Below are 57,400 nucleotides of genomic sequence, written 5' to 3' on the forward strand. Positions count from 1 at the left end.
CGAAATGATGTATTACGACTGTCGGATCTGTCATGGTTTTTTAAAGCTGTATTTTAGTGCTTTCCAGGAGTTTATGACACTGACAATATTTCGCGACTTTTGACAGTCGTAGTACTTTATATTATCTGGATTGACACATTTATTTACCAATGAAATATTAATAGAAACATCGACAGGAGTCGTTCAGGATGATGAGAAAGCCTTCACAAATTGTCCATTGCATTAGTTGCGATTTATCCTGTCAATTATTCCCTGACAGCGCAGTACGGGTGCAATACTGTCATAATGCGGCATTTTCCATCTGGCCAGATGGTAATGCTTTCCTGAAAAAAGGGTTTATTGAAAAGTTATTGCTTGATAGACACAACCATTTATCCAGCGGTTTTATCTTTGTTGATTTTTCTTTCCCGAATCTTCGACGATTTACCGATTTACAATGGGCTGACAGTCTGGCAAACAGTGGTATGCATATTGTCCTGATTTCTGACAAAAGTTTAACTCCGCTGGCCAATTACTGGATTTTGAAAAGCAATAAAATACAAGGAATTATTTATTCCGATGACGATGATATTGTGCAACAGCAAAAGATGCACCGCTTGTTTACCGGTCGGCTTGCCAACAGTAAACGTGGACGAACGCTTAACTATACGGAATTTATATTACTTAAGCGCTTTGTATCAGGAATAAGTATTCAGCAGATTGTAAATATTGACAATATTGATATTAAGAAACTTTATGTGCATAAGCTGCGGCTTGAAAATAAGCTAGGGCATAGCATTCATAAAATAATATCAAATATTTTATAGATCCGTTTCCATTTTTATTATTTCCATATTATTGCGATGTGGAAGACGCTTTAAGCCATAATGCAGGAGGCAGAATGCCAACTCCCCAAAATTACTCATTCATCGCCATAGCGGTATCAGCAGCATTAGCCTCTATGATATTTCCCTCCCAGGCGGCCTGGGTTGACGTTGATAGTCTGCCATCCAGTGGGCTAGTCAGCCAGTTGCCGCCGGAATTACAGGCCATTATTCCCGCTCAGGCCAGTACCGGTTTCACCAAAGTCGGTACCATGCCCAACTACGTTTATCAGTGGAACACCGGTACCATCCCGGTTTATGGCAATGGCCTCACGCTTAATGGGCCGGGCGCGGAGGCGTTTGAACACACTGTCACGGTTATTCAGAACAGCGGGACGGGAAGTCCGGGCGTGATTTTTGGCAACGACCTGACCATTCGGACGCAGTCGGCGAATGCCGCGAATAATGGTAGAGACGTCGATGGCATCCGTACTCACGGCGCAAATACTCCGGATAACCCGGTATTTATTATTACCGGTGACCGTACCAACATCTACGTGGATGGTCAGGATGGTGACGGTATTAACGCCGGATATAACTCACTGGGCCAGGGTTGGACCGGATCGGCCAATATTTACGTCGGCGACGATCTGTATATCAAAACAACAGGTAGCCAGGGACGTGGAATTACAGCTAACGCCATGCGGGATGCGTCACGTGCCAAAAATACGATTGTCGTCGGCAATCGTGCACATATTGTTACTACCGGCGACAGTTCGGAGGGGCTGCGTACCGGACAAAGCGGTTCTTTGATTCGTCTGGGTGACGATGCAACCATCGAAACCTCCGGCGCATCCTCAACGGGGATTTACGCAGCATCCTCCTCCAGAACCGAGCTTGGCAACAACGCTACTATTACGGTGAACGGTGCCAGCGCACACGCGGTATATGCAACTAACGCTACCGTTAATTTGGGAGAGAATGCCACTATTAGCGTTAACAGCGCCAGTAAGGCTGCATCCTATAGTAAAGCCCCTGCCGGTTTATACGCCCTCTCCCGAGGCGCCATTAATCTGGCAGGCGGTGCGGCTATTACTATGGCGGGCGATAACAGTAGCGAAAGTTACGCCATCAGCACGGAAACTGGCGGCATTGTTGACGGTTCTTCAGGAGGTCGTTTCGTCATCGACGGTGATATTCGTGCTGCTGGCGCCACCGCGGCCAGCGGTACGCTACCGCAACAGAACAGTACGATTAAGCTCAATATGACGGACAACTCGCGATGGGACGGGGCGTCGTACATCACCAGCGCTACGGCGGGCACAGGCGTTATATCTGTACAAATGAGCGATGCGACCTGGAATATGACCCGCAGCTCAACGCTCACTGACCTGACGCTGAATAGTGGCGCAACCATTAACTTCAGCCATGAAGATGGCGAGCCATGGCAAACGCTCACCATCAATGAAGATTATGTAGGCAACGGCGGTAAGCTGGTCTTTAATACTGTGCTCAACGATGATGATTCCGAAACGGACAGGCTGCAGGTTCTCGGCAATACTTCAGGCAACACATTTGTTGCAGTAAATAATATTGGAGGAGCCGGGGCGCAAACCATTGAAGGTATTGAAATTGTTAACGTTGCTGGTAATTCTAACGGTACTTTCGAAAAAGCAAGCCGTATTGTTGCCGGAGCCTATGACTACAACGTGGTGCAGAAAGGTAAAAACTGGTATCTGACCAGCTACATTGAGCCGGACGAACCGATTATTCCTGATCCAGTAGACCCAGTTATCCCTGACCCTGTCATTCCCGATCCGGTAGACCCTGATCCTGTAGACCCGGTTATCCCTGACCCTGTTATTCCCGATCCGGTGGACCCTGATCCTGTAGACCCTGAGCCAGTAGACCCGGTCATCCCTGATCCGACAATTCCTGACATAGGGCAATCTGACACACCGCCGATAACAGAACATCAGTTCCGTCCGGAAGTGGGCAGCTATCTTGCCAACAACTATGCGGCAAATACGCTGTTCATGACGCGTCTCCATGACCGTCTGGGTGAAACCCAGTACACCGACATGCTGACGGGTGAGAAGAAGGTCACCAGCCTGTGGATGCGTAACGTCGGCGCCCATACTCGCTTCAACGATGGCAGCGGGCAGCTAAAAACCCGCATCAACAGCTATGTGTTACAAGTGGGAGGCGATCTGGCACAGTGGAGCACTGACGGTCTTGACCGTTGGCATATTGGTGCAATGGCAGGTTATGCCAACAGCCAGAACCGCACGCAGTCGTCCGTGAGTGACTATCATTCCCGTGGTCAAGTCACCGGTTACAGCGTCGGCCTTTACGGCACCTGGTATGCTAACAATATCGATCGGTCTGGAGCTTATGTGGATACCTGGATGCTGTACAACTGGTTTGATAACAAGGTCATGGGTCAGGATCAGGCCGCTGAGAAATATAAATCCAAAGGAATTACCGCCTCGGTTGAAGCCGGTTACAGCTTCAGGTTAGGTGAAAGCGCGCATCAAAGCTACTGGTTGCAGCCCAAAGCGCAGGTGGTATGGATGGGCGTGCAGGCTGACGACAATCGCGAAGCCAATGGTACCCTCGTCAAGGATGATACCGCCGGTAATCTGCTAACCCGCATGGGCGTAAAAGCCTATATTAACGGCCACAATGCTATTGATGACAATAAATCTCGAGAGTTCCAGCCGTTCGTGGAGGCGAACTGGATCCATAATACGCAGCCTGCCAGCGTGAAGATGGACGATGTCAGCAGCGATATGCGTGGTACGAAGAATATTGGAGAACTGAAAGTAGGTATTGAAGGACAAGTTACCCCGCGCCTGAACGTATGGGGTAACGTGGCGCAACAGGTGGGTGACACAGGTTATAGTGATACCCGAGGAATGTTGGGGATGAAATACAGTTTCTGATTCAGGTAACAACAGAGCCGCTGATCTTCAGCGGCTTTTACCCGGAAGCGCTTTCATTTGGCTGATACGTTCCATGAACGGCTCCCAAAACAGCTTAATGTGTACAGAAAAATATCGGGCGTTTCCCGATAGTGAACATAAAACCACGATGGCCCTGAGTCAGGATGGTGTAACTGATACTTTTCCCTGGATAGACATAAAAATCGGGTAAAACCGTCTCGATAACCGCATCGGACAGTGTTTCGTCACGCGTGACTTTGTTGATATCCGTCGATATAAAATGGGTGCTGTCTTTATTTTCACTCCATACATAGGAAACATCACGGCGGATCACGCCGCTCATTTTATTATCGACGTAATACGTTCCGCTGATGGAAACCACCCCAGTGCGTTTTTTCAGCGAATACATAAAGTCCAGCGTCAAGTTAGCCTGAGTGTTGTTATAAAACACAATCACAGGCGCCGTACATTTCTCTGGATCCCGGTTCTTTTCCGTATATAAATGAACAAGATGCCCAAGCCCTACTCCCAGAAACAGTAGCGTCAGGCAGGCTAACATCAGTGCCTTTTTACCCATGTGTCACCCCGCGGAAAAAAAGCGTCACGCAGCCTGTATCACCGCGCGTTTTATAAGGTTGCTGACAAATCAATGCCGTAACCGCTGGGGTGCGACTGCTGGAAGGGAAATAGACCCATGAGTATTTCTGACAATCCATACCGGTTTTTAGAATCATTGACTTATAGCTTGCAAAGCGGCTACCGCTTTCGATATCTTCATTCCGCGAGAAAAAATGACAGCCCTGAGTTGTTTCAACCAGCGTGTAGCGATCGTAAAAATCCTTATCGGGAACGGTTTGCCAGCTTATAGTGCCAAGCAAAATACCGACAGCAAATGTCCCGGTCATCCAAAGTACAGGTACATAATGTTTAAACCAACGCCCTGACGTACGCGGCGGCGTCTCACCCTTTTTTTCTATTGTCTGAGCGAAGTCTTTGCGGATGGTCATGAGGCTCACACCAGGCTCAATCTGAAAGCCTCTACGCGGAACCGTGATTATCAGCGTATCTTCATTTTCGCCAACGGTACGTAATCCGCGGCGAATAATGGAGATATTCTGATAAAGCGTATTTGCCGACACCACCATGCCGTCTTCTTCCCACACTTTTTGAAAGAATGTTTGTTGTGAGACGACGGAGGGGGCGTTTTCCAGCAGAAGGCGCAAGCAGCGGCTGGCGAGCGTTGTCAGAATAATGTTGAGATCTGGCCTCGATAATGACGCCAGGCGATTCATTTCTGGATTAAATTCAATATTATCGTTAATTATCCATAACATCGCATTGTTACCATGCCAAAACATAACGTAGTTGGAGAGGGTTAATAGACACCACTGAGTATAGTCTGATGCTGTGGCTGCGTAGCAGGACATGGATTGTCCCCTGCACATACCGATCATATAGAAGAGCGAGAGGCATAAGACATTAACAGGTAAGCGTAGACACTGCTTTTCTCATTATAGCAGACTCAGGGGTGAAAGTACGTTTGGTTTTCTTGTTCGTTAAGTCTCCTGTTTTGTATTGAGGTGAGAATATCACCTTTAATCAAGTGGCCAAATTTACTGTGCCACTACGCTTTAATATCTCATATATAAATCATGAGAAAAAATATCCTGATAATCTACCCCACATGAAAGACAAGGTTTTATTCAATGTGTTCCTATAATGGCTTGTAATATCCCAAAAAGCAGCACTCGTTATATAGGGATAGTTTCCAATTTATTAAGAGTTACAGTAGCCATACTTAATAAAAGCACGCTTCCCACTTAATATTTAAGCTGTGCTTTATGTTATTTAAATATAAATAAGTTAATCCTTAACCAACATATTTCAAATTTATACCAAATAATTTTAAAACTATCTATCAGAAACAATTTGTAGGGGCATAGTTTGTTTTTTCAATCAATAATCCTCTCTGACATGTAAAATAGAAACATTTATTCATAATATGAATATTGTTGTGATAACAAATTCGCGTGAAAGTAAATCGACTGAAGGTGATGCCGATGAATATTCCTTCAGAAAGAACTCAACAGGGTAATCCAGAATCGGCAACGGATTACTGTCATCAGCTTAAAAACGGAAATCGCCCCGGCGATTAATGACTTTAACACTGATAGTGACTATCAGTGAAAGGCAACAACAAGGAATGAATTATGTCTACACCCGCGAATTTTAACGGTCAACGCCCTGCCATTGGTGCTAACGACGCAGTAATGCTGCTGATTGATCACCAAAGTGGCCTGTTTCAGACCGTCGGCGACATGCCGATGCCGGAATTACGCGCGCGCGCCGCGGCGCTGGCTAAGATCGCCACCTTATGCAATATGCCGGTCATTACTACCGCATCCGTACCACAGGGACCGAATGTTCCGCTGATTCCGGAAATCCATGCGAATGCGCCCCACGCGCAATATGTCGCGCGTAAAGGGGAAATTAATGCCTGGGATAATGCCGATTTTGTACAAGCGGTAAAAGCGACAGGCCGTAAAACGCTGATCATCGCTGGCACTATTACCAGTGTCTGTATGGCTTTTCCAGCCATCAGCGCCGTCGCGGAAGGGTACAAGGTATTTGCGGTAATTGATGCCTCCGGTACGTACAGTAAAATGGCACAGGAAATTACGATGGCCCGCGTGGTGCAGGCGGGCGTAGTACCAATGGATACCGCGGCGGTAGCCTCTGAGCTGCAACGTACCTGGAATCGGGAAGATGCCGCAGAATGGGCGGATGTATATACCAAAATATTCCCGGCTTATCAGCTACTGATTGAAAGTTATACCAAAGCGCAGGAAGTAGTAAAAAATAATGAACTGCTGGATTCTCAACGCGCATAAATAACGCCCTGAAGAGGCTAAATAGCCCCATTTAATGGGGCTATTTTACTTGCCATTTTGGACCTGGGCAGTGCTCGCCAAAACGCGTTAGCGTTTTGAACGCCGCTTGCGGCGGCCCGAAGGGCGAGCGTAGCGAGTCAAACCTCACGTACTACGTGTACGCTCCGGTTTTTGCGCGCTGTCCGTGTCCAAACTGGCTGCGCCAATAACGCCTGGTGGGATAGGCTCTTAATCAAATACGCCATTAATAATCGCCGTGACCACCGCGGTACTGAGCGCGATCAGCACCAGATTATCCCCAACGATTCTCCACTCATAGCCCGGATAATAAGGTAATTGTCCCAGCATAGACGCCGGCACCGTTTTTTTAGCGATTCCCGGCGGCAGCGGTTTTCCTCTCGCCAGATTTTTCGCAATCCCCGGAGGTAAAGACTGATAACCCGTCAGCCCTAAATTCACTGCCAGTTGCCTGGCGACAGCGTAGCTAATGTCCGACTCGACGTGATCCGGTTTACCGCCATTTTTACGGTGTTCCGTTTTTTGCCCGGCATTTCCTTTATGTCCGTTACCGTTATTACCCTGATTAGCCGCGTTATTACCATGTCCGCCGCCATTGCCATTTCCCGGATTCGCCAGCACAGGCGTAGCGCTCAGGGAAAACGTAATCAACGTCGCCAGGACGGCGGTTAAACCACGACGATTATTCATGATATTGCCCTTCTGATGTGGGATACCATGAAAATAGCGCCCCGCCATAAAAAGAACAACTACATCGATTCTTATTTTAAGCGGGGCTCGCCAACAGCAACTTATCGTATCCAGATAGTCAGTAAAATCAGGATGATTGCTATCAGGACAACCTGATAAAAAATTTTGTCCAACCCTCTTTTTTGCATGGCGTCACCTCGTTAGAAAACGATTTGCCAGAGGGCTAAACACAACACCAACAGGCTAATCAGTAAAAATATCAGCGCGATGATTTTATCGGGTGAGCGATTCATCTGGGCGATCCTCAAACATCATTAAAACCACTGGCCAAAGCGTTTGATATAAAAGCGCTTCATGCCTTGCGCCACCAGACAGTAGCTCAATAATGTCGCCACCAACCATGGGAAGTAGCTCAGTGGCAGCGGCTCCAGTCCAACCATCGCGCCCAGAGGTGAGAATGGAATATAAATGCCTATCGCCATAATCAAGCCGGTCGTCAATAATACCGGCAACGTCGCCCGACTTTGGATAAACGGTATTTTCTGCGTCCTTAGCATATGCACGACCAGTGTCTGCGAGAGCAGACCCTCAATAAACCAGCCGGACTGAAAGAGCGCCTGCGCCTCTACGTTATTAGCTGCAAAGACGTACCACATCAACGCAAAGGTTGTGATATCGAAAATAGAAGACGTTGGGCCAATCCATAGCATAAAACGGCCAATATTTTTCGCGTCCCATTTCCGCGGCTTACGCAGGAACTCTTTATCCATTTTGTCCCACGGCAACGACAACTGCGAAATATCGTACATCAAATTCTGGATCAACAGATGAATCGCCAGCATCGGCAGAAACGGAATAAACGCGCTGGCTACCAGTACCGAAAAAACATTGCCGAAATTAGAGCTGGCGGTCATATTCAGGTATTTAATGATATTGCCAAAGGTTTCCCGCCCTTTGATAACGCCTTCCTCAAGCACCATGAGATCTTTTTCCAGCAGAATAATATCTGATGACTCTTTAGCAATATCGGCGGCGCTATCGACGGAAATTCCCACATCCGCATCACGAAGCGCGGGCGCGTCGTTGATCCCATCTCCAAGAAAACCAACGGTATGACCATTTTTCTGTAGCGCTTGCAAAATACGCGTTTTTTGTAACGGCGTCAGCCGGGCGAATACTGCGCGTTTCTCCACCTCAGGCGCCAGTTCGGCATCTGACATCGCCTCAACCTGGGTTCCGGTCAGGATATCGTGCGTATCAATACCCACTTCCAGACAGATACGCGCCGTCACAACCGGATTATCGCCGGTGAGGACTTTGACCGCCACGCCGTTATCCCGCAACGCGGCAATAGCTTTTCCGGCGCTTTCTTTCGGCGGATCGAGAAAAGTGAGCATCCCTTCGATGGTAAGTTCGGTCTCATCCTCCACACTTAATGTCGGATTGTTCCCGGAACCATCCAGCTTACGTGTCGCTATCAGCAATACACGGAATCCCTGCGCATTGTAATCTTCGGTTTTCGCCAGCAGTAGCTCGCGGCGTGTTTCCGTCAGCGCCACCACACGATCGCCTTCGCGAAGATGGGTGGCTACCATCATCATCTCTTCAACGGCGCCTTTGCAGATCAGGCATCTGTCTCCATGCTGCGCATCCTCCACCAGGACCGATACCCGGCGACGTACAAAGTCGAATGGCAGTTCATCGCGTTTAATGAAGCGCGCTTTTGTCGATGGTGCGATTCGACCCTCGCCAAAACGCAGTATGGCGCGATCCATCACATTCCGGGCGCCGCTCTGGCTGCTACTATTCAGCCAGGCCAGCATCAATACCCGGCCGCTTTTTACACCGCTCACATCCAGATGATGCTCCAGAAAAATATTGTCCTGGGTTAAGGTACCGGTTTTATCTGTACACAGCACATCCATCGCGCCGAAGTTTTGAATAGCGTTCAGGCGTTTGACGATCACTTTGCGCCGCGACATCGCAATCGCGCCTTTTGCCAGGTTGGAACTGACAATCATGGGCAACATTTCCGGCGTCAACCCCACCGCAACTGCCAGCGCGAACAGCGAAGCCTCTACCCAGTCTCCCTTACTGAAACCATTGATCAGCAGGACAACCGGCACCATGATCAGCATAAAGCGTATCAACAGCCAGCTCACGCTGTTGACTCCGCGATCGAAAGCCGTCTGGGTACGCGTACCCACAATGGATTTCGCCAGCGAGCCGAACCAGGTACGGCTTCCCGTCGCGACCACGACCGCTTGCGCTCTGCCGCTGGTTACATTGGTTCCCATCAGACAGATATTGCCCAAATCTAGCAGGCTTTTATCTTTATCAGGCAATTGCTCGCTGTCTTTACCTGCCACATCAGCCATAACATCGTATTTTTCTACGGGTAATGATTCACCACTAAGAATTGACTGACTGATAAAGAGATCGCGTGACGCCAGCAGTCGAACGTCGGCGGGCACCAGATCGCCTGCGGCCAGAAAAACCACATCGCCCGGCACCAGTTCTTCAATGGGAATCTCTTCCTGCACCGCGCCTATATTGCCCGGCCCACGACGCAACACCGTGGCGGTGGTGCGAACCATCTTTTTCAGCGCCTGTGCTGCTCTGTTAGTGCGAAACTCCTGCCAGAAACGCAATAACCCGCTCAAACTGACCATCGTCAGAATAATCAGCACGCCAGTGAGATCGGTCTCTTCGCCACGGCGTAACGGGAGCCAGTAATCCGTGATGAAACTGACCCCTGCCAGTGCCATCAGAACGTAAATAAACGGGTTATTGAATGCCTGCAGAAGCTGAACCAGCGCCGGAGGAACTTGCTCATGCGCCACTTCATTGCGCCCATACACTTTCAACCGTTCGCTGGCCTCTTCTATCGTGAGGCCCTGACGATGGCTGTTCAGCCGCGCCAGTGTCTCCTCCGGGCTATGAAAAGCTTCCGCTTCGATCGGAAATACTTTTTTATGCTGCTTATCATTTTCTGACGCCGGGCGATTGAGTTTCCGGTTTTCAATGTTCATGTCAGTCATGATGAATCCCCAAAATTAAGGTGTAGTGTTTCCTGCATATCACGCCCGGGGAATAGCAAACTCACGATTTCAAGGTGAATGCCCCGGGAGAATTATCTATGCATAAAAAAGGTTATTGCTTACTCACTATTTTGAGTGGGTTTTATTTTATCGACTCGGGAATATCCATCATTCCCTCCTTATACGCCTGGCGTAATGTTGAAATTGAATAAAAACTATTATTGGCTATCAATGCTCCAGTGAATTGCGGTGATATTATCGTTATCACCTATTCTGGATATAATCAGCTCTCGCGTTTTACGATAATCAGCATGACCCACGAGCTCGGCACGAATTTCTTTATAGCCCTGTTCCTGAGCGGGGACCGAACCTAACCCTTGTAAACAGATCGCGGCCTCTTTTACGATATTCAGTAACCACTGACGAACCTCGCTCTCATCTTCTTTATTACAGGTTACTTTCAGGATATAACGTTTTTCTCCCTCGGCGGATACCGGGAGTTGATTTATACGCTGCGCCGCTTCACGCAGTAAAATATTGGCACAAAGAATAATGATCGTCGCCGCCAGCGCATTTTTGAACTGCCCTAAGCCGCATAACACGCCGATGCCCGCCGAACACCATAGCGTTGCCGCAGTGTTCAGCCCGCGCACATTCATCCCTTCGCGCATGATGACGCCCGCCCCCAGAAAGCCAATCCCAGAGACAATCTGCGCCGCAATTCGCCCGGGGCTGTCTGGCGATGTCGTCATGGAGCTCAGAATAAAAACGGCGGCGCCTGTCGCCACCAGCGCATTAGTGCGTAATCCCGCCATACGTTGACGCCATTGTCTTTCCGCGCCAATCAGCGCGCCCAACAGCATAGCGGCCAGTAAATTTAAAATATAAGGAAACATTAACATACGTTCCTCCATTTTTTCTGGAAGAATAAGTACGTGCTATATTTAGCACACGACAAATTTCTGCCCTGAGGCAATTAGCGTCGTGTTAACGGCGGAGGAAATAAAGCGTGTTTAAACATGAACATGACGATTACCTCGCGACAATGCGCGTGTTGTAACATTATTGGGATGACAATCGTCACAAGGGGAGATTGCTGCCCACCGGTTCGGCAAGCAGCGCAGGAATAGCGTGCGTTAACTTGCCAGATGATTTACGTAAAAGTGACTGTCCAACATATTACTCCTGCATGAATTTGCGCTTATTATAGTCAGTCAATATGTTCTGTAAAGTGCAAAGGCGGGGATAGTGACGATTTGTTTAAGTTTGTTTGATATTTTCTATGACAAAAAAATGACAATATTATGTCAATAACAGGCTCGTCTGAAATCATTAAACAATAAATTCCTGCTTAATGCCGGCGATAGCTCTGTTATGATGCCTGCACGTAAAAAAATAAAACAACATGACGAGGAAAAAATGGGTTCCACCAGAAAAGGGATGCTAAACGTCCTGATTGCCGCCGTATTGTGGGGGAGTTCAGGCGTTTGCGCGCAGTACATCATGGAGCAAAGCCGTATGTCGTCACAGTTCCTGACGATGATACGTTTGTTATTCGCCGGGCTGATACTGGTGACCTTCTCCTTTATGCACGGCGATAAGATATTTTCGATTATTAAAAACCGCAAAGATGCCCTGAGTCTGCTGATTTTCTCCGTGGTGGGCGCGCTCACCGTTCAGCTAACCTTCCTGCTCACGATTGAAAAATCCAATGCCGCCACCGCGACAGTGCTGCAATTTTTATCGCCGACCATTATTGTAGCGTGGTTTGCATTAGCGCGAAGAACACGACCAGGCATTCTGGTCTTAACCGCCATTCTTACATCGCTTATCGGCACCTTTTTACTGGTGACTCACGGCAATCCAACATCGCTGTCGATCTCTTCAGGCGCGCTGTTCTGGGGTATCGCCTCCGCATTTGCCGCCGCCTTTTATACGACCTGGCCTTCCAGGCTAATCGCCCAATACGGCACACTGCCAGTGGTCGGCTGGAGTATGTCCTTTGGCGGCCTTATTCTGCTGCCCTTCTACGCTAAAGAAGGAACGCACTTTGCGGTGAGCGGCAGCCTGATTCTGGCCTTTTTCTACCTGGTGGTGATCGGTACGTCGCTGACGTTCAGCCTGTATTTGAAAGGCGCGCAACTGATTGGTGGCCCCAAAGCCAGCATTTTAAGCTGCGCGGAACCGTTAAGCAGCGCCCTGCTGTCGCTACTGCTGTTGGGGATTAGTTTTACCTTGCCGGACTGGCTGGGCACGCTGCTCATTCTCTCGTCAGTGATTCTGATCTCCCTCGATTCCCGTCGACGCGCGCGGGCCGCTTAACGCCGTTGATAATCACGATGACCGGGCGGAAAAGGGAAAAGTTTAATGGCGCTTTGCCTTAATCTCTTCGTCAGAAAGCCCGGTAATCATCAGCACCATCTCTCGCTCGATCCCCTGTTCCAGCATCGTATGCGCAATACGCAAGGCTTCCTTACCTTGATGTATACCTTGCTGTATGCCTTGTTGCACGCCTTCACGCTTACCTTTTCTGCGCCCCGATTCACGTATTCTGTCTACGATCGTCATTAATCTCTCCTTGTGTTGGGGAACACGACGCGCCACCTCGCGGATAAACTTGCCAAAACGAGGCGTGCTGCCATGCTGTATTAGCAAATAATTAAACAGCGCTTTTAGCTGACTGTCATTAGCGTTTCCCGTAATCAGAAGTACCGCTAAGCGCTCGACCAATCCCATCAGGTCGCGTTGACGTATATGCTTTTGTACCAGCTCCAGCATCGCGATACGTCGATGCTGCATAATCTCGTTATCCGGCACCACCGTAATGTCTACCAGTGGAAATGCCGTCGCATAAAGCTGACGCGCCAGTGCAGGATCGTCAAACTCATCCAGCCAGCACAGCGAAAAGGGATACGGGCTTTTCGCGCCATGGTAAAACAGCATGGGAATCACCAGCGGTAACGTTTTATGGCCAGCATCCAGATGGCGCTGCATCGCGGCAGTCGCGTAACGCATTAACCGGAACGCCATATGCGCGTCCGGCGTACTCTGATGCTCTATAACGACATAGATATAACCGTCGCCTTCACACGTTTTTAGTGACCAAAGGACATCGGAATAAAACGCGCGTAAATTTTTCTCGATAAAACTGTCCGGCGCCAGTTTCAACGTCGTCAGATCGCAACGTATTCTTAGCGAATGGGGAAGATGAATATTGAGAAAATCCCGCGCGGTATCCGGATGGCGTAAAAACGTTTTGAATACCGCATCATGAGGCGTGGACGTGGGGCTTTTTTTCATGGCGATCCGTCACCTGAGGAATAAGATGACGCCACTGTACTCGCCAAAAATACAGACAGCATTCAGGAAAATTTACCCCTGCGAGGAGGCTCGAAAGGGAATCACTGACGGCTGCAATACGTACATTTTTGCCCAGCCTGCTACGCATTATCGCCCAATAGCGTAACGCTAACCGGGCCTACAAATACACGTCATCTGTAGGCCAGGTAAACGTAGCGCTCTTCGGCGATAAATCTCACACCAGCGCTTTGACTATCTCCATCAACCGAATGACGTCTTCGGGGCGCGTATTGCCGGTTTGCGGATCGATAATCGAGCTGTAAACATGCGGCATGACGCGCGGCACGCCTGCTTCCAGGCAGGTTTGCAGGATAATACCGAAATTATCCAGTGAGATACCGCCGGTCGGCTCGATGAGCGTCATGCCGTGGCGGGCGGCGGTTGTCGCCAGCGCATAGAGTTCCGGTAACGACTTTTCGCCGCCCATCGGGAAAAACTTCGCCGCATGTGCGCCCATATCCTGCATCATGCGTACCGCCGCTTCACAGGAAACGCGGGCTGGCGTTCCCTGGCTGCTGCTGACGCCGGTAGAAATCAACACCTCGCCAGGCGTTCCCGTCGGGCTGACCAGGGCGTTAATATGTGTTTGCTCGCCGCCTGTCGCCGCCAGTGCGCCCGCTGCGAAGCCGCTGCCGGTAAAGGTCTGGTTGACATGGGCCGGGTGAGTATGGGCGGCAATCATCGCCGCTTTGTAGTACTGCGCCGGGTCGCCTGCGCCCAGTCCCACCGAGATAGACGGCACCTCCGCCATCCAGCGTTTCACCTCCGGCACGCCCTCTTCTACCGTAGCGAACTGCGCGGAAAGTACGCCGATGACCGCATGGCCTTCGGCGGCTTCATAGATAGCCTTCGCGTTGGCGATATCCTTTGCCAGCACGTTAATCGCTACCCGCTGACGATAAAAATTAATCTGCTGCATGTTCTGCAATCTCCCTGAGTCGCGCCACAATCAATGCCATTTCCCCTTCGGCGACCGTTCGCGGGTCGAGGCTAAAAACCCCCTGATGAAGCTGGTATTTACGGGCGTAAATCGCTATCTCGCCGCCGCGCAACTGCGCTTCGACGTCATGCGCGTTCAGCCCCAATTCAGATGCGTTCACCCGCACACGAATACGCCAGATTGCACGCCCGGCCTCATCCTGTTCGATATCGGCATAAAGTCCATGGATAGCGGAAATCGCTTCTGCGACCGGCTGTAACTGTGCTGCGGTCACGGTCGTCTGGCCCTGGTGGTAATTCTCCAGCGCATACACCAGCCCAACCATGTTTTCCTTGCCGATTTTCATTGCTCTGGCAATCCCCTGGTGCTGCGCTTTGCAGGCGGCAATCCACGTTTTCTTACCAGTGATAAAGCCGGAGGTTGGCGCATTAAAGGCTTTCGCGCCGCTATAGATAACCATATCCGCGCCGCTCGCCACCCAGCCGCGCAAATCCTCTTCCGCCGCGGCATCGACAATCAACGGCAGGTGGTTGGCCTGCGCCACCTGTACAAAATCGTCAATGCTCAACATGCCTTTCTGTACGCAATGGTGTGATTTCACGTACAACAAGGCGGCAGTGTTCCCGGTAATCGCACTCTCCAGTTGCCAGCGGGCGGAGAGGTTACTTGACCCGACTTCCACCACACGCCCGCCCCCCAGGCGAATCGCGCTGGTGACTGGCGCGCCGTAGTCCACATTATGCCCGCGCAGCATCACTACCTCATTGGCCATACCGGTACTGTCCGGCATCAGGGCGACGCGCGCCCGATCGCCGTGGGTGATAGCGGCAGCGACGGCAATGGCAATACCCGCCGAGGCGCACGAGGTGATATAGCTATCTTCAGCACCCGTATAGCGCGATACCAGTTCGCCGGTTTTTTCCACCAGCGCATCAATCTCGACGAAAGCGGAAGCCGCGCGCGCGGTGGCCTGCATGACCTCCGGCGCGACGCTTGAGACGCCCAGAATGGTCATTTTGCCGCAGGCGTTAATGACCTTTTTCAACCCCAGTTGTTGATAGATATTCGGCGTCATGATTTACAGCACTCCCAACAACGAACAGACTATGCTCAGTGCGACAATCGACAGCAAAATGGTGGTGTAGCGCGGCCCTTTTTTTACCAGATAGAAGTAGATGGCGAATACCGCCGCCAGTGGCAGTAAGCCCGGCGCGATAGAGTCGAGGATCTGCTGAACCACCACTTCAGATCCTTTCAAGGCGCTAATTTTTAACGGCGTGGTGATTTTGACGTAGCTGGCGGAAAGCGCGCCCATCATGATCAAACCCAGCACGTTGGCCCCGTAGATCAGTTCTTTGATTCGCCCCCCTTGCAGCAGGCCGATAATCGAATCACGCCCCAGCGTATATCCCTTGTGGACCATACCGTAGCTGATCGCCAGGGTGATCGCCGGGTAGAGAATCAGCGGGATAATACCGCCCATCGCGCTGCCATTTGCCGCGAACGGAATAAAGATCGCTATCAACAGCGGCATCACCGCCGCCCAGATAATCGAGTCGCCCATCCCGGCAAGCGGCCCCATCAGGCCAGTTTTAATGCCGGTGATAGACGAGTCGTTAATCGGCTCGCCGCGCGTTTTTTGTTCTTCCATGGCAATAGAGATGCCCTGAATCACTGCGCCGAAGGTCTGCTCGGAGTTAAAGAAGTTAAGGTGACGTTTTAGCGCTTCTACCTGCTCCTCTTTTTGCGGGTAGAGTTTTTTGATGATCGGCGTCATCGAGGCGCAGAAAATCAGGCTTTGTAAGCGCTCATAGGAGCTGGAAACCTCGGCGCCCAGCCAGTAGATAAACCAGGCTTTGGTGATATCTGCTTTGGTCAGCGCCCCGCTTTCCCGCGCACGCTCAACCAGTTCATGTTGCATTACGTCACTGCTCATCATGCTGCTCCTTCATTTTTCGCCAGGCCTTTAATCAGGAAGGCGACACAGGTGCCGAAGATGGCCATCGCCATGATGTCGACCTTGAGGTACAACACCGCGAAGAACCCGCCGATAAACCACGGCAACAGGCTCTTTTTACCGATCACCATAATGGTGATGGCAAAGCCCAGCGCCGGCAGAATGCCGCCCATGATTTCAAAGGAGTGGGTTAACCAGTGCGGCATCAGTTTAAGGAAACTTTCCACCACATCCTGGCCAAAGTAGTTAGCGGCAAAAACCACCGGGAAGCGCAGCACCAGCCCCAGCAATGCCGGGTAAAGAAAGGCGCAACGCATGATGCCCGCCATGTTTGCCGTTTCCGCGTGTTTATCCGCCATATGCACCCAGGCGGCGTTCAGCGTGCGCCTAAGCTGATCGAGAAACACGCCAATCACGCCAAACGGGATTGCCAGCGCGATCGCCAGGTTTGGGTCCATACCGGCCTTCACCGCGATAGGAATGGAGATACAGGCCGCCAGCGCCGGGTCCGACGGCACGTTGCCGCCCGGCGTTGAGGTCACGCCCAAATAAACGAGCTGCATCCCTGCGCCGATGATCATCGCGGTCTGCATATTGCCAAGCAAAAGCCCGACAAATACCGCGATCACCACCGGTTGTAACAGCATCGCGGAGAAGGTGTAGCCGAGGCGTAAACGGGCAAACCAGTAATACAACCCCATCAGGCTTGCAAAGAGTAAGGTATCCATAGTGTTATCCTATACACTTCATCCTTCAGGCTGCCTCTTTGTTGGCTGCCTTCGCTCACCCCAGTCACTTACTTTAGTAAGCTCCAGGGGATTCACTCAGTTGCCGCCTCGATGCATCCAGAATGATTTTGTGTCTATTAAAGGGTTAGAATTTTTTCAGGATATCGTCGAGCGGCTGCGGCTTATCTTCCGGAATGGTCTGGAAAAATACCTGAACGCCACGGTTTTTCAGGTCGTTAAGAATGCCGACGTCTTTTTCATCCAGCGTAATATTCTGAAAAACCGCTTTGCGGTTTGGCCCGCCGCCGAGACCGCCAACCTGAATGCGGGTGACGTCAAAGCCCAGTTGTATGGCGTCCTGCACCGCCGCCAGTGAGGGAAAAAGCACCAGCACGTTACCGTCGCCAAGCTGATTTTCTTTCCATGCGGCGGCAAAACTCTGGTTGCCGAAGCAATCCACTTTGATATTTGGCGGCGCGGCCATCAGGTAGATATTTTTCATAAACGGATCGGCATCCAGTTCATCACTCACAACGGCTATCCGGTTCGCCTGAGATTGTCCGACCCACTTCGTGACAACCTGCCCATGAATGAGACGGCTGTCGATGCGGCATAAAACGATATTGGCCATGATGTTTTCCTTAGAGTGATTGTTGTAGCTGACGTACATGGGCGACCACATCCAGGCAGCTACTGCGCCCGGCCTCAACTAACTCATCCACGCAGGCGGTTAGCATCCCTTGTTCGCGCCTGTCCAGCGCCTCCAGCAGTAGCGACGCATTCAATCCGGCAATCACCGCCACCGGATAATCGGCGCTTAGCCGCGCCGCGACGTTGGACGTCGTGCCGCCGACAAAATCCGTCAGGATCAGCGAGCCTTCCGGCAGCGTTTTCACCACGGCCTCGACGCGTTGATAAAACTCGCCCAGCGTATCGACAGGCATTAGCGCGATTTCCGTCACGCCTTTAATTTCGCCCGTGACCATACGCAGGCTGTTGCAAAGCGGTTGTCCCCAGCCGCCATGCGTCAGCAGCAGGATGTGGGGCAACGGTTGTGTGGTAGTCAAAATGGCCTCCTGGCGCAATTACATGAGAACACCGGCATATATTGCCCGGTGGCACTGCGCTTACCGGACCTACAGGACACTCCCGGTAGGCCGGATAAGGCGTTTACGCCGCTATCTGGCATAACGCATCATCAGAAAAGCAAAGGTTGTGCCAGAATTTGTGTCACGCGAGGAAGAAGAAAGGTCTGGCGAGGCGCGAAGCCCCGCCAGTAAAAGGATTAGCTATAGAGCAGTTCGTAGATATAAAAATATTCCGCATCCGATAAACGGATGGCGTAGGCGTCTTCGATCGGCAGAAAAGCGGATTTGATGACACTAAACGCGCGCGCGTCCAGATTCGGCTGACTTTCCAGCGCCATCTGTAACGGTTTACGGTTAATCACAATACGCTCTACCATACAGCAGCAGTGGATCAGGAAGCGCAGTGTCACCTGGCGGCTTGGTTTCAGGGAAAGCGAAGACGTCAGATGGTTAAAAACGCCCTCCATCTCTTTCAAAATACGCTGCGGGTTAAGCACGGAAATATGGTTGATGATACTCTCCATCGTTAGCGCGCTGATAAAGCGCATGGCGCTGCGCTCCATCTCCAGACGGCGTTCAGCGTTGGACAGATCGGGCGTTAACAGGCTCAACACCAGTTCCGGCCCTTGTTCGGAGAAAAGCTCTTCCAGCGAAATAAACGGAATATCCGGCAGCCCCGGCTGGAAAGTGCCGACAATCCCCGCCAGCCGCTCGCTGGCATTCAATGCCTGCTGAACGCGCTCCAGACTACGTACCTCGTTATAATCAAGGATCACCATCCTGGTGTCCTGCGACATCAGTTCGCCAAAGCTCTCCTCCAGCACCTTTTTGATTTTTTCCGCCGTTCCCATGCCGGTAATACAGGAGATGACCAGCACTTTGCCGCCGTTCTCCTGCTGCGGCGTACAAAGCTGGCAGGGGATATTTTTACTCTGCAGGAGCGCCGTCAACTGTGGTAAGTCGCTGGTTTCATAGCTTAAATCCAGCCCGACTTCCAGCAGACTGGTCAGCGTGATGTTCGGCATGAGCAAAACATCTATCTGGAATAACTTACTGATCGTACTGCCGAAATGGATCAATGAGCCGATGTCCACCAACAGGATAAGCCGCCGATATTGGCGGGTTTGAATCATTTGGGTCAGCGTTTCCAGCGTGTCATGCACCGACTGTTCAAACGGCATGTCGATGGCGCTGAACAGCTCGCGCTCCAGCACGCGGTTGACATATTGCGCCTGACTGGTGGCGGTGGTCGCGCCGTGAGCGATCAAAATGACCCCGCAGTCGGGGCTGGCATCGATGCGCTGACGATAATGGCGGCACTCTTTCAGGAACAGGCATAGCCAGACCACTTCCGTCGCCGGACACTGAATATGCAACAGTTCGTTGATTTTTCGACACAGCAGCGTGGCGTTGTCATATTCGTCTTTGCAGCGATCCAGGATCAAACTGGAAGAGTAAAGCTGCGGGATCAGGCCGCGCTGCACGTAGCCTATCAGCGCCAGGAAGTGTTTACGCAGTGGGTTAACCAGATTTTCCGGCAGCGAAAATCCCAACACCTGCTCTACGCAGCCTATCAGCAGCGTCACGCGCTCTTCAATCTGGTCGCCATAGCGCGGCGGATGCGCCACGCTGTCGCGGCTGTAGAGACCGTATTCAAAAATCGAGCTGAGTTTATTTTTCAGGATCGCCAGCGTCTCCGCCGGGGGGACGTTACTGTTGCGCAAATTAACATACTCGCGCGTCAGGAAGCTGTAAAAGAGGTCGCTCTCTTCAATTTCCGCCCCGGTCGCCAGCGACGTCTTCAATGCGGGCAGCGTGCGCGCGTCTATGTTTAGCCGCGCTTTACCCTCAAACAGAGTATCCACCAATAGACGCTGTTCCGGCGTCGGGTTAATCGACATCTCCGCCAGCCGCTTATCCAGCTGTAGCGTGTCGTTATGCTCGGTCATTCCCGATGCCCACGCCTGAGCGCAGAGAAACTGAATATCGCTTTTTAGCTGACCGATATTGCCTTCAAGGGGTTTATTCAGCAACCAGAGCAACAACGGTTTATCAATGCTGACCGTGCGTTCTATTTTGCGGCTTTCCCGTTGTAAGAACCCCACGATCAGTTCGATCTGTTCTTCAACGGAGCGCTGGCGAATACCCGGCAAATCAATGCATACCTGAATACGCCGCTGGAAAGTACGTAACAGCGCCGACCCGACCGGCTCGGTAGTGGCGCAAATCAGGCGTACCGAAATTGATCGTGGCTGGCTGCTCACGCCAAGCGGACGGTACTCGCCTTTATCCAGAATAGAGAACAGCTTTTCCTGCCCTTCATAAGACAGACGGTGCACCTCGTCCAGCAGCAGATAACCACCGTCCGCCTGCTCCACGAGGCCTGTTTTATGTTCATTCGCGCCGGTAAACGCCCCCTGCCGATGACCAAACAGATGCGAGGAGAGCAGTTCCGGGTTATGGGCGTATTCCGCGCAGTTAAAGTAGACCAGCGGCGGGATAGCGCCGCACGGCCTTTTTCTACCGCATCGCGCAGGCTGCGATCGTAACCAATCAGGCTGGTAAACGGATCGTCGGGCGCGTAATGCTCTTCATGCGGTAGCACATCCGCCACCGACCGCACTTCGCGTTCAGACTCTTCCAGCTGTCGTCCCAGCAACGTTTCCAGCGCCTGGCGATGCAGAAAATAGACCGGGCGGCCACGGCTTTTGATTGCCAGGCCGTCATTCCATAACTGATTGAGATCTTTGCTGACGGAGTTACGCGCCAGCCCAAGATTGAAACCTATCGCCTCCGCCGTAAACGCCGTCTCCTGCGCCAAATCGGCAAGACATAGCCCGCGCGTCAGCCGTTCCAGCTCTCCCAGTACGATCTCAATACGTCTCATTACACTACCGCTTACGAAATAAAAGAGTAGTCAGAACATACACTATTCTGCCACGCAAGAAAGTGAAGGCGCAGCGAGAAACCGCCTTCCCACTTTTGCCTGACTTCAACGCCAACGGATAGCACGCCCCGATGAGTGAACGTCGCACGGTCTACACTTACTCTTGAAAAAGTGCAAACCGATAAGGATACCGTTTATGAAACGAAAAACGCTTCTGCTTATTGCCACACTTGTCGCGCTACCGGGCGTCACGTATGCCGACTCTCCGTTTAGCTCACTCCAGTCGGCGCATGAAAAAAATACGATTTTAAAGGATTTGCGCAAAATGTGTACGCCCAAAGGCGCGCTAACCGATGAAGCCTGGGAGAAAAAAATCATGGCGAGCGAGGGGAACCAGCAGCATATTCGGGAGGCGATGATCGCGATAGAGCGCAACAATCAGCATAACTACTGGCAGGCTCTCGGTAAGGTGGAATGCCCCGAGATGTAGCACACCTTTTCCGTTTTTTGGTCGCGAAAATGCGGACTGTAACCGGTTTCTGTTCGCCAAAACCGCGTATTCTGGAGCGAATTTACGCGATCAAGGAGTACGACAATGCGATACCGTTTTCCCGATAACTTCTGGTGGGGCAGCGCCTGCTCAGCGTTGCAAACCGAAGGGGATAGTCTGAATGGCGGTAAAAGCCAGACCACGTGGGATGTGTGGTTCGAGCGCCAGCCGGGTCGTTTTCATCAGGGCATCGGTCCAGCAGAAACCTCAACGTTCTATCGCCACTGGAAGCAAGATATCGCGCTACTGAAACAGTTAAAACATAACAGTTTTCGCACCTCGCTAAGCTGGGCGCGGCTCATTCCAGACGGTGTAGGCGAGGTGAATCCACAAGCGGTGAGCTTCTACAATCACGTCATCGACGAGCTACTGGCGCAGGGCATCACGCCGTTTATTACGCTGTTCCATTTTGATATGCCGATGGTCATGCAGGAGAAAGGCGGCTGGGAAAATCGCGACGTCGTAGAGGCGTTTGGTCGGTACGCGCAAACGTGTTTTACCTTGTTTGGCGACCGCGTGAAGCACTGGTTTACCTTTAACGAGCCGATTGTGCCGGTGGAGGGCGGCTATTTGTACGACTTCCACTATCCCAATGTGGTGGATTTTAAACGTGCGGCCACCGTGGCGTACCATACCGTGCTGGCGCACTCGACCGCCGTGCGCGCCTGGCGCGCCGGGCGCTACGACGGTGAAATCGGCGTAGTGCTGAATCTGACGCCGTCCTACCCACGCTCGCAGCATCCCGCCGATGTGCAAGCCGCGCATCATGCGGATCTGTTATTCAACCGCAGTTTTCTTGACCCGGTATTAAAGGGAGAATACCCGGCGGACTTGGTGGCGCTGCTGAAAACCTATGACCAGCTGCCTGCCTGTCAGCCAGGCGACCGTCAGCTTATTGCCGACGGCAAAATCGATTTACTGGGGATTAACTATTATCAGCCGCGCCGCGTGAAATGCCGTGATACGGCGGTGAATCCGCAAGCGCCGTTTATGCCGGAATGGTTATTTGACTATTACGACATGCCGGGGCGCAAGATGAACCCTTACCGTGGCTGGGAAATTTACGCGCCAGGAATTTACGACATCATCACCAACCTGCGGGATAATTACGGCAATCCGCGCTGTTTTATCTCCGAAAACGGGATGGGCGTTGAGAACGAGCAGCGTTTTGTGCAAGCGGGACAGATTCACGATGATTACCGGATTGACTTTATCTCTGAGCATCTTAAATGGCTGCATAAAGGCATTAGCGAGGGCTGTCACTGTCTTGGCTACCACATGTGGACCTTTATCGATAACTGGTCATGGCTGAACGGCTATAAAAATCGCTATGGTTTTGTACAACTGGATTTAACCACCCAAACGCGCACGGTGAAAAAAAGCGGAGAATGGTTTGCCGCCACCGCAGAGCATAACGGTTTTGATTAAGCATTTATTATTGCCGGATGACGACTAACGTCGTATCCGGCCTACAAATGGCAGCAATATCAACTCATTGGCGTAATACGGACTTTCGCCGCCACGACTAACGCCGTCAACAGCATCAGGCCGCCGGAAAGCGCCAGCGGTGAAAGCAGCCCGAAATTGTCGAGCGCATAACCGCCCACCGCCGCGCCACAGGTATTTGCCAGTTGAATCACCGCGACCTGGATGGAACCGGCTTTTTCCGCCTGATCGGCAAGAGAACGAGTGATCCACGTTGACCATCCCACCGGCACCAGCGCAAACGCCAGCCCCCAGATAATCGCTATTGCCGCCGCCACGGTTTTGTCGCTTCCCCACACAATGAGCGTCAGCGCGCTCAGCGCCAGTAGCAGCGGCGCACCGGCCAGCGCCAGTTTTACCGAACGTTTCAGTACGTAGGAGGAGAAAGAAGTGCCAACGAAGCTGGCAATACCAAAACTTAGCAACACCAGCGTCAGACCATCAACGTCAAAGCCCGCCAGATTCATATAGACCGGGCGAATATAGGTAAAGAAAGCGAACTGCCCGGCAAAAGACATAAAGATGGCGATCATCCCGGCCATCACGCCAGGGCGTTGCAACAGGCTAAACATATTCTGTTTTTGGTGAGAAGGTTCGCCCGGCAGCGACGGCAGTGATTTCACCACCCAGATGACGCACAGTACGCCCATCACCGCAGCGGCGTTAAAGACATTACGCCAGCCAATAATACCGCCCAAAAAACTGCCCAGCGGCGCGGCGATCACTAACGCGATGGAAACCGCGCCAAAAATCACCGACAGCGCTTTCGGCACGGTACGCGCGGGAACCAGTCGCATGGTCAGCGACGCCGACATCGCCCAGAATCCGCCCAGCGCCAACCCAAGACAGGCGCGGCCCAGCAACAGCAGCGTAAAGCTGTTGGCAAAGGAGACCATCAGACAAGAAGCCGTCAGCAAAACGGCGAACAGAATAACGATATAACGCCTGTCGGTCGCCTGAATAATCTGGGTAATGAACAGGCTGGAAAACATCGCGACAAACGCCGTAACGGTGACCGACTGACCGGCGACGCCCTCGGAGATCCCCAGATCCTGCGCCATCGGCGTCAACAGACTAACGGGCAAAAACTCAACGGTAATCAGGCAGGCGACACAAAACGCCACGGCAAAAACGGCTGACCAGTTAGGCCTGGCAACCCCATCAGCGCGGAATTTTTCTGCGATATTTTCATTCATTGTGGTTACCTGCGTCGTTTTAGTGCGGAAAATCCACGCAGTGTAACATTACAAAATGTGATCTGATTAACGTTTTAGCAACTGACATTGTTGCGCTGCATTTTGCGAGGCTGGTCGAGAGTTGAGAATTATCTTCTCTCGCTGCGTGTAAAACCAAAAGGTAAGACATAGTGTGTCACCTGGTGCTATACTTTAGATTACAGGATGTCAACCTGATGCGAACCTTCAAAACCAGGTGGTTTAACAGAGAAGCGAAGCCCCACACGATAAAAGATGACGAGTTAAGCGAGGCCATCAACGCCGTACTGCAAGGAAAAGCAGATAATCTTGGCGGCGGGGTTTATAAAAAACGTCTCAATCAAAATCGCGATCGCGCAATCGTGTTGGCAAAGGGAGGCGAACATTGGTTTTACACCTTCCTGTATGCCAAACAGGATATGGCCAACATTAGCTATCGCGAACTTGCGGGTTTCCGTGAGTTAGCAAAACACTATGCTTGCCTGACCGAAGATCAGATAACGGCACTCATTAATAACAAAGAACTGGTAGAGGTGCGCCATGTCAGCAAAAACTAAATTCAAAAGCCCTGCCTTTGAAGCGATTCATAGCGCGGCATCTGGATTATTTAGCGTGGATGCCATTCCCCAGGAGACAATGCGCAGTTTTGACACGGCCTGCTTAAGCAGCATCAAAGACCTGCAGCCACTTGAAATAAAAGCGTTACGAGAAGAACTCAACGTTAGCCAGCCGGTTTTCGCTCGGTACCTGAATACCAGCGTATCAACGGTTCAAAAGTGGGAAAGCGGCGCCAAGCGTCCCAGCGGGATGTCACTGAAACTACTTAATGTTGTCCAAAAACACGGGCTAAAGGTGCTGGTATGAGGGTTTTACCGATGGTCTGTTAAGGCTATTCATACGATAATGAGTGCAGGAAGCCTCTACAACTTCCTGCGCCGTTTGACGGGAATTGCACTATACTGACTCACCAAAGCCATCAGCAAATGCAGATTTTAATTCATCCATAAAAGCCAGTTCATCCTGTCCATCACAAATTAAATCAATCATTGTGTTTCCCTTTACGCCAGCCCCCAAAATACTCATCATTCCTTTAATGGGAATTTCTTTGTCATTATTAACTAGCGTTAATGAAGACTGGTATTTTTTGACAATTTTCGCAAGTGTAGCGGCTGGCCGCGCATGAAGCCCCGTACTGTTCATAACGCGTACTTTTTGTCTAATCATATATTTTCCTTAAGAGACTTTGCGGAATGCTGAGTGATTTTTATTCATCATCTTAATTTTAGAATAAACATCATCCTCAACTGCCTGTTTTGCGTTCGCCATGACACGCGCCAGATTAGCCTCGTTGTTATTATTTACCCAAGCCTTACCAACAGTAGTAATAAAGGCTTTGCGCAAATCACTCGCAATATTCACTTTGGCTACTTTGTAATTAACAAAGCTACGAAGAATATCCGCGTCAATACCAGAACCTCCATGAATAACCAAAGGTACCGGACTGACAGACGCGATGCGTTGTAATAGCGGGATATCAATGCGTGGGATATCTTCAAGACCATGTACATTACCAATTGACACTGCCAGCATGTCGCACCCTGTCTCCTCAACAAAGCGCTGAACCTTCTCAGGTTCAGTTTTGCAGTCAGCCTCGCTGACATGATCATCTTCCTTACCCAGAATAGCGCCTAATTCCGCTTCGACGGGAACACCAAATGATTTACAGAAATCGACAGCTTCTCGGGTAAATGCAATATTTTCTTCGAACGGTAGCGCCGCGCCATCAATCATTACTGAGGTAAATCCGGCCCGGACAGCCTGCTTAACATCTTCCAGAGTTTTCCCATGATCCAGATGCAGGCTGACAGGAATATCCATTTTGTCGGCATGTCGCTTAACTATTTCATAAATGTAATCGTAACCTGAAAGCTGTGCATTAGTAGGAGCAATTTGAATAAAATTGGGCAATCCGGAACGTTCTATTGCATTAAGAATGGAAATTGTTGTCTCCAGGTTCGTTGTATTAAATGCCCCCGCAAGGACATGTTTTTCCTGAATACAATTGAGCAGGATCCTACCATTGACTAAAGGCATATTAACTCCAGATATTTATGTGAGCAGTGTAAGTAAATTATCGAACTATTGAGTTATCACAGTTATTCACCAATAAGCGCCCCTTCTTGCCGCAGTTTAAATTGGTAAAATGACAGCCATTGCTGCTGATATATTTTCAACTTTGCAGAACGAACCGCGTCAGGAAAATATCGCTCAGCCACAGGAACAGTCGGGGGGACAACATTCGGGCAGGCTATCAACAATGCTCCAAGGGAGACGGTTTCATCAAAAGCAATGGCCTCAATTGGACACTGGAGGATGTCAGCCTTCAACTGGAGCCAGTATGGGTTTTTCACCGCAGGGCCAATAACTTTTACTGTCCTGCCCGCCGGGATATTAAAGCACCCGTGACAGTGTGCAAACTCCATCGCCAGGCCAATAAAGACACTCTCAAGCAGAGACTCCGGAGGAAGTGAATCCGTCAGACCAAAAAGCAGGCCACGAGTGTGCCGATTTTTATTTGGCGAACCCGAGCCCCGCAAATGAGGAATAAATACCGACACATGCTCGACAGACCAGGAAGGTTTGAGGTATTGCTCCATGGCTTTTTCCAGGCCTGTGCTTATTTCCTTATCAGTTAAACGAAAGGTTTTTTTCACCCATTCAAGCGCATAACCGCCGACAGGCAGAGAAGCGAAAAGCGTGAAAAATTCACCATCGGAGTAACAACCATTTGCCAGCTTATCCCTGCGAGCCTGCACATCAAGCGTTGGTTGTGTATTCAGCAGTAAAATACCCTCTGTCGTGCCGGTAGAATTCAGCACATCGCCCGGTTGCAGCTGTAATGCGCGGGCACCGACCATATGATCGTGCCCGGCCAGGGTAACTTTTACCTCATGAGAGAAGCCCAATTCCTCTCTAAGCGTTGCCGTCACCCATCCGGCCACTTCACCTGGCTTTATCAACGGAGCCAGTACACCGAACGGTATGCCGAGAATCCCGGCAGCATTGCGAGACCAGGTACGGCGAGCAATGTCCAGACACAACGTTCTACTGGCCAGGGATATTTCCGTCTTTTTCGCACCTGTCATTCGCCACAACAACACTTCTGGTGCATGTAACCAGCAGATATCTTTTCTTTCATGCAAGGAGTAGTTATCAAGCAACCATCTCATTTTAAATGCTGAGTAATTACTGTGAGGTGGCAATCCCGTTATAGAATACAGTTCTTCAGCCTCTGCCTTGCTTAATGACGAGAGATAAGATTCACCACGTCGATCATACCAGGCCAGCATCGGGGTAAGAATGACGCCCTCCTTATCCACAAAGACACCAGACTCACCGAAACTCGCAATACTGATATTTTTTACCGGAAACGGTACTGAAGCCACCAGTTCAGCCATTACCAGTCGCAGTGCCTGCCACAGCGCTTCGATATCGAAATCTACCTCGCCTTTGTCCGACGATATTATTGGCGTCGGAAACTTGCGGACTTCCAGAACTGACACGTCATGACAGGAATAACAGCTGACTTTGCAGTTAGTTGTGCCAATGTCAATGACAAGCGCTGCGTGGTAATCAGGCATAGACCGTTCCTTTTGTCAGGCGAAAAACACCATAAATAATCAGCGCAAGCACAGGAATCAGCCCGATAGCAATAATATTTCCGTTGAATATTTCAAGCAGCCAGAAACGGAAGGGGTTACCGCCATCAAGGAAGCTTGATACCTGACCACTTGACCCCTCAGCCATTTTGAAATTGACATCCTTAGCCATACTGGTAATAAATGGCGCAATTTTGGTCGCAATCCACAAGTCGGCGACAATAACAGGAATTGCGGTTATCACAGCCCGGAAAATATTGCCACGACATGCCAGTACAATCATGGAAGCCATGACTGCCAGGTTCGCAAGGTCTCCGAGTGGCAGGACTTTATTGCCAGGAAGAAGGAATGCAATAAAGACAGAGATGGGTGTCAGAATCAGTGCTGTAGATATAATGGCTGGGTTACCTACTGCTACCGCGATATCCAGTCCGATAAAGAGATCATCACGGCCAGGATATTTGGCATTCAAATATTTCTTAATGGCTTCAGACAGAGGTAATAAACCTTCCATCAAAATTCGTACCATACGCGGAAGAATGAACATGACACCGCCAATGCTGATCCCCAGCAATAGGATATGTTTAAAGTCATACCCGGCAATGATGCCCAACAAGACCCCCAGAATAGTACCCACCATCATAGGCTCACCGAAGATTCCCATTTTTTTCTGAACGTTTTCCGGATCAATATGAATACGGTTAACGCCAGGGATTTTGTCGATAATTTTGTCGAACAGCAATCCAATCGGAAAGAAGACGACAGATGACAGGGTCGGAAGTGAAATACCTTCCAGACCGAAGTACTTTGCCACTAATGGCGCAGACCAGTCCGCCAGTTTGAGAACCACGATCGCGGCAATAGCGGCTGCGGACAGACCCAAAACAAAACTCCCTGTGCTGTAGTAAACCAGCGTTCCAGCCAGGGCAAAGTGCCAGTAGTTCCACATGTCGACATCAACAGTACGTGTCTTATTCAGGGCCAGCATGGCGACATTAATCAGCATCGTCAGCGGAATGACAAAGGGTGCGATTGGTGAGCCCCAGGTAATTGCGGCCAATGGTGGCCAGCCTAAATCGACAACAGGAAGACTAATACCAGTTCGCTCAACCATTGCCTGTGCAGCCGGGCCTACGTTGCTGGTAAGTATGTCAAAGATGGCATAAATTCCGACAAACCCTATTCCGACAATTAACGATGAGCGAAGTGCTTTAGCGGGTTTTACTTTGAAGAACAATGCCAGGAAAAAAAGGACCAGCGGCAATAAAACCGTTGGGCCAAATCCCAGGACATATTGCACAACGGTATAGAGAGTATGTGCTATATCATTCATATCCGACCTCTTATTCAGATGTGACCAGACCTCGCGTTAGCGCCTGGGTAATTTATCTGTTTTTTATTTATGAAATCAGGCTTGGCCTTTAAGGATTGAAACTATTTTTTCAAGAACTTTATCTTCACCTACTCCGGTAATGATTGGCAGGCCACTAACAACCGGAATATCCAGTTCATAAGGAACTTTCGTTGTTGATACAACCAAAGCTGCACCATCGGTATTGTTTGGCAATGAGGCTACATTAGTTTGGGAATAATTAACATCAAGCCCATTGTCTTTACAATATTCCATTACTTTTTCTGCCACAGCCGTGGAAGTAGCAACACCCGTTGCGCAAACAAATAGTATCATTTTACTCATACTTCACCTCTTTCAGATATGCGTGTGTAAATTGACTGATAAATTTCATCATCATTCATGACCAGTAACTGCTGCATAAAATCCTCATCCTGGATCACATCCATAATCCAACCCAGTACGTTGAGCTGCTTATTGCTTTCACCTAAAGCAAGCATAAACACCACCCTGACAGGTACGGGATCTGGTTCCCCGCCCATATCTTCGAAATTGACGGGTTCTGCCAGTATTCCAACGCTAATGGCGTTTTGGCGAACATACCTGTGATCAGTATGTGGAATAGCGACACCTACAGGCTCAACCGGTAGACCCGTTGGAAAATTCTGTTCTCGCGTAATGACGTGATCGGCAAAATCAGATACAACCATACCATCGTTAATTAACGGACTGGCAAGAGCCTTGATTATGTCATTCTGACTCACCTCTTTAGGGAGGTGTCGAACATAATGACGGCGAAAATGAATATCCTGCATAGATTCCTCTTTGCTAGTCAGGCATCCAGGCGCTGTAAAATAGTGCCAAGATAATATTTATTACCTTTTAACCAGACGTTACCAAAATCAATGGCCAATCCTCTAGAGAAAAATACCAACTGTTCCAAATGCAAAACAGGTGCGTCTTCACCAATATCAAGATAATGGCCTCGCTCATTACCAATTAATTTGGCTGCGTAACGGCTTTCAGAAAAACTTATTTTCTTATCAGATAATCTTTCTATTGCTGAAAATAAATTCTCCCTGGTAAAATCTACATCAATAATACCGGGGCAGAGATCAATGTTGATACGATTTTCAATCAACATGACTTTTTCATCGCCAATACAACGAAGGCGTTTAAGAAATAAAACATCTTGTCCCGGTTTGATACTCAGTTTCTCTGCTACAAAGCGGTTAGCGGGTTCCAGTCGGGAGGTTATGACACTGGTTGTGAAGTTTATCTTCTGGCTGGCTAAGGCTTCAGCAAAGGAGAGCAAACCTTCACCCAGTGGGTAAGCAACATTTTCCTTCTTTACGAAAGTTCCTTTACCCTGCACTTGCACAAGAACACCTTCCCGGACAAGTTGGTCAACCGCTTTTTTAACGGTACCGCGACTCACCTCCAGCATATCCATGATTTGAAACTCTGAAGGTATCCGGTCATCCTCAACTAATTCTCCGCTATAAATACTTTCCCTTATCCACTCCACAACTTGTTGATACAGTGGGATGTGTGAACTTTTACTCAATGTTTTCATGGTGCGCGCCTAAACATTTAGAGTTGTCTATAGACAATCATGTACAACTTCGAGTTTATGATAAGAAATTTTGAGACAGGAGGTATGGCAAGGAGTCACAGTTTTAGTGTTCAAAACAAGATCACATTTCCGTGATATATGTCACGGAAATGATGAGCTGTAAGTCTCTGATGTTTTGGCGTCGTTAGCGGTTATTCGGTGCGTTACTTCTGTGGTTCACCCTTAGCAAATACGATGGCGGCTACGCTTTATTTGGCTAACGATGAATCGCGTCTCCAGGCCGTCAATCGTGGCTCGCCGCCCTTGCCAGCCTCATTCATCTCGCCTTTTGTTAACGAGATAGTGAAGAGTATCAATGCAGCCAGTGGACACCCTCTTCCGGCTGAAAAAAGGCGTTATAGCGCAGTTGAAACGCGTTGATCTCCTGCATATCGGGTTCCATTTCGCGCAAAAAGCCCAGCGCCAGCCGTACCTGCGTGTCGGTGATCGGCGCAGCTAAACGCGCTTTTTGCAGCAACCGATGCCACCGCTGCAAATTCTGATCGCCGCCATCGACAATCACCATTTGCCAGATAAGTAACACCTGAGCGGCATTTTGCAAATGCGACTCATCAGGGCGATGCAGATACTGTAAAAATTCACCGCCCGCCGTTTTACCCATTTGATCAATCATCGATTCTATCGGCACTACATCAATATTCAGACGTTCGCTCAAACGGCGAATCGCCCGGCGGGTATCCGATGTCAGCACCCGAAACCCCACAATAAACACCACCACAAACGTGGCCAGAATCAACCAAATCATGCGCACATCCGTCACCAAACAGGATGCCCATCATAACGGTAAATTTATAACTGTCGACGTTCTGGCCTGTCAGGATGTGATTTATTAACGCCTGTCTTCATTTACGCCAGACGCCGGATGTCCTGTCTGACGAACGCAAGGCATAAAAAAGCCCGGCGTTAAGCCGGGCAAAACGTTACCAAATGCACACATTTAAGCGATATTAACTTGCTGAATTTTTTTCTCACGGCGGATTTTGCGCTCTTCCATCACGGCGACCATCGCCATCAGGCAGATACAGCCGATCGCGGCGGCGTCCAGCGCGGCGAAGGTGCCCGCCCAGCCGGTCAGACCAAAAACGGGGGTGCCGTCGGCAATCATGCCCAGACCCAGCTTGGCAAAGCTATCGCCGATAAGATAAGCGAAGGTTCCTTTGATACCGTCCGCAGCGCCGATGGCTTTTTTCGGTACGAAACCGACTGCCGCCACGCCAATTAATAGCTGCGGCCCAAACACCAGGAAACCGAGCGCGAACAGCGAGGCCAGATAGACATACTGGTTGCTGGCGTGCTGGTAGACGCCGAGGGTGGCGATGATTAACGCCAGCGCCACACAGGCTACCAGCGCACGACGACCGTTCGCCAGGTCAGAGAGCCAGCCCCACAGCAACGTGCCGACCAGCGCGCCCACTTCAAACAAGGTAAAGCCCTGAATCGCCACCTCTTTAGAAAGTTTCAGTTCCTGGAAGGCGTAGACGGTTGACCACTGGTCGATACCAATACGTACCACATACAGGAAGATATTGGAGAAGCACAGCAGCCAGATCACTTTGTTTTTCAACACATATTCAACAAAGATCTGCCACTTGGTCATTTCGTTTTCTTCAGTCTCTTTATCCTCTTCGCTGATCTCTTCGCCGAACAGTTCTTCAGCTTTACCCAGACCGTAAGACTCCGGGGAGTCGCTGCCAAAACGCAGACCGATAAAGCCAACAATCAGCGCGATAATCGACGGGAAGATAAACATGCCGATGACGTGACCGTCGAACAGGTAGTTGGCGCCGAACAGCGCCACGCCTGCCGCGCCCGCGCCGCCGAGGTTGTGGGAGATATTCCAGAAGCCGAGAAAGGTGCCGCGTTTACGACGCGGAGTCCATTTGGTGATGGTCGAGTAGCTGCACGATCCGCCGGTACTCTGGAAGAAACCGCTCAGGGCATAGAAAGCGATCATCAGAAACAGACTGGTTGACCCCGCGCCCATGCTGGCGCTGAAGCCGAGCATACAGATAGCGGAGAGGATCAACATAAACGGTAGAAACTGCTTGGTATTTTTACCGTCAGCGTAGTAGGAAACCAGCGTTTTCCCCACGCCGTAGGTGATCGAGAAGCCCAGGCCAATCATCCCCAGCTCGGTCATGCTCAACCCGTAGGTAGAGATCATGTCGTTCTGCGCGATGTTAAAGTTTTTGCGGATCAGGTACATGGTCAGGTAGCCGATAAAAACCACCAGATAGGACTGCATGAACGGCTTGAACCACATTTTACGCCGCACATCGAGCGGCAGATCCAGGGTCGGCTTGCGCACCTGGTTTAAGAAGGCCAGCATGGATTACTCCTGAGCTAATTTTTATACCTGCGAATGGCAGGCATTGTAAAAATCCACAGGAAAAGTGGCCTGCGACAGCGTCCAGGCAAAACCGGGAAAATTTCTTAGTTTTGCCCCATTCAGCGCAAAAAGGTGAGGTGCATCACGCTTCGCTGGTCTCGCGTGGGGCCTGGGCGTTCAGAAATGGCAGCAGCAATAGCGCGGAGATCCCCGCCGCGATGGCGATGACCGCAAAAAAACCGGTCCAGTGCCAGATCTCCAACACTTTCGCTAACGGCCAGCCGGAAAGCGACGCGCCGAGATAGGCGAACAGGCCGACAAAGCCGGTGGCCGCGCCCGCCGCCTCTTTATGCGAGCACTCCGCCGCCGCCATGCCAATGAGCATCTGCGGGCCGAAGACAAAGAAACCGGTGGTGAAGAAACAGGCCGCCTGCATGACGTAGCTGGCGAACGGCATCAGCCACAGCGAACCCACAGAGAGCAAAATCCCGGCAGCGAAGATTAAATTCATCGGTCCGCGGTTACCGTTGAAGAGTTTGTCCGAGCCCCAACCCGCCACCAGCGCGCCGATAAATCCACCCAACTCAAACATCGATACTGCCGTGTTGGCCGTGACCAAATCCACGCCCAGCGTCTCGGACATATACAGGTTGCCCCAGTCGTTGATCGCCGCGCGCACCACGTACACTAAGACATAACACAGCGAAAGCAGCCAGATATAGGGATTCAACAGCACATATTTAGCGAGGATTTCTTTGCGGCTTAGCCCCGCGCCCTCTTGCTGTTGGGCGACCTCCAGCGCATCGTGCCGCCAGTCGCCTACCGGCGGTAAACCAATCGCCTGCGGACGGTCGCGCAGCCGCCAGCAGAGGACCATGCCCACCCCGATGGCAAGCAATCCGGCCACCATCATTCCGATGCGCCAGCCATAATGCAGGGCGACAGCGGCCATAACGAGAGGGATCAGCGCCCCGCCGACATTATGCGCGGTGTTCCATAACGCCCACCAGCCGCCGCGCTCGGTACGCGAGTACCAGGCGGTCAGCAAACGGGCGCAAACCGGCGATCCAAACCCCTGGAAAAAGGCGTTCAGCGCCCATAGCAGCGCAAAGGCCCACAGCGAGGTCGAGAAGCCGAACAGAATATTCACTACGCCGGTCGCAATCAGCCCGATGCCCATAAAATAGCGAGCGTTAGAGCGATCGCTAACGATGCCGGAGACAAATTTCGACACCCCGTAGGTGATGTAAAACAGCGTCGCCAGCAGGCCGATATCGCTGCGGGTCAGAATACCGCTGGCAAGGATTTCCGGCGCGGCGGCGTTAAAGCTTTTACGGGTGAAATAGAACAGCGCGTAACCCAACCAAATGGTGATCAGGATATGCCGCCGCCAGTAGCGATAGCGGGCGTCAACCTCGTGCTTATCGGTGATGAGCGGCGCGTTGGCCGGGGCTTTTAAAAACGAAAGCATTATCCTTCCTTAAACGTAACGCTGGGGCAACGAGACGCTCACCCGCGTACCGTGGGTACAAGAGATGGTTAGCGTCCCGCCGAGCGCCGACACGCGTTCGCGCATTCCGGTCAGGCCGAAGCCCTGCTGGTGAGAGCCCGGCGGCAGGCCGCTGCCGTCATCCTCAATCACCAGCATCAGTCGCTCATCCTGCTGCCAGCCCTGGAGCGTCACAGCGCTGGCATTGGCATGTTTTACGATGTTATTCAGCCCTTCCTGACAGACGCGAAACAGCGTCACGCGCTGACTTTCACTCAGCGCCGTTTCGTCAATTCGCCAGTCGAGGTGACTGACAATACCGCGGCTTTCCAGCTCCATTTCGCGCAGCAGCGAACGGATGGCCTGCGCCAGCGTTAAGTCGTCTAACTGGCGCGGGCGCAAGCGCCCCAGCAGGCGACGCACGGCGTCATACACGCCCAGCGAAAGCTGCTCGATAAGTTGCCCGCTCTGCTTCACGCCGCCGTTATCCGCCGCCAGTCGTTGCACAATGCCCGCCTGGGTACGAATCGCGGTGATGGTCTGCCCGATGTCATCGTGCAGCTCACGCGCAACATCGCGCCGCACGCTCTCTTCGGTCTCCAGAAGACGCTCCGCCAGCCGATGGTTGCGCGCCAGCTCCTTTTGCAACGACTGGTTCAGCTCGCGCAGACGCTGAATGCCCGCGCCAAGCAGTAACCCGGTCAGGCTTTGCGCCAACAGCGAAAGTAATAAATCGACGGGATGATCGTGCCAGGTCTGGCTGGCGATCAGCGCGATAGCGTTCATCAGTGTGGCAATGAGCGCGCCCTGCCAGCCATAGTGCCAGGCGAGCGCGATAATCGGCAACGCCAGGCAGAACGGCGTAAAGCGCGAAAGTTCAGCAGGTAACCCCAGTTGCAGCCACAGACTGACGATAAACAGCAGCAGATACCAGATCAGATGCCGCCCGCGCCAGTTTACCGGCTGCGATACCAGCGATGGTCCCAGCGGCAGCCAGGTAGTGCTGGTGAGATAGTGCCAGAAAACCAGGCAGATGGGGGCCAGCGTCAGACCACCCGTGAGGGTCAGCAGTAGCGCGTTCCATGCCGCTTCCCCCTGCCCCAACCAGGGCAGGGATTGCAGTAGCGCCGCGGCGGTGAGGGCCGCGCCCTGAAGCAATAACGTGCGCCAGTCGCGCTGATGGCGGTAACGCGAAGTCAGCGCCACGGGCAGTAGCGTCAACACACCACCGATCATCAAAAGCGGCAGATGGGCCAGCGCAACTTCCTGCGCCAACCAGTACACCAGCAGCCACTCCGCGCCCAGCAATACTGGCCAGTATCCACGCGGGCATTGCAGCATAAGTCCCAGGCGCAGGCCGAAGGGAAAGAGTAGCGCCGCCAGCTCCGGGCGTTCTACCAGATGTAGGCTGATGCTCCACAGGCAGAACCACGCGGCGGAGAAAATAAAAAAGCAGGCAACAACGGTGATTAAACGGGAAAAAAAGGTGTTCATTACCAACCGTCAAACATGCGATGCGCCAGTTCAACGTCATTGCTGACGCCTAATTTTTCCAGCAGATTCGCGCGATGGACATGCACCGTTTTTGGCGACAGCCCCAGCTCGGCGGCAATCTCTTTTACCGCCATACCCTGGGCGAGTTTTTCCGCCACCTGACGCTCGCGTTTGGTCAGCGGATCTTGCCGACCCGCCGCCAGTTTCACGGCAATATCGGGGGTCAAATAGCAGCCGCCCGTCGCCACCGTATGCACCGCGGCGATCAGTTCATCCGGACTACAGCGTTTAGAGAGGAAACCGCGCGCGCCGGCGTTCAACGCCTGTTCCACCAGCGCCGGGCTATCGTGAACCGAGAGCATGATCGTCGCCATCCCTTTTGGCAGTTGGCTTAGCAGCTCCAGTCCGGAAATATCCGGCATCGAGATATCGCAGATACACACCTGTACGCCGCGCCCCGGTAAGCCTGCCAACGCTTCGCGCCCGGAACCAAACTCGGCGACCACCTGCAAATCAGGTTCCAGCCCCAGTAGCTGTGCAAAGCCGGAGCGGACGATAAGGTGGTCGTCGATAAGGGCAACGGTGATCATGGGTTCATCCTGGCGCTAAGGCATGCCTGATGGCGCTGCGCTTATCAGGCCTACGGGCAGGTGCCGTTGTAGGCCGGATAAGGCATTAATGCCGCCATCCGGCAAAAGCACTTACCTTAACGATAAGTGCCTGGGTGTTCAAGCCTTGAGCGGTCAGACAATGCCTGTCGTGACGGTGAACGTCCGGGTTTGCTGCGGTTCCAGTTGAAGCAAGGTTCCATTTCGCTGCGCCGCGAGAAAACCTTCAGGCCGACAGGTCGCGGGCAGGGCAAAGGCGGCAACCTGCTGATCGCCGTTATAAAGAATCCAGCGGGTCACGTAATTGAGCTCCGCGCTGGCGAAACGTGTCACGAACGTGGTGCCATCCGGGGCGATCATACTGAATTCCGGGGTATCCGTATACCTGTCCAGTTTATCGGCGAAGAACACGATTTCCGGGTCGTAAAAGCCAGGCTCGTTGAGCGTTGCCAGCGAGGCTTCACCCTGCAAAAGCCGTTGATTAAACGCCAGCCACTGCGCCGTGGGTTTGACATGCGCCGGCACCGACTCGCGTAGCTTCAGCGCGGTATCCGGGATATTCTGGCGGAACGTGGCGTTCGGCACATAGGCATAGTTCATGTGGCACATGTACTGTAGCGGCATGGCGACTGAAGCCAGGTTAGTCACGGTCATCTGAATATCAAACAGCGCGCTTGATTTACGCATTACCACCGCAGGTTGCGCCTGATAATGATGACCGAACCCCATCACATACTCGTAGCGCCCGGTCACGCGCAGACTGTCGCCCTCTAACTCCAGCCAGGCGTCGTCCATAGCAGCGCAGGGCATCTCGCCGTGCAGCGGATGTGTATCTTCCGGCGACGGGCAGCCATTCGCCAATAGTCCGGAATGGAAAGCAAAGCAACCATACGTTGCCACCACTTCCGCAGCCGGCTTCGGCTGGCGGAACATGTTGCGCATAGTCAGATCATGACCGTCAAACTGCGCGTCCCAAATCATCTGCCCCATCCAGGGCAGAATCACCAGATGACCGCGGCTGTTTTGTATTTTCAGTCCTTCCACGCCGCTGGCGTAACGAAACGCCGTAACCGTAAAATCATCATTTTCCAGCAAGATACGCGGCTGCTCGCTAAAAAGCTCCCGCCATAATGTAATACGTGTTGTCATGGTTGATCTCCTCAGGACGCGGCGACTTCAGCCAGGTTGCCGCGCACTTTGCTTTCGCGCCAGAAGTAAACGCCAACGTAAACAAAGCACAGCATGGAAACCAGGAATGAGAGCTGTAGCGAGTGGAACATGTCCGCCACATAACCCTGAATCGCAGGAACCACCGCCGCGCCGACAATCGCCATCACGATGACCGCCCCCGCCATTTCGGTATGCTCGTTATCGACGGTATCGAGCGTTCCGGCATAAATGGTCGCCCAGCAGGGGCCAAACAGAACACTGACCAGCACCGCCACGTATACCGCGCTAAAGCTGGGCGCCAGCGCCACATAGGCCAGGAACAGCGCGCCGATCACAGAGTAAAGGATCAGGACTTTTTCCGGGTTAAAGCGTGTCATCAGAATGTTGGCGATAAACTTGCCGATAAAAAAGCAGGCGAAGCTGTAGACCATAAAGGTTGAGGCATCGCGCTCATTGATATCGCCTAACTCCAGCGCCAGACGGATAGTGAACGACCAGACCGCCACCTGCATTCCCACATACAGGAACTGCGCCACAATACCGCGACGGAAACGGGCGTTGCTGGCGAGATAGCGTAACGTATCCAGCGCCGAGGGGCGTTTATGACTCGCGGTTTGCGCGACTTTACAGGTCGGGAAACGCGTCAGCAGGAACAGTACCATCACCACTACCAGAACCATAATCATGTACTTATAGGGTTCCAGAGTGTTTTCCAGCATCAGCACCTTGAAGTTGTGGACCTGCTCGGCATTCATGCCCGCCATCTGTTTTTCCAGGCTTTCCCCTTCGGAAAAGACCAGATATTTACCCAATAAAATGCCTGCCGCCGCGCCGATCGGATAAAAGGTCTGGCTGATATTCAGCCGCAGCGTGGCGTAGGCTTTCGGCCCGATCATCGAACTGTAGGTATTCGCCGCCGTTTCCAGGAAACTCAGGCCAATCGCAATGGCGAAAATCGCCGCGAGGAACATGGTGTAGGTCGCCATGTGCGACGCCGGAAAAAAGAGCGTACAGCCGACAATGTATAGCGTCAGGCCGATAAGTATCGCCACTTTATAACTGGTTTTTTTAATGACCAGCGAGGCCGGAATAGCAATTAAAAAATAACCGCCATAAAAGGCGCTTTGTACTAATGCCGAAGCAAAGTTGCTCAGCGAAAATACACTTTTAAATTGCGTAATCAGAATATCATTTAACGCGGCTGCGCATCCCCATAATGGGAATAAACAGGATAACAAAATAAACTGGAACAGAGGTGTCTTATTCAGATACCCGTCGGGCATCTGAACGATGTTTTTATCGTTCATAGTGCTACCTTTAACAGTGCAGGGTGATTGTTATTCGTTCAACGAAAGATACTCATTAAATTGCTCAATACTTGGATAAGAGGATTGGGTGCCTTTCCCGGTGACGCTGAAAGCGGCAAAGAGAACGGCTTTTTTCATGGCGGCTTCCACATCCCCGCTCTGGACGTAGTAATGCGCGAAACAGCCGATAAAGGCATCGCCCGCGCCGCTGGTATCAACAGCGTTCACTCTAAACGCCGGAACATGGACTTCCTGGTCACGCGTCATCCACAGCGCGCCTTTCTCGCCCATGGTGACAATAATATTGTTCAGCCCTTTATCTACCAGCGAACGTGCCGCTGCGCGAATATGGTCATAGGTATCCACTGGCATACCGGTTAATATTTCCAGCTCGGTTTCATTGGGTACAAAGAAATCGCATTTACAGGCATAAGACATATCTAATTCCCGTAATGCTGGCGCAGGGTTTAATAACACTTCAATCCCGTGTTTCTTGCCAAATTCTATTGCGTGATAAACCGTTTCAAGCTGAACTTCCAGTTGCAGAACAATAAGCTGGCATTTTTTTAAATCTTCCGCCGCGCGATCGATATCTTCCGGCGAGAGAAACTTGTTAGCACCTTTGATGATCAGAATGCTGTTGCTGGAGTTGGCGTTGACGAAAATCGGCGCTACGCCACTGCTGGTACACGGTACTTTTTCTACATACGTCGTATTGATCCCCCAGGATTCGAGATTACGAATGGTGTTGTCGGCAAAAATATCGTCGCCCACTTTGGTCAACATCAATACTTTTGAATTGAGCTTAGCGGCCGCCACGGCCTGGTTCGCCCCTTTTCCGCCGCAGCCGATTTTAAACGCCGGCGCTTCCAGAGTTTCCCCTTCTTTGGGCATCTGGTTGGTGTAGGTGATAAGGTCCACCATGTTAGAGCCAATAACCGCGATATCCATTTTACTCCCTCTCAGAAATCGTCACACGACAATGATATTAAAATAACATTATCATGTTACTTCCGTATCATTTGTGACTATGATCGCGATTAGAGGATCATTTTGCCATTTACTTCGTGAACGATCCCTGGCGGAACATACGCGCACCAAATCATTTTTATTGTTACAATTTACTGAAAATTAACTATTTATTGTTAAAAAACGCGAATAAACCCACTTTTATTTCCTGACAGCCGGACGTATAGTAGTGCCACACTGTAATGTTCTCAGAAACACATAAATGTTACTGATGGAACATAACAACATGATTTGCGGAGAGTGTGAATGGAGACCAAGCAAAAAGAACGTATCCGACGCTTGATGGAGTTACTGAAAAAGACCGATCGAATCCATCTGAAAGACGCCGCGCGGATGCTGGAAGTTTCGGTGATGACCATTCGCCGCGATCTCAGCCAGGATGATGACCCTTTACCGCTGACGCTGCTCGGCGGCTATATCGTCATGGTAAATAAGCCTACGTCTTCAACCAATATGCCGCTGCCAGCGAAAAAGACGCATCATCGGGACGACCTTCCCGTTGCGATCCTGGCCGCCGGCCTGGTGCGTGAAAACGATCTGGTTTTTTTTGATAACGGTCCGGAAATGCCATTAGTTATCAGCATGATACCGGATGATATTACCTTTACCGGGATTTGCTACTCGCATCGGGTATTTATCGCGCTGAATGAAAAGCCTAATGCCACGGCGATTCTGTGCGGCGGCACCTATCGGGCCAAGAGCGATGCCTTTTATGATGCCAATAATCCTTCGGCGCTGGATTCGCTCAATCCGCGCAAAGTGTTTATTTCCGCCAGCGGCGTACATGAACATTTTGGCGTGAGCTGGTTTAACCCGGATGATCTTGCCGCCAAACGTAAAGCGATGGAGCGCGGTCTGCGCAAAATTTTGCTGGCGCGTCACGCCCTGCTTGATGAGGTCGCGCCTGCCAGCATTGGTCCGCTTTCTGCCTTTGATGTCCTGATTAGCGATCGCCCATTACCGACAGATTATGCCGTTCACTGTCGGAATGGTTCCGTCAAAGTCATCACGCCTGATTCGGAAAGTGAATAACTTACTCAAAAAAGACGGCAATTTTATTGAACATGGTGGGATCGGACTGGTTTCGTACCACCTTCGCCACGTCTTCCAGTTTATCGATCTGACTGATCATCTGTTCAAGCCGCTGATCGTCATTGACCAGAAGCCAGATGCGGCTCTGATCGCTACCCTGAATCGGTAAACAGAGAATACCCTCAACGTTGAAAGCGCGTCGGGCGAACAGCCCGCAGACGTGGGTCATCACGCCAGGGTGGTTGCGAACGGTCAGCTCCAGAATAACGTTATCATGTGATTGTTTCTGCATGGCTTATTCCCCCACCATCTCTGTATTTGCCGCGCCCGGCGGCACCATCGGATACACTTTTTCTTCTGCATCAATGCGCACATGGATCAACGCCGGTCCAGGACGACGAATGATAGCCTGCAACGCCGCCTGCGGATCGGCTTCGTTATTCAAATCACAGGTATCCAGACCAAACCCGGCGGCAATCTGCATAAAGTTGATGCTTCCCGGATAGGTCGCCGCAAAAACGCCCTGTTTATAGAACAGACTCTGTTGCTGATGTACCAGTCCCAGCGCGTCGTTATTCATCAGGATAATTTTCACATCCAACTGGTTTTCACTGGCGGTAGCCATCTCCTGAATATTCATCATCAAACTACCGTCGCCGGAAAAACACAGCACCTTGTTGCCCGGATTCGCCAGCGCCGCGCCAATCGCCGCGGGCAGACCAAACCCCATGGTGCCCAGCCCGCCGGAAGTCAGCCACTGACGCGGACGGTTGAGCGGATAAGCCTGCGCGGTCCACATCTGATGCTGACCTACGTCAGTGGTAATAATCGCGTTGTCGTCCACACAGGCGGCGACCGCATTAATCAGCCCATAGTGACTAAGCGGGTTATTTTCCTGGGGAATACTGCAAGGGAATTCTTGCTGCAAGTCCGCCACCAACTGATGCCATGCTTCCCGCGGCTGTGCCTCGATATGGGGAATTAACTGTGCCAGTACATCATCGACATCCGCCTGAATAGCCACATGCGGCTGCTTAATTTTGCCTAACTCGGCGCGATCGATATCCACATGGATGATTTTGGCGTTCGGACAAAACTGCTCCGTTTTGCCAATCGCCCGGTCATCAAAACGCGCGCCCAGGACAATCAGTAAATCGGCCTCTTGCAGAATAAAATTGGTACTGCGCGCGCCGTGCATCCCCAGCATTCCTAACGACAGCGGATGCGCCTTAGGCAGCATTCCCAGCGCCATTAAGGTCATTGTCGTCGGCAGTTGCGCTTTTTCCGCGAGTTCGCGCACGCGTGTCGGCGCATTGATCACGCCGCCGCCCAGATACAGCACAGGACGCTTCGCCGCGTTAATCATTGCGGCGGCCTCGCGGATACTCTCCGCGCTAAACTCCGGCGGGGGTGATTTTTCCGCCGGCGACGGCAACGCATCCAGCTCAATTGTCGCCGTCTGCACATCTTTAGGAACGTCTATCCACACCGGGCCGGGACGCCCCGACTGCGCCAGACGAAAAGCATCGCTCATCACCTGAGGCAACTCATTGATATTTCTGACCAGATAGTTGTGCTTGGTGATGGGGATAGAGATACCGTAGGTATCCACTTCCTGAAACGCGTCAGTACCGATCATGGACGCCGGAACCTGCCCGGTAATGCAGATTAACGGAATGGAATCCAGGCGTGCATCGGCAATGGCCGTGACCAGATTGGTCGCGCCCGGCCCGCTACAGGCCATACAAACAGCAGGTTTACCCTCCGTCCGCGCCATCCCCTGCGCAATAAACCCCGCGCCTTGTTCATGGCGCGCCAGAATATGACGGATTTGCGTGCTTTGGCTTAACGCGTCGTAAACGGGGAGGATCGAACCGCCGGGAATGCCGGTGACGATACGAATCCCCTGGCGCTCCAGAAAATGAACAATAAATTCCGCGCCCGTAAAGCGCTGAGGTGTAGATGTTGTGCCCGAACTTGCCATGCTCCATTCCTTTTATTCTGAGCCGACGTTCCGGGAAGGTGTCTTAAACAAAAAACCCCGCCCGGTTTGCGCCGGCGGGGTTTTGGAATCGTGTGTGTTCCGGACCCTACGGCGCATTGCCGACGACCACCACCACACGCACGACGACCACTGCGCGAGATGGCGCAGTTGTTAGTAGGGTCGCGTTCAGCATGGAAGGGTTCATTAGGGGCCTTGTCTGTTTGTTATTAACACGTTTTATACAAGCACAGCGCTTTCAGCATGACAACGGAAAAATTTTCATCTGCACAAAAATGCGTCAGCGATCACATTTTTCTACGAATTTACACGTTTTGAGTATAGGCGTAATAAGCGTAGCGCCCTCCGGTAATCGCCGGGATTGATGATTACGCGTTTCACAATGCCGGAAAACAAAAAACCTCGCCGAAGCGAGGTTCTTACAGCGTAATGCGGGTGGTAGCCGCGAAGCACACTGTGTTATGTCAACAGCAGAAGTATACGCGTTCTGTGCAGAACGCGCAATTTCGGCGCGAATTTTGATGAATTTGAGTATGGATCAGAAGCTCCGTTCTGTCTATAAATTACTGTTCATTTATACAGTACTTAACTATAATGTCTTTGACACAATGTGTTATGCGGGGGCCGCATCGTAAACCGGCGCAACGAAGTCCTGGCTGAAACGGGTGGTGCCGTCAGCGCCTTAACCCCCTCGTGAGCACACTGTGTTATGTCAACACGCACACTATTCCTCGCAAAAGGGATCGCGTGCGCAACAGCTGGCAACAGGCAGCGGAAAGGTACGTCGGCTGGCAGTGCTCCTTAACCACAGGAGACGCGTATGAGCGTAGTGGATATCACCATTCTTATCCTGAAACTCATTGTTGCAGCACTGCAACTGCTTGATGCTGTTCTGAAATACCTTAAGTAATTCAGATTCAAGCCGCACCGAAGGGGAGCGGGCAACCGCTCCCCTTTCACCTTATCCGCTGGTCTTTCGCTTCCCGGGTATGTTACGTTTTTATGACACCCTCAACGACGCCTGACGCTATGACCCTTTCCGTTTTCTGTATTTTGCTGTTCGCCGCGCTGCTACATGCCAGCTGGAACGCCATTGTCAAAGCGGGAAACGATAAGCTCTACGCCGCGATCGGCGTCAGCGGTTCCGCGGCGGTCATGGCATTGATCCTTTTGCCCTTCTCGCCGCCGCCAGCTCACGCCAGTATCCCTTTTTTAGCGGCCTCTACCGCGCTCCAGGTGGTGTATACCGTCCTGGTGGCGAAAACCTATCAGGTCTCGGACATGAGCCAGACCTATCCTCTTATGCGCGGCACCGCGCCGCTGCTGGTGGCGCTCATTAGCGTTCTGTTTCTTGGCGACAGCCTGTCGTCGATGGCCTGGGTCGGCATCGCAGTGATCTGCATGGCGATACTTGGGATGGCCTGTAATGGCCGCGCCAGTTCTCAACGTGGTGTCGTGCTGGCATTAACTAACGCCTGTTTTATTGCCGGATATACGCTGGTGGACGGGACCGGCGTAAGACTCTCCGAAACGGCGCTGGGCTATACGCTATGGTCATTTTTTCTCAACGGCGCCTGCCTGTTAACCTGGGCGATGATTGCGCGGCGGCGGGAAGCGTCGCGTTATCTGGCGCAACAGTGGAAAAAAGGCATTTTTGGCGGGATTGGCACTATGGGATCTTATGGGCTGGCGCTATGGGCCATGACCCAGGCGCCGCTGGCGGTGGTCGCCGCGCTGCGTGAGACGTCGATTTTATTCGGCGCGCTGATAGCCTGGCTGTTGCTTAAAGAGAAAGTGGCCGGGCTACGTCTGGTGGCGGCTGGCGGGATTGCCCTCGGGGCGATTTTACTCCGTCTGTCATGATCGCCCAATGACAGCCGCAGACGTAACACATTCTCGGCAACATTTGTTGCCGCTTTTGTTTACATATCCTGCCGTTCCTTCGCCTGCCATTACTGGTCGCTGTCTGGCCTTCTTTTTCTGGTGTGATAGATTCCTCTCGCATTTATGGGAATGCGCAGCAAGTTATTCTTATTTTTTCTTTTTTTGAAAAGTAATCAGCGAAATGAAAAGGCAGAGAAACGTCAATTTGTTGTTGATGTTGGTGTTACTGGTGGCCGTAGGGCAGATGGCGCAAACCATTTATATTCCCGCCATCGCCGATATGGCACAAGCGCTAAACGTCCGGGAAGGCGCCGTCCAGAGCGTAATGGCTGCTTACCTCCTGACCTACGGCGTCTCGCAACTGTTTTACGGCCCGCTTTCCGACCGGGTTGGGCGCCGCCCCGTAATCCTCGTCGGCATGTCTATTTTTATGGTAGCGACTCTGATCGCCATGACCACGCATAGTTTGACGGTGTTGATTGCCGCCAGCGCCATGCAAGGGATGGGAACCGGCGTTGGCGGAGTAATGGCGAGAACGCTCCCGCGCGATCTGTATGAAGGAACGCAACTTCGTCACGCCAATAGCCTGTTAAATATGGGGATTCTGGTCAGCCCGCTGTTAGCGCCGCTGATTGGCGGCCTGCTGGATACCCTGTGGAACTGGCGCGCGTGTTACGCTTTCCTGCTGGTGCTTTGCGCTGGCGTCACCTTCAGCATGGCGCGCTGGATGCCGGAAACCCGCCCCGCCGGCGCGCCGCGCACACGGCTGATCGCCAGCTATAAAACGCTGTTTGGCAACGGCGCATTTAACTGTTATCTGCTGATGCTAATCGGCGGGCTGGCTGGCATTGCGGTCTTTGAAGCCTGTTCCGGCGTGCTGATGGGGGCAGTATTAGGTCTCAGCAGTATGGTGGTAAGCATTCTGTTTATTCTGCCGATTCCGGCGGCGTTCTTCGGCGCCTGGTTTGCCGGACGCCCGAATAAACGCTTCTCAACCCTGATGTGGCAGTCAGTTATTTGCTGTCTGCTGGCAGGCCTTATGATGTGGATTCCCGGCTGGTTTGGCGTGATGAACGTCTGGACGCTACTCATCCCCGCTGCGCTGTTTTTCTTTGGCGCCGGGATGTTATTTCCACTGGCCACCAGCGGCGCGATGGAGCCGTTTCCGTTCCTCGCAGGCACCGCTGGCGCGCTGGTCGGCGGGCTGCAAAATATTGGTTCCGGCGTACTGGCGTGGCTTTCGGCAATGCTGCCGCAAACCGGTCAGGGCAGTCTGGGATTGCTGATGACCCTTATGGGATTGCTGATCCTGGCGTGCTGGCTGCCGCTGGCGTCACGGATATCGCATCAGGGACAGACGGTTTAACATTCCCCTCGCCCGGCTTTTTGCCGGGCGTTTCACATTCCGGCGCGATCATCGCATTGAGCAGGGACTCCTGCGCCGGACGCCACGCTCCTTCTTCGCCGTCATAAAACTGAGTGTCCGCGTTTATCGCATACGGAATATGCGCTTTTTTCAGCTCGCAGGCCATAAAACGGGCAAACGCGAACTGTGAAGCGACCGGCGTCATTTTTATCGACTCTCCCGGCGCCCATCCGCCCACCCAGCTTGCATGGCCGGTCTTATGCTGCCAGCGAACCGCAGCGTTAATCCGTGCCCGAATCGCCGCTTTTTCCGCCGCCGTGCCTGACGTCCACGGATATTTACCGCCGCTTTTCAGGGGTCCCCACGGGAAGATGTGCCACTCCGCCAGTACATAGTTCTGGCTTTGCGCCGGCAGTTTAAGCGCCGACAAATCCTCCGGCGCGGCGCGCATGCGGGGGGCAACGAAAATCATCCGCTGTGGGTCAATGGCGTGAATCAGGCGGATGGTTTTGTCATATACGCGATTCAGCGACGCCATATTATGATTAAGTTTGTCGGCAGGCTCATAAATGAGATCGAACCCCAGAAGCGGGGATGTCTGGCCAAAATAGCGCGCGACCACGCTCCACCAGTTGATCAGCTCCTTTTCATGGCTGGCGCTGGGATCGGTTTTATACGCATCCGCCTGATAGGCAATAATGGGTATGACGCCATAGTATTCGCAGGCTTCTACCAGCTTACGCAAATGGATGAGGCGCGCTTCCGTCGGCGCGCCTGCCACACGAATACGGACATGCGTTAACCCTTTTGCCTTAAAATCCCGCACGACCAACGGATCAAACTCACGAATACCCCGTTCCGTTCGCGCCCAGTCAACATCCATCCCAACGCCAAGCTGCTGCGCATAGCGCGCCGCCGTCAAAGGCATCGGTTTCGCATAGACGACCGCGCTGGTCAGCATGAGAGAGGCAATAAGCGGTTTAAACACGACGCCCCCTAAAATTTTTACCACGGTGATAGCACGTATTTAGCATATTCACTCCCGGCAGGTGTAGCGACAAAGCGTAATAAATCTTCACACCTGTTCCTGCAACCAGCGAATAAATGCCTCGATTTTCGGCCACTGCCTGCCAGGCAGAGTGGTGACATAATAATGCTGATGACATTTCAGCCTCATGTCACCAAAAGGCGCAATCAGTTCACCGCTGTCGAGACGCTTTTGCACCAGCCGTTTACGCCCCATCGCCACGCCAATGTGGTTCATCGCGGCAATCACCGCTAAATCAGAACGATCGAAGCCAATGCCGGATGAATCCGGCAAATTTACCGCAAAATGCTGCGCCCAACTGTGCCACTCATCGGTGCCAGAATCGTTACTCCACGCCTGTCTGTCGTGTAAGAGCGTACAGTGCCGCAGGTTATTCAGGTTGTCCTGCAAGGCGAAACGATGGGCGTAATCCGGGCTGCAAACGGGCAAAATCGCCTCATCCATTAAAAAATGGTGCGTGAGCTGCGCCGACGGCGCATCGTCAAAATAGATAGCCAGGTCAATGCCGGCACGCTGTAGGTTAACGTTATCGTTGCCGGTCAGCATAGTGAGAGAAATTGACGGATAGCGACGGGTAAAGTCCCCCAGCGCAGGCACCAGCCAGCACTGGGCGATAGAGGGACGTGAATACACGGTCAGCGTGCCGGACAGTTCCTGATTTTTGATATCGAGGATTTCCTGATTCAACGTATCCAGCGACGATTTCAGCGCCCAGAATACCCGTTTGCCTTCATGGGTAAGCTCCACTTTACGGTGAGAGCGGACAAATAGCTGGATTCCCAACTCGGCTTCCAGTTGATTGATACGATGGCTTACCGCACTGGGGCTTAACGACAGCTCATCTGCCGCCAGAGCAAAGGACTGGTGTCTGGCCGCGACTTCAAAAGTATAGAGTTTGGATAACTGCCAGCCGTTGAGTAAGCGGTTTCGGGTATCGCGAAGGGGTTCCATGGCAACCTCAGTCATCTTTTAATTTCCCGAAGTGTAAAAAAACACGCTGAAAAAATCCGCACATAGATGAAGCAAAATGAACCATATCGCAAAATAAAGGCAATATTAGATGGAAATCACATAGTTGATTCAATTTACATCATGTGAATGGCAAATTATATCGTTTGTCAGGAGGTGCTGTTTTTCTGTCCAATAAGAACAGATTAATCACAGGGTAGGTGAGATATGCACGCTCAAATCTGGGTAGTGAGCACGCTGCTGATCAGCATCGTGTTAATCGTATTGACCATCGTGAAGTTTAAATTCCACCCCTTCCTGGCGTTACTGCTCGCCAGTTTCTTTGTCGGCGCGATGATGGGCATGGGGCCGCTGGAGATGGTCACGGCGATAGAAAACGGAATAGGCGGTACGCTCGGTTTTCTGGCCGCCGTTATCGGTCTTGGCACCATCCTCGGCAAAATGATGGAGGTTTCCGGCGCGGCGGAACGCATCGGGCTTACGCTCCAGCGCTGCCGCTGGCTCTCTGCTGACGTGATCATGGTACTGGTGGGGCTGATTTGCGGTATCACGTTGTTCGTGGAAGTGGGCGTCGTGTTGCTCATCCCACTGGCGTTTTCTATCGCTAAAAAGACCCATACCTCGCTGCTGAAGCTGGCCATTCCGCTGTGTACCGCGCTGATGGCCGTCCATTGCGTGGTACCGCCGCATCCGGCTGCGCTGTTTGTCGCAAATAAACTGGGGGCGGATATCGGCTCGGTGATTGTCTACGGTCTACTGGTCGGGCTGATGGCCTCATTGGTCGGCGGCCCGCTGTTCTTAAAGTTTCTGGGTAATCGTCTGCCGTTCAAGCCCGTACCGACAGAGTTTGCGGATCTTGAAGTGCGCGCCGAAAACACCCTGCCATCGCTGGGCGCAACGCTGTTTACCGTTCTGCTGCCGATTGGCCTGATGCTGGTGAAAACCGTCGCTGAACTGAATATGGCGAAAGACGGCACGTTGTATACGCTGCTGGAGTTTATCGGTAATCCGATCACCGCAATGTTTATCGCTGTCTTTGTGGCGTATTACATACTCGGTCTGCGCCAGCATATGGGTATGAGCGCGCTACTTACCCACACCGAAAACGGCTTTGGCGCCATTGCGAACATCCTGCTGATTATCGGCGCGGGCGGCGCGTTCAACGCCATTCTCAAAAGTAGCGGGCTGGCGGACACGCTGGCGGTGATCCTCTCAAATATGCATATGCACCCGATTCTGCTGGCATGGCTGGTAGCGCTGATTCTGCACGCGGCGGTCGGCTCTGCGACGGTGGCGATGATGGGCGCCACCGCGATTGTTGCGCCCATGCTGCCTCTCTATCCTGACGTCAGCCCGGAGATCATTGCGATTGCCATTGGTTCCGGCGCCATTGGCTGCACGATCGTGACCGATTCCCTGTTCTGGCTGGTCAAGCAGTATTGCGGCGCTACGCTGAATGAAACGTTTAAATACTATACGACGGCCACGTTTATCGCATCTGTCGTTGCACTGGCTGGCACATTCCTGCTTTCCTTTATCATCTGATCGTAAAGAGACGTACTATGGAAAACATACAAAAGCTCATCGCCCGGTATCCTTTGGTCGAGGATCTGGTCGCCCTCAAAGAAACCACCTGGTTTAACCCGGGCGCCACCTCTCTTGCACAAGGTCTACCGTATGTCGGCCTGACGGAGCAGGACGTAAACGCCGCCCATGACCGTCTGGCGCGCTTTGCGCCGTATCTGGCGAAAGCGTTTCCGCAAACCGCTGCCGCTGGCGGCATAATCGAATCTGACGTGGTCGCTATTCCGGCCATGCAAAAACGGCTGGAAAAAGAGTATGGGCAAACGATCGACGGTGAAATGCTGTTAAAAAAAGACAGTCACCTGGCAATATCTGGTTCCATTAAAGCGCGCGGCGGCATCTATGAGGTGCTAACGCACGCGGAAAAACTGGCGCTGGAGGCGGGTCTGTTAACCACCGACGATGACTATAGCGTGCTGCTTTCGCCGGATTTTAAACAATTCTTCAGCCAGTACAGTATCGCCGTCGGTTCAACCGGCAATCTGGGGCTATCGATCGGTATCATGAGCGCCTGCATCGGTTTTAAAGTGACGGTACATATGTCTGCCGACGCCCGCGCCTGGAAAAAGGCGAAGCTGCGTAGCCACGGCGTGACGGTCGTGGAATACGAGGATGATTACGGTGTGGCGGTTGAGCAGGGCCGTAAAGCAGCGCAATCCGATCCAAACTGTTTCTTTATCGACGACGAAAACTCTCGCACGCTATTTCTGGGCTATGCGGTAGCGGGCCAGCGCCTGAAAGCGCAATTCGCGCAACAGGGACGCGTCGTTGACGCCAGTCACCCACTGTTTGTTTATCTGCCGTGCGGCGTTGGCGGCGGCCCTGGCGGCGTCGCCTTTGGCCTGAAACTGGCGTTTGGCGACAACGTCCACTGTTTCTTTGCCGAACCGACCCATTCACCCTGCATGTTACTCGGCGTTTATACCGGTCTGCACGATGCCATCTCAGTACAAGATATCGGTATTGATAACCTGACGGCGGCTGACGGCCTGGCGGTAGGTCGCGCTTCGGGCTTTGTTGGTCGGGCAATGGAGCGTCTGCTTGACGGCCTCTATACCTTAGACGATCAAACAATGTATGACATGCTGGGCTGGCTGGCGCAGGAGGAAGGAATTCGACTGGAGCCATCAGCTCTGGCGGGGATGGCCGGACCACAGCGCATTTGCGCCGCCGCCGCGTATCAGCAAAGGCATGGATTCAGTCAGACGCAGCTCGGCAACGCGACGCATCTGGTATGGGCAACCGGGGGCGGCATGGTGCCGGAAGATGAAATGGAACAATACCTGGCGAAAGGACGCTAATACTCGCTCAGTGCCGGAAAGACGGCTGCTCCATCCGGCACGCCATCGCCTGATGGCGCTACGCTTATCAGGCCTGTGAGGCTAACGCAGCATCGCCATCAACTCCTCCGGCGAGCGATGCTGCTTCAGTAAATCCCGCATCACCCGCATATGCGGCGAGGAGTAGTTAAAAAAGGTCTGGTAGCCCTCACAAAGCCGGTTTTTCCCCTGGCTATCCCGATGCTCAGGACATCCGCCGCCGCAAAAGCGCAAGAAAGAGCACTTCTGACATTCAGCGCTTAGCGGCGCCTTGTCCGGCGCTTCAACGCCATTCTTGCCGCCGCACCACTGCTGTAGCGTCTCATCAAAAAGGCGGACCGAGATACGCTGAATATCTTCACGTACCCAAATATCAAATACGCTATTTAAAAACCGCCCCCAGTCTGCTGAACACAATGAATCCTCGGTCAACATTCCGTTCCGGTCATGTTCCAACAATGGGATAAAATGGACATTGCGAATGCCGAGCCGTTGTAAGTTACGGTACAGTTGCTGAGGGCGCTGGCTATTCTGGCGATTTACGACGACCTGAATCTGGTCATCACTCACGACAATGTCCTGACGTCCTGTCATATAAAATTCCCGATAAATGCAATAAGTTGGCGAATATGGGTAACAGCAAACAGGATTGCGAGCGACAACACCGCGAGGGAGATCAAAAATTTGTCACGCACGACATGAGTTTCGGAAAAATCGCTATGCGCGACATCCATCAAATTACGACTCAGGGTATAACGCCAAAGAATCACCGCCACTATCGCCAGAACGCTGATTGACACCCAGAACAAGAACCCCGCCTGATGCCAGTGGTGCCTGACGGCTAACGCCATTAACGCCCCGTATCCCAGCAGCGTGCGAAACCAGGCCAGCGACGTACGCTCCGGTTGCAGTCCCGGATCGTTCTGCCGACGGGCTTTACGACTATCCGGCATACAGTACCAGCCCCATAACTATCACCGCGACAATCATCAAAATAACGCTGATGATCAACAGGCTATGGGTATAAGGCAAATCCTCTTTCAGGCGCATCGCTTTTTCATTACGTAACCAGCGTAGATAGCCATAAATCGCCAGGCCGCCCGCAAACAGACACAACAGTAGCGCCAGCAGTTCACGGATCACCGGCGTGGCAAAATCCGGGGCGAGCTGATCAAGACCGACGCCTGCCGCCAGAAATCCCAGCGAGGTGCGAATCCACGCCAGAAAGGTGCGCTCATTTGCCAGTGAGAAGCGATAATCCGGCGCTTCTCCGAGGCGGGAAATCTTCATGACGACTCCTTTTACGTTCTTATGTATTCCCGTTCGTTTTCAGAATACCACTCACGTTGTTGCTGATATGCTTCACATTATCCCGCAGCAAGGGAATCTTATTGCAAAATAACTGTAGTTCACTGGTGACGTGTTTCGGCGCAACCGCGCTCATTCCCGCTATTTTTCATTTCAGTTGCGACCTTTTTCAACGCCACCGCCAGGAAAGGCATTATTGCCGAATTAAAAGCTGAAAAACCACCCGTCGCGACGAAAAAAAAGGCGATGAAGATTGATAACTAACTGAAAAAAATTGGAATTATGCTCGTTGCCATTACGCTGATTAGCGCGTTCATTGAGGAAGAAGATAAGAAGAAGAGCAGAAGTGTGGCCGGTGCGGCGCGCGTTATCCAGCCTGGATTTAACACAGTGCATAGGCCGGATAAGCAACGCGCCATCAGGCGCTAACCCATTCCCCAAAAAATCACCGCCAGCAGTTGTGGCGTGATAATACGCAGGAACATCACTAACGGATAGACGGTCGCGTAAGAGAGCGCCGCCGCGCCGCTGGTGGCATGAAGATTGTTGGCAAATGCCAGCGCTGGCGGATCGGTCATCGAACCGGCCAGCATCCCGCACAGCGTCAGGTAGTTCATTTTGGCAAAAATTCGCGCCAGCAAACCGACGGTAATCAGCGGAATAGCGGTGATGAAAATACCGTAGCCAATCCAGCTTAATCCTTCGCCCTGTGTCAGCGTATCGACAAAATCGCCGCCGGATTTCAGCCCAACGACCGCCAGAAACAAAACGATGCCTAATTCACGCAGCGCGAGGTTGGCGCTCGGCGGCATAAACCAGTACAGCTTACCGATGCTGCCGATACGCCCCAAAATTAGCGCCATGATCAGCGGCCCGCCAGCCAGCCCCAGTTTTAGCGCGACCGGGAATCCCGGCACAAACAACGGGATTGACCCAAGCAGAACCCCTAATCCGATGCCGATAAACACCGGCAGCATCTGCACCTGCTGGAGTTTTTGCTGCGCGTTGCCGACCACATTGGCTACCGCATCAATCGAGGCAGGACGCCCCACCAGATTGAGAATGTCGCCAAACTGCAGGCTAGCGTCGCTGCTGGCGACCAGCTCAACGCCCGCGCGGTTAAGGCGGGAGATAACCACGTCATAACGCTCTTTAAAGTGCAAATCGCGGATACGTTTGCCGAGCACTTTTTCGTTGGTGACGACCACACGCGCGACACGTAAATCCGTGCCGCGCGTCGACAACGAGGTGTCCACTTCCTTACCGATCACCAGTTGCGCGTTATGCAGGTCGGTAGATTGGCCGACGAGGTGCAGCAGGTCGCCTGCCTGGATAATCGTCCCCGGCGACGGCACCATCAGCGTGTCGTCGCGTTTCAGGCGTGAGCAAATGATTTTATCGCTGTTCAGGATCGGCACATCCTGGATAGCCATATTATTGAGGTTCGGATTCTCGACACGGATATTCATTGTCTGAATTAATGAATGACCGTTAGCGAGAGAGGATTCGTGCTTCTGCGCCTCCGCCTCGACGTTAACGCGAAAAATCAGCCGCATCAGCCACATGGTGAGCAAAATACCGCAGATGCCAAACGGATACGCCATCGCATAGCTCATCCCCATCTGATCCACCAGATCCACTGGCGTTCCCAGATCGCGCAGGATTTGCTGACCCGCCCCTAACGCAGGCGTATTGGTGACTGCGCCGGAGAAAATCCCCAGCACCACTGGCAGCGGAATAGCGAAAATTTTATGCAGAATCGCGGTGACCAACCCGCCCATAATCACAATCAGAACAGCAAACAGATTGAGACGCAGCCCGGAAACGCGCAGCGAGGCGAAAAACCCCGGCCCCACCTGTATGCCGATGGTATAAACAAAAAGGATCAGGCCGAATTCCTGGATAAAGTGCAGCATATCGCCGCTCAGCGTCACCCCAGCCTGATCGACGAAGTGGCCGACGATAATACCGCCGAACAGAACACCGCCAATACCAAAGCCGACACCGCGCACTTTAATGTTGCCGATCCATAAACCGACAACCGCCACCAACGCCAGAACGCTGACCGTCAATGCGATATCACTCATCTTTTCTTCCCTGTGAGTAACATTTCAATTTATAGGGATTATGACTGAACCGTTAAGGCATATATACAGCATGGCGCACATTCTCATGTTACAAAACCGCCCAGACGTCCTGACTTCGGCAGCGTCTTACCCTTTTTCGTGGCACAAAAAAGCCCCGCCATCTCTGGCGGGGCAAGGCAAGGAGCTTATTAGCTATTTAATGCGGAGCGTTCGTTAATGGCGATACGCTGCGGCGCAATGGTTTCCGGCTCGTTACGGGTTAAATCAATATGCAGCAGGCCGTTGGTAAACGTCGCGCCGGAAACTTCCATATTCTCAGCCAGCGTAAAGCTCAGGCTAAAAGGCTGCATGACCAGGCCCTGATGTAACCATTTGGGCTCGTTTTCCGGCTGTTCCGGCGTACCTTTCACCGTCAGGCGCGTGCCTTCCAGTTGAATATCCAGATCTTCCTGACGGAAACCGGCTAACGCTAAGGTAATGCGATAATGGTTATCGTCGCTTTTTTCGATGTTATAGGGCGGGAAGCTCTGGCTTTCGCCGCTGTTTTGCAGCGCATTGGCCAGCTTGTCAAAACCGATCCATTGACGCAGCAGTGGGGATAAATCGTAGTTACGCATAATCATTTCTCCTTCTAAGAAGCGAGTTTTTACCTTCACACTTTACGTGCGAATATGCTCCCTGACGGCGAGCATGGGATGACAGGCCGCGCAACGCGACCCGACGGAATCAGTTAATTTCGATACGGCGCGGTTTGTTCGCTTCCGGAATCACGCGCTCCAGTTCGATATACAGCAGCCCGTTGACCAGGTTTGCGCCGCGAACGTGAATGTTCTCCGCTAACTGGAACTTACGTTCAAAGTTACGCTCGGCAATGCCCTGATACAGGTAAGTACGTTCTTTCTGCTCGTCCGCATGAGCGCCTTTTACCACCAGTAAATTATCCTGGGCAGTAATCTCCAGTTCGCTTTCCGCGAAACCGGCAACGGCAATGGCGATGCGGTAGTGGTTTTCGTCTACCAGCTCAACGTTGTACGGAGGGTAGCCGCCATTACTTTGGCTTTGGTTATTTTCAAGCAGGTTAAACAGACGGTCAAAACCAATGGCAGAACGGTACAGCGGGGATAAATCAAAGTTACGCATAATCATAAACTCCTGAAATCAGCGAGAATGTCAGACCTTCCATCATGGACAGGCCAGGATTGCCAGAACACCCATCAGGCGTGCCCTTCTATTCACTACGTCTTATAAATGGGTCTGAATACGTACTTTTCAAGTATTTTAATCCGACTTTTTTTTGCAGTTTATTGGCTATTGCATAGACTGGTTGGGACAGCACTGATTGTTAAAGTGCGATTACCGCCACAGTGCCACGTACTGGTGATGTTATTTTTAGCAACGGATCGCTATAACTCATCATGCAAATAACGACAACCAACAGATGAATGAGTGATGATAAAAAACGTGTGGTTAACGCTGATAATATGGAATGGGATGCTTTTATTAGGCGGTTGTTCAAGCGTCATGTCGCACACCGGCGGTAAAGAGGGTACTTATCCTGGCACGCGCGCCAGCGCTACGATGATCGGTAACGATGAGACAAACTGGGGCACCAAATCGTTGGCCATCCTGGATATGCCGTTTACCGCCGTGATGGATACGATCCTTCTGCCGTGGGACATCTTCCGCAAAGACAGTTCGGTAAGATCGCGCGTCGAGAAAAGCGAGGAGGAGACGAAAATGACCAATGCCGTCATCCCCCCGGCGAAGATGCCTCCTCCCTGATTTATCGCCCGGTTTCCGTCACCCATAGCTGACGGAACCCTTTCACCTCTTCCATCCATGCGACGTGTCGCCCATCCGGTGAAAAAACGACGGCGTCCGCAGACGGCGGGTTGTCGTGCCTGGCGGTTAAGAAGTCGATCCTCCCACTTTGTGCGTCGCAGCAGGCAATCCGATTTTCCAGCACCAGTCCCAGCCATTTACCCGACGGATGCCAGTTAAACGCTGACTGTACGCCGGTCGCATGATGCGTTAACTGCCGGGGCTCGCCTCCCTGCGGCGATATCAGCCACAGTTGCGCTACGCCGTTATCGTCCCGCATCAAAAAGGCGATCGCCGTCGCCTGCGGATTA

Annotated in this window: 57 protein-coding genes, 2 pseudogenes and 1 other annotated feature (1 of these 60 only partly in view); of the genes and pseudogenes, 16 read left to right on the plus strand and 43 right to left on the minus strand. The window is 52.0% G+C overall.

Going from position 1 to position 57,400, the window contains the following annotated elements; translation table 11 throughout:
* Positions 1-188: 188 nt before the first annotated feature.
* Complete coding sequence (locus J4728_RS16610) at positions 189-806, plus strand: helix-turn-helix transcriptional regulator (RefSeq protein WP_000984809.1); 618 nt, start codon at positions 189-191, stop codon at positions 804-806.
* Between the two features lie 74 nt (positions 807-880).
* The gene (gene misL, locus J4728_RS16615; RefSeq protein ID WP_208212094.1) at positions 881-3,748 is read left to right on the plus strand and encodes an intestinal colonization autotransporter adhesin MisL; all 2,868 of its coding nucleotides are present in this window, start codon (positions 881-883) and stop codon (positions 3,746-3,748) included.
* Between the two features lie 94 nt (positions 3,749-3,842).
* Here the strand turns inward: misL and J4728_RS16620 are convergent, their stop codons facing one another.
* Both J4728_RS16620 and J4728_RS16625 read right to left on the minus strand, forming a co-directional pair.
* A complete protein-coding gene (locus J4728_RS16620) occupies positions 3,843-4,307 on the minus strand; it encodes a hypothetical protein (protein ID WP_023213975.1) in 465 nt (154 codons plus the stop codon).
* A 10-nt stretch (positions 4,308-4,317) separates the two neighbouring features.
* Positions 4,318-5,175: a transcriptional regulator gene (locus tag J4728_RS16625; protein ID WP_208212096.1), complete on the minus strand. Its 858-nt coding sequence runs from the start codon at positions 5,173-5,175 to the stop codon at positions 4,318-4,320.
* 783 nt (positions 5,176-5,958) lie between these two features.
* Between J4728_RS16625 and J4728_RS16635 the strand changes: the two genes are divergently transcribed.
* Positions 5,959-6,639 carry an isochorismatase family protein gene (locus tag J4728_RS16635; protein ID WP_208212098.1) on the plus strand — a complete coding sequence of 227 codons (681 nt, stop codon included), beginning with the start codon at positions 5,959-5,961 and terminating at the stop codon, positions 6,637-6,639.
* 228 nt (positions 6,640-6,867) lie between these two features.
* Here the strand turns inward: J4728_RS16635 and cigR are convergent, their stop codons facing one another.
* The 5 genes from cigR to J4728_RS16655 all read right to left on the minus strand — a co-directional run bounded on the left by cigR (position 6,868) and on the right by J4728_RS16655 (position 11,302).
* Positions 6,868-7,347: an anti-virulence regulatory inner membrane protein CigR gene (gene cigR, locus J4728_RS16640; protein ID WP_061383411.1), complete on the minus strand. Its 480-nt coding sequence runs from the start codon at positions 7,345-7,347 to the stop codon at positions 6,868-6,870.
* Positions 7,348-7,448: 101 nt separating this feature from the next.
* Positions 7,449-7,535 carry a magnesium transporter protection protein MgtU gene (gene mgtU, locus J4728_RS24110; RefSeq protein ID WP_252515021.1) on the minus strand — a complete coding sequence of 29 codons (87 nt, stop codon included), beginning with the start codon at positions 7,533-7,535 and terminating at the stop codon, positions 7,449-7,451.
* A 12-nt stretch (positions 7,536-7,547) separates the two neighbouring features.
* Positions 7,548-7,640 carry a protein MgtR gene (gene mgtR / locus J4728_RS16645; RefSeq protein WP_001082117.1) on the minus strand — a complete coding sequence of 31 codons (93 nt, stop codon included), beginning with the start codon at positions 7,638-7,640 and terminating at the stop codon, positions 7,548-7,550.
* A 21-nt stretch (positions 7,641-7,661) separates the two neighbouring features.
* Positions 7,662-10,388, minus strand: coding sequence for a magnesium-translocating P-type ATPase (mgtA, locus tag J4728_RS16650; RefSeq protein WP_208212100.1), 2,727 nt, complete (start codon positions 10,386-10,388; stop codon positions 7,662-7,664).
* Between the two features lie 218 nt (positions 10,389-10,606).
* Entirely contained in the window at positions 10,607-11,302 is a 696-nt protein-coding gene (locus tag J4728_RS16655; RefSeq protein ID WP_000392700.1) for an MgtC family protein, read from the minus strand.
* 505 nt (positions 11,303-11,807) lie between these two features.
* Between J4728_RS16655 and J4728_RS16660 the strand changes: the two genes are divergently transcribed.
* The gene (locus tag J4728_RS16660) at positions 11,808-12,710 is read left to right on the plus strand and encodes an EamA family transporter (protein ID WP_208212102.1); all 903 of its coding nucleotides are present in this window, start codon (positions 11,808-11,810) and stop codon (positions 12,708-12,710) included.
* Positions 12,711-12,752: 42 nt separating this feature from the next.
* Here the strand turns inward: J4728_RS16660 and J4728_RS16665 are convergent, their stop codons facing one another.
* From J4728_RS16665 to J4728_RS16700, 8 genes and pseudogenes are all read right to left on the minus strand, one after another.
* Complete coding sequence (locus J4728_RS16665; protein ID WP_208212104.1) at positions 12,753-13,688, minus strand: Rpn family recombination-promoting nuclease/putative transposase; 936 nt, start codon at positions 13,686-13,688, stop codon at positions 12,753-12,755.
* Positions 13,689-13,923: 235 nt separating this feature from the next.
* The gene (gene dagF, locus J4728_RS16670; RefSeq protein ID WP_001186140.1) at positions 13,924-14,667 is read right to left on the minus strand and encodes a 2-dehydro-3-deoxy-phosphogluconate aldolase; all 744 of its coding nucleotides are present in this window, start codon (positions 14,665-14,667) and stop codon (positions 13,924-13,926) included.
* Entirely contained in the window at positions 14,654-15,763 is a 1,110-nt protein-coding gene (gene dgaE / locus J4728_RS16675; protein ID WP_208212106.1) for a D-glucosaminate-6-phosphate ammonia lyase, read from the minus strand. Before dgaE ends, dagF begins: the two co-directional genes overlap by 14 nt.
* A 3-nt stretch (positions 15,764-15,766) precedes the next feature.
* The gene (locus tag J4728_RS16680; RefSeq protein WP_001526325.1) at positions 15,767-16,627 is read right to left on the minus strand and encodes a PTS system mannose/fructose/sorbose family transporter subunit IID; all 861 of its coding nucleotides are present in this window, start codon (positions 16,625-16,627) and stop codon (positions 15,767-15,769) included.
* Complete coding sequence (locus tag J4728_RS16685) at positions 16,624-17,373, minus strand: PTS mannose/fructose/sorbose/N-acetylgalactosamine transporter subunit IIC (RefSeq protein ID WP_000380259.1); 750 nt, start codon at positions 17,371-17,373, stop codon at positions 16,624-16,626. Before J4728_RS16685 ends, J4728_RS16680 begins: the two co-directional genes overlap by 4 nt.
* Positions 17,374-17,518: 145 nt before the next feature.
* Positions 17,519-18,004 carry a PTS system mannose/fructose/N-acetylgalactosamine-transporter subunit IIB gene (locus J4728_RS16690; RefSeq protein WP_001284295.1) on the minus strand — a complete coding sequence of 162 codons (486 nt, stop codon included), beginning with the start codon at positions 18,002-18,004 and terminating at the stop codon, positions 17,519-17,521.
* A gap of 10 nt (positions 18,005-18,014) precedes the next feature.
* Positions 18,015-18,440, minus strand: coding sequence for a PTS sugar transporter subunit IIA (locus J4728_RS16695; protein WP_000214106.1), 426 nt, complete (start codon positions 18,438-18,440; stop codon positions 18,015-18,017).
* A gap of 218 nt (positions 18,441-18,658) precedes the next feature.
* Positions 18,659-21,348: pseudogene (locus J4728_RS16700) on the minus strand (sigma 54-interacting transcriptional regulator).
* A 196-nt stretch (positions 21,349-21,544) separates the two neighbouring features.
* Between J4728_RS16700 and J4728_RS16705 the strand changes: the two are divergent.
* Both J4728_RS16705 and J4728_RS16710 read left to right on the plus strand, forming a co-directional pair.
* A complete protein-coding gene (locus J4728_RS16705) occupies positions 21,545-21,838 on the plus strand; it encodes a YicS family protein (protein ID WP_000824217.1) in 294 nt (97 codons plus the stop codon).
* Between the two features lie 105 nt (positions 21,839-21,943).
* Complete coding sequence (locus J4728_RS16710; protein WP_079798537.1) at positions 21,944-23,326, plus strand: glycoside hydrolase family 1 protein; 1,383 nt, start codon at positions 21,944-21,946, stop codon at positions 23,324-23,326.
* 59 nt (positions 23,327-23,385) lie between these two features.
* Here J4728_RS16710 and nepI read toward each other — a convergent pair whose 3' ends face one another.
* Positions 23,386-24,579: a purine ribonucleoside efflux pump NepI gene (gene nepI, locus J4728_RS16715; RefSeq protein ID WP_001004798.1), complete on the minus strand. Its 1,194-nt coding sequence runs from the start codon at positions 24,577-24,579 to the stop codon at positions 23,386-23,388.
* 215 nt (positions 24,580-24,794) lie between these two features.
* Here nepI and J4728_RS16720 point away from each other — a divergent pair, with 215 nt between their 5' ends.
* Both J4728_RS16720 and J4728_RS16725 read left to right on the plus strand, forming a co-directional pair.
* Positions 24,795-25,154, plus strand: coding sequence for a type II toxin-antitoxin system RelE/ParE family toxin (locus tag J4728_RS16720; RefSeq protein ID WP_001258724.1), 360 nt, complete (start codon positions 24,795-24,797; stop codon positions 25,152-25,154).
* Positions 25,138-25,461, plus strand: a complete 324-nt coding sequence (locus tag J4728_RS16725) for a helix-turn-helix domain-containing protein (protein WP_001274841.1) — start codon at positions 25,138-25,140, stop codon at positions 25,459-25,461. The genes J4728_RS16720 and J4728_RS16725 overlap by 17 nt, the downstream gene beginning before the upstream one ends.
* 90 nt (positions 25,462-25,551) lie before the next feature.
* Here the strand turns inward: J4728_RS16725 and J4728_RS16730 are convergent, their stop codons facing one another.
* From J4728_RS16730 to rbsK, 15 genes are all read right to left on the minus strand, one after another.
* Entirely contained in the window at positions 25,552-25,821 is a 270-nt protein-coding gene (locus tag J4728_RS16730) for an HPr family phosphocarrier protein (protein WP_000621026.1), read from the minus strand.
* Positions 25,822-25,830: 9 nt separating this feature from the next.
* Positions 25,831-26,691 (minus strand): class II aldolase, encoded by an 861-nt coding sequence (locus tag J4728_RS16735; RefSeq protein ID WP_001131798.1) that lies wholly within the window; start codon positions 26,689-26,691, stop codon positions 25,831-25,833.
* Between the two features lie 62 nt (positions 26,692-26,753).
* On the minus strand, positions 26,754-28,238 hold the full coding sequence (locus J4728_RS16740) for an FGGY-family carbohydrate kinase (protein WP_208212108.1): 1,485 nt from the start codon (positions 28,236-28,238) through the stop codon (positions 26,754-26,756).
* Complete coding sequence (locus J4728_RS16745; RefSeq protein ID WP_000997827.1) at positions 28,231-29,589, minus strand: PTS galactitol transporter subunit IIC; 1,359 nt, start codon at positions 29,587-29,589, stop codon at positions 28,231-28,233. The genes J4728_RS16740 and J4728_RS16745 overlap by 8 nt, the downstream gene beginning before the upstream one ends.
* Before the next feature lie 75 nt (positions 29,590-29,664).
* Complete coding sequence (locus J4728_RS16750; RefSeq protein WP_000041396.1) at positions 29,665-29,952, minus strand: PTS sugar transporter subunit IIB; 288 nt, start codon at positions 29,950-29,952, stop codon at positions 29,665-29,667.
* A complete protein-coding gene (locus tag J4728_RS16755) occupies positions 29,949-30,422 on the minus strand; it encodes a PTS sugar transporter subunit IIA (protein ID WP_001152237.1) in 474 nt (157 codons plus the stop codon). The genes J4728_RS16750 and J4728_RS16755 overlap by 4 nt, the downstream gene beginning before the upstream one ends.
* 17 nt (positions 30,423-30,439) lie before the next feature.
* On the minus strand, positions 30,440-31,183 hold the full coding sequence (locus tag J4728_RS16760; RefSeq protein ID WP_000854956.1) for a GntR family transcriptional regulator: 744 nt from the start codon (positions 31,181-31,183) through the stop codon (positions 30,440-30,442).
* Positions 31,184-31,535: 352 nt separating this feature from the next.
* On the minus strand, positions 31,536-31,988 hold the full coding sequence (locus tag J4728_RS16765; RefSeq protein WP_001519640.1) for a DUF1198 domain-containing protein: 453 nt from the start codon (positions 31,986-31,988) through the stop codon (positions 31,536-31,538).
* A 192-nt stretch (positions 31,989-32,180) separates the two neighbouring features.
* Positions 32,181-33,572 carry a hexose-6-phosphate:phosphate antiporter gene (uhpT, locus tag J4728_RS16770; RefSeq protein ID WP_000879181.1) on the minus strand — a complete coding sequence of 464 codons (1,392 nt, stop codon included), beginning with the start codon at positions 33,570-33,572 and terminating at the stop codon, positions 32,181-32,183.
* Between the two features lie 142 nt (positions 33,573-33,714).
* Complete coding sequence (locus tag J4728_RS16775; RefSeq protein WP_000948170.1) at positions 33,715-35,043, minus strand: MFS transporter; 1,329 nt, start codon at positions 35,041-35,043, stop codon at positions 33,715-33,717.
* A gap of 9 nt (positions 35,044-35,052) precedes the next feature.
* Positions 35,053-36,555 (minus strand): signal transduction histidine-protein kinase/phosphatase UhpB, encoded by a 1,503-nt coding sequence (gene uhpB / locus J4728_RS16780; protein WP_001091257.1) that lies wholly within the window; start codon positions 36,553-36,555, stop codon positions 35,053-35,055.
* Entirely contained in the window at positions 36,555-37,145 is a 591-nt protein-coding gene (gene uhpA / locus J4728_RS16785; RefSeq protein WP_000633672.1) for a transcriptional regulator UhpA, read from the minus strand. The genes uhpB and uhpA overlap by 1 nt, the downstream gene beginning before the upstream one ends.
* A gap of 153 nt (positions 37,146-37,298) precedes the next feature.
* Positions 37,299-38,312 (minus strand): aldose 1-epimerase family protein, encoded by a 1,014-nt coding sequence (locus J4728_RS16790; RefSeq protein WP_001625098.1) that lies wholly within the window; start codon positions 38,310-38,312, stop codon positions 37,299-37,301.
* Positions 38,313-38,323: 11 nt separating this feature from the next.
* On the minus strand, positions 38,324-39,640 hold the full coding sequence (gene fucP / locus J4728_RS16795; protein WP_000998359.1) for an L-fucose:H+ symporter permease: 1,317 nt from the start codon (positions 39,638-39,640) through the stop codon (positions 38,324-38,326).
* 30 nt (positions 39,641-39,670) lie between these two features.
* Positions 39,671-40,591, minus strand: coding sequence for a ribokinase (gene rbsK / locus J4728_RS16800; protein ID WP_000350272.1), 921 nt, complete (start codon positions 40,589-40,591; stop codon positions 39,671-39,673).
* Positions 40,592-40,915: 324 nt separating this feature from the next.
* On the opposite strand from rbsK, the gene J4728_RS16805 reads away from it, so the two are divergent.
* Positions 40,916-41,701, plus strand: coding sequence for a DeoR family transcriptional regulator (locus tag J4728_RS16805; protein WP_208212110.1), 786 nt, complete (start codon positions 40,916-40,918; stop codon positions 41,699-41,701).
* 1 nt (position 41,702) lies between these two features.
* Here J4728_RS16805 and ilvN read toward each other — a convergent pair whose 3' ends face one another.
* From ilvN to ivbL, 3 genes are all read right to left on the minus strand, one after another.
* Positions 41,703-41,993 (minus strand): acetolactate synthase small subunit, encoded by a 291-nt coding sequence (ilvN, locus tag J4728_RS16810; protein WP_001171826.1) that lies wholly within the window; start codon positions 41,991-41,993, stop codon positions 41,703-41,705.
* A gap of 3 nt (positions 41,994-41,996) precedes the next feature.
* Entirely contained in the window at positions 41,997-43,685 is a 1,689-nt protein-coding gene (gene ilvB / locus J4728_RS16815; RefSeq protein WP_000168439.1) for an acetolactate synthase large subunit, read from the minus strand.
* A gap of 106 nt (positions 43,686-43,791) precedes the next feature.
* Entirely contained in the window at positions 43,792-43,890 is a 99-nt protein-coding gene (gene ivbL, locus J4728_RS16820) for an ilvB operon leader peptide IvbL (protein ID WP_001541152.1), read from the minus strand.
* Between the two features lie 522 nt (positions 43,891-44,412).
* Here ivbL and J4728_RS16825 point away from each other — a divergent pair.
* From J4728_RS16825 to emrD, 4 genes and pseudogenes are all read left to right on the plus strand, one after another.
* Positions 44,413-44,527 (plus strand): annotated as a pseudogene (locus J4728_RS16825) (hypothetical protein).
* A complete protein-coding gene (gene tisB / locus J4728_RS16830) occupies positions 44,524-44,613 on the plus strand; it encodes a type I toxin-antitoxin system toxin TisB (protein ID WP_000117642.1) in 90 nt (29 codons plus the stop codon). Before J4728_RS16825 ends, tisB begins: the two are co-directional and overlap by 4 nt.
* 92 nt (positions 44,614-44,705) lie before the next feature.
* Positions 44,706-45,566 (plus strand): DMT family transporter, encoded by an 861-nt coding sequence (locus J4728_RS16835; protein WP_208212113.1) that lies wholly within the window; start codon positions 44,706-44,708, stop codon positions 45,564-45,566.
* A 202-nt stretch (positions 45,567-45,768) separates the two neighbouring features.
* A complete protein-coding gene (emrD, locus tag J4728_RS16840) occupies positions 45,769-46,953 on the plus strand; it encodes a multidrug efflux MFS transporter EmrD (RefSeq protein WP_000828744.1) in 1,185 nt (394 codons plus the stop codon).
* On the opposite strand, the gene J4728_RS16845 is transcribed toward emrD, so the two are convergent.
* Complete coding sequence (locus J4728_RS16845; protein WP_000238927.1) at positions 46,880-47,965, minus strand: cellulase family glycosylhydrolase; 1,086 nt, start codon at positions 47,963-47,965, stop codon at positions 46,880-46,882. The genes emrD and J4728_RS16845 overlap by 74 nt on opposite strands.
* Positions 47,966-48,028: 63 nt before the next feature.
* Positions 48,029-48,952 carry a DNA-binding transcriptional regulator DsdC gene (gene dsdC, locus J4728_RS16850; protein WP_001522218.1) on the minus strand — a complete coding sequence of 308 codons (924 nt, stop codon included), beginning with the start codon at positions 48,950-48,952 and terminating at the stop codon, positions 48,029-48,031.
* Between the two features lie 225 nt (positions 48,953-49,177).
* Here dsdC and dsdX point away from each other — a divergent pair, with 225 nt between their 5' ends.
* Both dsdX and dsdA read left to right on the plus strand, forming a co-directional pair.
* A complete protein-coding gene (gene dsdX, locus J4728_RS16855; RefSeq protein ID WP_000543317.1) occupies positions 49,178-50,515 on the plus strand; it encodes a D-serine transporter DsdX in 1,338 nt (445 codons plus the stop codon).
* Positions 50,516-50,532: 17 nt separating this feature from the next.
* Positions 50,533-51,855 carry a D-serine ammonia-lyase gene (gene dsdA, locus J4728_RS16860; protein ID WP_000427983.1) on the plus strand — a complete coding sequence of 441 codons (1,323 nt, stop codon included), beginning with the start codon at positions 50,533-50,535 and terminating at the stop codon, positions 51,853-51,855.
* 81 nt (positions 51,856-51,936) lie between these two features.
* Here dsdA and J4728_RS16865 read toward each other — a convergent pair whose 3' ends face one another.
* The 6 genes from J4728_RS16865 to ibpA form a co-directional block, all read right to left on the minus strand.
* Positions 51,937-52,467 carry a radical SAM protein gene (locus J4728_RS16865; RefSeq protein ID WP_000147828.1) on the minus strand — a complete coding sequence of 177 codons (531 nt, stop codon included), beginning with the start codon at positions 52,465-52,467 and terminating at the stop codon, positions 51,937-51,939.
* Positions 52,464-52,826, minus strand: a complete 363-nt coding sequence (locus tag J4728_RS16870; RefSeq protein ID WP_001113454.1) for a DUF202 domain-containing protein — start codon at positions 52,824-52,826, stop codon at positions 52,464-52,466. The genes J4728_RS16865 and J4728_RS16870 overlap by 4 nt, the downstream gene beginning before the upstream one ends.
* Complete coding sequence (locus J4728_RS16875; protein ID WP_000703964.1) at positions 52,816-53,163, minus strand: YidH family protein; 348 nt, start codon at positions 53,161-53,163, stop codon at positions 52,816-52,818. The genes J4728_RS16870 and J4728_RS16875 overlap by 11 nt, the downstream gene beginning before the upstream one ends.
* Before the next feature lie 443 nt (positions 53,164-53,606).
* Positions 53,607-55,268, minus strand: coding sequence for a putative transporter (locus tag J4728_RS16880; protein WP_001279790.1), 1,662 nt, complete (start codon positions 55,266-55,268; stop codon positions 53,607-53,609).
* Positions 55,269-55,456: 188 nt separating this feature from the next.
* On the minus strand, positions 55,457-55,885 hold the full coding sequence (gene ibpB, locus J4728_RS16885; protein ID WP_001246919.1) for a small heat shock chaperone IbpB: 429 nt from the start codon (positions 55,883-55,885) through the stop codon (positions 55,457-55,459).
* A 109-nt stretch (positions 55,886-55,994) separates the two neighbouring features.
* Positions 55,995-56,408 (minus strand): small heat shock chaperone IbpA, encoded by a 414-nt coding sequence (ibpA, locus tag J4728_RS16890; protein ID WP_001532742.1) that lies wholly within the window; start codon positions 56,406-56,408, stop codon positions 55,995-55,997.
* Positions 56,402-56,475, minus strand: a sequence feature (ROSE (Repression Of Heat Shock gene Expression) occurs in the 5'-region of heat shock genes and acts as an RNA thermometer to modulate expression.). (Overlaps the previous gene by 7 nt.)
* Positions 56,476-56,717: 242 nt before the next feature.
* Between ibpA and J4728_RS16895 the strand changes: the two genes are divergently transcribed.
* Positions 56,718-57,050 (plus strand): YceK/YidQ family lipoprotein, encoded by a 333-nt coding sequence (locus J4728_RS16895; RefSeq protein ID WP_001675643.1) that lies wholly within the window; start codon positions 56,718-56,720, stop codon positions 57,048-57,050.
* Position 57,051: 1 nt separating this feature from the next.
* Here J4728_RS16895 and J4728_RS16900 read toward each other — a convergent pair whose 3' ends face one another.
* Positions 57,052-57,400, minus strand: partial view of a DUF3748 domain-containing protein gene (locus J4728_RS16900; RefSeq protein WP_001749295.1) — the 3' portion only. It continues 878 nt past the right edge of the window; only the last 349 of its 1,227 coding nucleotides appear in the window; its start codon lies off the right edge, out of view — the gene reads right to left on this strand; it ends in the stop codon at positions 57,052-57,054.

The organism is Salmonella sp. 32070601201500089SM (genome assembly GCF_017573605.1).
Taxonomy (GTDB): Bacteria; Pseudomonadota; Gammaproteobacteria; order Enterobacterales; family Enterobacteriaceae; genus Salmonella; species Salmonella enterica.

Bases quoted from the DNA above. Each gene is read 5' to 3' on its own strand.
- J4728_RS16610 (WP_000984809.1), top strand. From the start codon at position 189: ATGATGAGAAAGCCTTCACAAATTGTCCATTGCATTAGTTGCGATTTA.
- misL (WP_208212094.1), top strand. From the start codon at position 881: ATGCCAACTCCCCAAAATTACTCATTCATCGCCATAGCGGTATCAGCA.
- J4728_RS16620 (WP_023213975.1), bottom strand. From the start codon at position 4,307: ATGTTAGCCTGCCTGACGCTACTGTTTCTGGGAGTAGGGCTTGGGCAT.
- J4728_RS16625 (WP_208212096.1), bottom strand. From the start codon at position 5,175: ATGTCCTGCTACGCAGCCACAGCATCAGACTATACTCAGTGGTGTCTA.
- J4728_RS16635 (WP_208212098.1), top strand. From the start codon at position 5,959: ATGTCTACACCCGCGAATTTTAACGGTCAACGCCCTGCCATTGGTGCT.
- cigR (WP_061383411.1), bottom strand. From the start codon at position 7,347: ATGAATAATCGTCGTGGTTTAACCGCCGTCCTGGCGACGTTGATTACG.
- mgtU (WP_252515021.1), bottom strand. From the start codon at position 7,535: ATGCAAAAAAGAGGGTTGGACAAAATTTTTTATCAGGTTGTCCTGATA.
- mgtR (WP_001082117.1), bottom strand. From the start codon at position 7,640: ATGAATCGCTCACCCGATAAAATCATCGCGCTGATATTTTTACTGATT.
- mgtA (WP_208212100.1), bottom strand. From the start codon at position 10,388: ATGACTGACATGAACATTGAAAACCGGAAACTCAATCGCCCGGCGTCA.
- J4728_RS16655 (WP_000392700.1), bottom strand. From the start codon at position 11,302: ATGGAGGAACGTATGTTAATGTTTCCTTATATTTTAAATTTACTGGCC.
- J4728_RS16660 (WP_208212102.1), top strand. From the start codon at position 11,808: ATGGGTTCCACCAGAAAAGGGATGCTAAACGTCCTGATTGCCGCCGTA.
- J4728_RS16665 (WP_208212104.1), bottom strand. From the start codon at position 13,688: ATGAAAAAAAGCCCCACGTCCACGCCTCATGATGCGGTATTCAAAACG.
- dagF (WP_001186140.1), bottom strand. From the start codon at position 14,667: ATGCAGCAGATTAATTTTTATCGTCAGCGGGTAGCGATTAACGTGCTG.
- dgaE (WP_208212106.1), bottom strand. From the start codon at position 15,763: ATGACGCCGAATATCTATCAACAACTGGGGTTGAAAAAGGTCATTAAC.
- J4728_RS16680 (WP_001526325.1), bottom strand. From the start codon at position 16,627: ATGATGAGCAGTGACGTAATGCAACATGAACTGGTTGAGCGTGCGCGG.
- J4728_RS16685 (WP_000380259.1), bottom strand. From the start codon at position 17,373: ATGGATACCTTACTCTTTGCAAGCCTGATGGGGTTGTATTACTGGTTT.
- J4728_RS16690 (WP_001284295.1), bottom strand. From the start codon at position 18,004: ATGGCCAATATCGTTTTATGCCGCATCGACAGCCGTCTCATTCATGGG.
- J4728_RS16705 (WP_000824217.1), top strand. From the start codon at position 21,545: ATGAAACGAAAAACGCTTCTGCTTATTGCCACACTTGTCGCGCTACCG.
- J4728_RS16710 (WP_079798537.1), top strand. From the start codon at position 21,944: ATGCGATACCGTTTTCCCGATAACTTCTGGTGGGGCAGCGCCTGCTCA.
- nepI (WP_001004798.1), bottom strand. From the start codon at position 24,579: ATGAATGAAAATATCGCAGAAAAATTCCGCGCTGATGGGGTTGCCAGG.
- J4728_RS16720 (WP_001258724.1), top strand. From the start codon at position 24,795: ATGCGAACCTTCAAAACCAGGTGGTTTAACAGAGAAGCGAAGCCCCAC.
- J4728_RS16725 (WP_001274841.1), top strand. From the start codon at position 25,138: ATGTCAGCAAAAACTAAATTCAAAAGCCCTGCCTTTGAAGCGATTCAT.
- J4728_RS16730 (WP_000621026.1), bottom strand. From the start codon at position 25,821: ATGATTAGACAAAAAGTACGCGTTATGAACAGTACGGGGCTTCATGCG.
- J4728_RS16735 (WP_001131798.1), bottom strand. From the start codon at position 26,691: ATGCCTTTAGTCAATGGTAGGATCCTGCTCAATTGTATTCAGGAAAAA.
- J4728_RS16740 (WP_208212108.1), bottom strand. From the start codon at position 28,238: ATGCCTGATTACCACGCAGCGCTTGTCATTGACATTGGCACAACTAAC.
- J4728_RS16745 (WP_000997827.1), bottom strand. From the start codon at position 29,589: ATGAATGATATAGCACATACTCTCTATACCGTTGTGCAATATGTCCTG.
- J4728_RS16750 (WP_000041396.1), bottom strand. From the start codon at position 29,952: ATGAGTAAAATGATACTATTTGTTTGCGCAACGGGTGTTGCTACTTCC.
- J4728_RS16755 (WP_001152237.1), bottom strand. From the start codon at position 30,422: ATGCAGGATATTCATTTTCGCCGTCATTATGTTCGACACCTCCCTAAA.
- J4728_RS16760 (WP_000854956.1), bottom strand. From the start codon at position 31,183: ATGAAAACATTGAGTAAAAGTTCACACATCCCACTGTATCAACAAGTT.
- J4728_RS16765 (WP_001519640.1), bottom strand. From the start codon at position 31,988: ATGATTTGGTTGATTCTGGCCACGTTTGTGGTGGTGTTTATTGTGGGG.
- uhpT (WP_000879181.1), bottom strand. From the start codon at position 33,572: ATGCTGGCCTTCTTAAACCAGGTGCGCAAGCCGACCCTGGATCTGCCG.
- J4728_RS16775 (WP_000948170.1), bottom strand. From the start codon at position 35,043: ATGCTTTCGTTTTTAAAAGCCCCGGCCAACGCGCCGCTCATCACCGAT.
- uhpB (WP_001091257.1), bottom strand. From the start codon at position 36,555: ATGAACACCTTTTTTTCCCGTTTAATCACCGTTGTTGCCTGCTTTTTT.
- uhpA (WP_000633672.1), bottom strand. From the start codon at position 37,145: ATGATCACCGTTGCCCTTATCGACGACCACCTTATCGTCCGCTCCGGC.
- J4728_RS16790 (WP_001625098.1), bottom strand. From the start codon at position 38,312: ATGACAACACGTATTACATTATGGCGGGAGCTTTTTAGCGAGCAGCCG.
- fucP (WP_000998359.1), bottom strand. From the start codon at position 39,640: ATGAACGATAAAAACATCGTTCAGATGCCCGACGGGTATCTGAATAAG.
- rbsK (WP_000350272.1), bottom strand. From the start codon at position 40,591: ATGGATATCGCGGTTATTGGCTCTAACATGGTGGACCTTATCACCTAC.
- J4728_RS16805 (WP_208212110.1), top strand. From the start codon at position 40,916: ATGGAGACCAAGCAAAAAGAACGTATCCGACGCTTGATGGAGTTACTG.
- ilvN (WP_001171826.1), bottom strand. From the start codon at position 41,993: ATGCAGAAACAATCACATGATAACGTTATTCTGGAGCTGACCGTTCGC.
- ilvB (WP_000168439.1), bottom strand. From the start codon at position 43,685: ATGGCAAGTTCGGGCACAACATCTACACCTCAGCGCTTTACGGGCGCG.
- ivbL (WP_001541152.1), bottom strand. From the start codon at position 43,890: ATGAACCCTTCCATGCTGAACGCGACCCTACTAACAACTGCGCCATCT.
- tisB (WP_000117642.1), top strand. From the start codon at position 44,524: ATGAGCGTAGTGGATATCACCATTCTTATCCTGAAACTCATTGTTGCA.
- J4728_RS16835 (WP_208212113.1), top strand. From the start codon at position 44,706: ATGACACCCTCAACGACGCCTGACGCTATGACCCTTTCCGTTTTCTGT.
- emrD (WP_000828744.1), top strand. From the start codon at position 45,769: ATGAAAAGGCAGAGAAACGTCAATTTGTTGTTGATGTTGGTGTTACTG.
- dsdC (WP_001522218.1), bottom strand. From the start codon at position 48,952: ATGGAACCCCTTCGCGATACCCGAAACCGCTTACTCAACGGCTGGCAG.
- dsdX (WP_000543317.1), top strand. From the start codon at position 49,178: ATGCACGCTCAAATCTGGGTAGTGAGCACGCTGCTGATCAGCATCGTG.
- dsdA (WP_000427983.1), top strand. From the start codon at position 50,533: ATGGAAAACATACAAAAGCTCATCGCCCGGTATCCTTTGGTCGAGGAT.
- J4728_RS16865 (WP_000147828.1), bottom strand. From the start codon at position 52,467: ATGACAGGACGTCAGGACATTGTCGTGAGTGATGACCAGATTCAGGTC.
- J4728_RS16870 (WP_001113454.1), bottom strand. From the start codon at position 52,826: ATGCCGGATAGTCGTAAAGCCCGTCGGCAGAACGATCCGGGACTGCAA.
- J4728_RS16875 (WP_000703964.1), bottom strand. From the start codon at position 53,163: ATGAAGATTTCCCGCCTCGGAGAAGCGCCGGATTATCGCTTCTCACTG.
- J4728_RS16880 (WP_001279790.1), bottom strand. From the start codon at position 55,268: ATGAGTGATATCGCATTGACGGTCAGCGTTCTGGCGTTGGTGGCGGTT.
- ibpB (WP_001246919.1), bottom strand. From the start codon at position 55,885: ATGCGTAACTACGATTTATCCCCACTGCTGCGTCAATGGATCGGTTTT.
- ibpA (WP_001532742.1), bottom strand. From the start codon at position 56,408: ATGCGTAACTTTGATTTATCCCCGCTGTACCGTTCTGCCATTGGTTTT.
- J4728_RS16895 (WP_001675643.1), top strand. From the start codon at position 56,718: ATGATAAAAAACGTGTGGTTAACGCTGATAATATGGAATGGGATGCTT.